Source organism: Mesorhizobium sp. B2-3-11, from assembly GCF_006442215.1.
Taxonomy (GTDB): domain Bacteria; phylum Pseudomonadota; class Alphaproteobacteria; order Rhizobiales; family Rhizobiaceae; genus Mesorhizobium; species Mesorhizobium salmacidum.
On record NZ_VFVS01000008.1, the window covers coordinates 170,080 to 227,750 of the forward strand.

51 protein-coding genes and 1 pseudogene (2 of these 52 only partly in view) are annotated in these 57,671 nt (G+C 61.1%); 18 read left to right on the forward strand and 34 right to left on the reverse strand.

Annotated elements, in window-relative coordinates:
* The 18 genes from FJ960_RS13675 to tssA form a co-directional block, all read right to left on the reverse strand.
* Positions 1-509, reverse strand: partial view of a hypothetical protein gene (locus FJ960_RS13675; protein ID WP_181174238.1) — the beginning only. The gene continues 532 nt to the left of window position 1, outside the view; 509 of the gene's 1,041 nt are visible here — the first part of the coding sequence; it begins with the start codon at positions 507-509; the stop codon falls past the left edge of the window.
* A complete protein-coding gene (locus FJ960_RS13680; RefSeq protein ID WP_140714568.1) occupies positions 506-1,594 on the reverse strand; it encodes a DUF2169 domain-containing protein in 1,089 nt (362 codons plus the stop codon). Before FJ960_RS13680 ends, FJ960_RS13675 begins: the two co-directional genes overlap by 4 nt.
* A 3-nt stretch (positions 1,595-1,597) precedes the next feature.
* The gene (locus FJ960_RS13685; protein ID WP_140714570.1) at positions 1,598-2,092 is read right to left on the reverse strand and encodes a hypothetical protein; all 495 of its coding nucleotides are present in this window, start codon (positions 2,090-2,092) and stop codon (positions 1,598-1,600) included.
* On the reverse strand, positions 2,089-2,556 hold the full coding sequence (locus tag FJ960_RS13690) for a hypothetical protein (protein ID WP_140714572.1): 468 nt from the start codon (positions 2,554-2,556) through the stop codon (positions 2,089-2,091). The genes FJ960_RS13685 and FJ960_RS13690 overlap by 4 nt, the downstream gene beginning before the upstream one ends.
* A gap of 6 nt (positions 2,557-2,562) precedes the next feature.
* A complete protein-coding gene (locus FJ960_RS13695; protein ID WP_140714574.1) occupies positions 2,563-3,372 on the reverse strand; it encodes a PAAR-like domain-containing protein in 810 nt (269 codons plus the stop codon).
* A 1-nt stretch (position 3,373) separates the two neighbouring features.
* Positions 3,374-3,913, reverse strand: coding sequence for a type VI secretion system-associated protein TagF (gene tagF / locus FJ960_RS13700; RefSeq protein ID WP_140714576.1), 540 nt, complete (start codon positions 3,911-3,913; stop codon positions 3,374-3,376).
* Positions 3,895-7,437, reverse strand: a complete 3,543-nt coding sequence (gene tssM / locus FJ960_RS13705; RefSeq protein WP_140714578.1) for a type VI secretion system membrane subunit TssM — start codon at positions 7,435-7,437, stop codon at positions 3,895-3,897. The genes tagF and tssM overlap by 19 nt, the downstream gene beginning before the upstream one ends.
* 1 nt (position 7,438) lies before the next feature.
* Positions 7,439-8,767 carry a type VI secretion system protein TssL, long form gene (gene tssL / locus FJ960_RS13710; RefSeq protein WP_140714580.1) on the reverse strand — a complete coding sequence of 443 codons (1,329 nt, stop codon included), beginning with the start codon at positions 8,765-8,767 and terminating at the stop codon, positions 7,439-7,441.
* 4 nt (positions 8,768-8,771) lie between these two features.
* The gene (gene tssK, locus FJ960_RS13715; protein WP_140714582.1) at positions 8,772-10,106 is read right to left on the reverse strand and encodes a type VI secretion system baseplate subunit TssK; all 1,335 of its coding nucleotides are present in this window, start codon (positions 10,104-10,106) and stop codon (positions 8,772-8,774) included.
* A 36-nt stretch (positions 10,107-10,142) separates the two neighbouring features.
* Positions 10,143-10,595: a type VI secretion system lipoprotein TssJ gene (gene tssJ, locus FJ960_RS13720; RefSeq protein ID WP_140714584.1), complete on the reverse strand. Its 453-nt coding sequence runs from the start codon at positions 10,593-10,595 to the stop codon at positions 10,143-10,145.
* A 3-nt stretch (positions 10,596-10,598) separates the two neighbouring features.
* Positions 10,599-12,053 (reverse strand): type VI secretion system-associated FHA domain protein TagH, encoded by a 1,455-nt coding sequence (gene tagH, locus FJ960_RS13725; RefSeq protein WP_140714586.1) that lies wholly within the window; start codon positions 12,051-12,053, stop codon positions 10,599-10,601.
* Positions 12,050-13,117: a type VI secretion system baseplate subunit TssG gene (gene tssG / locus FJ960_RS13730; protein WP_140714588.1), complete on the reverse strand. Its 1,068-nt coding sequence runs from the start codon at positions 13,115-13,117 to the stop codon at positions 12,050-12,052. The genes tagH and tssG overlap by 4 nt, the downstream gene beginning before the upstream one ends.
* On the reverse strand, positions 13,081-14,955 hold the full coding sequence (gene tssF, locus FJ960_RS13735) for a type VI secretion system baseplate subunit TssF (RefSeq protein WP_140714590.1): 1,875 nt from the start codon (positions 14,953-14,955) through the stop codon (positions 13,081-13,083). The genes tssG and tssF overlap by 37 nt, the downstream gene beginning before the upstream one ends.
* Before the next feature lies 1 nt (position 14,956).
* Positions 14,957-15,709, reverse strand: a complete 753-nt coding sequence (tssE, locus tag FJ960_RS13740; RefSeq protein WP_140714592.1) for a type VI secretion system baseplate subunit TssE — start codon at positions 15,707-15,709, stop codon at positions 14,957-14,959.
* Positions 15,696-16,145: an Hcp family type VI secretion system effector gene (locus tag FJ960_RS13745; RefSeq protein WP_027143719.1), complete on the reverse strand. Its 450-nt coding sequence runs from the start codon at positions 16,143-16,145 to the stop codon at positions 15,696-15,698. Before FJ960_RS13745 ends, tssE begins: the two co-directional genes overlap by 14 nt.
* An 81-nt stretch (positions 16,146-16,226) precedes the next feature.
* Positions 16,227-17,732: a type VI secretion system contractile sheath large subunit gene (gene tssC / locus FJ960_RS13750; protein ID WP_140714594.1), complete on the reverse strand. Its 1,506-nt coding sequence runs from the start codon at positions 17,730-17,732 to the stop codon at positions 16,227-16,229.
* 3 nt (positions 17,733-17,735) lie between these two features.
* Entirely contained in the window at positions 17,736-18,272 is a 537-nt protein-coding gene (gene tssB / locus FJ960_RS13755) for a type VI secretion system contractile sheath small subunit (RefSeq protein WP_140714596.1), read from the reverse strand.
* Between the two features lie 5 nt (positions 18,273-18,277).
* Entirely contained in the window at positions 18,278-19,453 is a 1,176-nt protein-coding gene (gene tssA / locus FJ960_RS13760) for a type VI secretion system protein TssA (protein ID WP_140510049.1), read from the reverse strand.
* 332 nt (positions 19,454-19,785) lie between these two features.
* On the opposite strand from tssA, the gene tssH reads away from it, so the two are divergent.
* Positions 19,786-22,530: a type VI secretion system ATPase TssH gene (gene tssH / locus FJ960_RS13765; protein WP_140714598.1), complete on the forward strand. Its 2,745-nt coding sequence runs from the start codon at positions 19,786-19,788 to the stop codon at positions 22,528-22,530.
* Positions 22,531-23,042: 512 nt separating this feature from the next.
* Here the strand turns inward: tssH and FJ960_RS13775 are convergent.
* From FJ960_RS13775 to FJ960_RS13795, 5 genes and pseudogenes are all read right to left on the reverse strand, one after another.
* Positions 23,043-23,440 (reverse strand): annotated as a pseudogene (locus FJ960_RS13775) (type II toxin-antitoxin system VapC family toxin).
* Positions 23,437-23,673 carry an AbrB/MazE/SpoVT family DNA-binding domain-containing protein gene (locus FJ960_RS13780; RefSeq protein ID WP_140510100.1) on the reverse strand — a complete coding sequence of 79 codons (237 nt, stop codon included), beginning with the start codon at positions 23,671-23,673 and terminating at the stop codon, positions 23,437-23,439. The pseudogene FJ960_RS13775 and the gene FJ960_RS13780 overlap by 4 nt, the downstream one beginning before the upstream one ends.
* 414 nt (positions 23,674-24,087) lie before the next feature.
* Entirely contained in the window at positions 24,088-24,636 is a 549-nt protein-coding gene (locus FJ960_RS13785; RefSeq protein ID WP_140510053.1) for a hypothetical protein, read from the reverse strand.
* A gap of 10 nt (positions 24,637-24,646) precedes the next feature.
* Complete coding sequence (locus FJ960_RS13790; RefSeq protein WP_140714600.1) at positions 24,647-25,822, reverse strand: zinc-dependent alcohol dehydrogenase; 1,176 nt, start codon at positions 25,820-25,822, stop codon at positions 24,647-24,649.
* 498 nt (positions 25,823-26,320) lie between these two features.
* On the reverse strand, positions 26,321-27,436 hold the full coding sequence (locus tag FJ960_RS13795) for a PHB depolymerase family esterase (protein ID WP_140714673.1): 1,116 nt from the start codon (positions 27,434-27,436) through the stop codon (positions 26,321-26,323).
* 593 nt (positions 27,437-28,029) lie between these two features.
* Between FJ960_RS13795 and FJ960_RS13805 the strand changes: the two genes are divergently transcribed.
* Entirely contained in the window at positions 28,030-28,323 is a 294-nt protein-coding gene (locus FJ960_RS13805; protein WP_281405578.1) for a helix-turn-helix transcriptional regulator, read from the forward strand.
* 397 nt (positions 28,324-28,720) lie between these two features.
* Positions 28,721-29,134 carry a hypothetical protein gene (locus tag FJ960_RS29865; protein ID WP_246672789.1) on the forward strand — a complete coding sequence of 138 codons (414 nt, stop codon included), beginning with the start codon at positions 28,721-28,723 and terminating at the stop codon, positions 29,132-29,134.
* Between the two features lie 230 nt (positions 29,135-29,364).
* Here FJ960_RS29865 and FJ960_RS13820 read toward each other — a convergent pair whose 3' ends face one another.
* Positions 29,365-29,586 carry a DUF768 domain-containing protein gene (locus FJ960_RS13820; protein WP_140714602.1) on the reverse strand — a complete coding sequence of 74 codons (222 nt, stop codon included), beginning with the start codon at positions 29,584-29,586 and terminating at the stop codon, positions 29,365-29,367.
* Positions 29,587-30,392: 806 nt separating this feature from the next.
* Between FJ960_RS13820 and FJ960_RS13830 the strand changes: the two genes are divergently transcribed.
* Positions 30,393-30,815 carry a low affinity iron permease family protein gene (locus FJ960_RS13830; protein WP_140510061.1) on the forward strand — a complete coding sequence of 141 codons (423 nt, stop codon included), beginning with the start codon at positions 30,393-30,395 and terminating at the stop codon, positions 30,813-30,815.
* A gap of 452 nt (positions 30,816-31,267) precedes the next feature.
* Here the strand turns inward: FJ960_RS13830 and FJ960_RS13835 are convergent, their stop codons facing one another.
* Together FJ960_RS13835 and FJ960_RS13840 are read right to left on the reverse strand one after the other, a co-directional pair.
* Positions 31,268-32,347 (reverse strand): hybrid-cluster NAD(P)-dependent oxidoreductase, encoded by a 1,080-nt coding sequence (locus FJ960_RS13835; RefSeq protein WP_140510063.1) that lies wholly within the window; start codon positions 32,345-32,347, stop codon positions 31,268-31,270.
* An 89-nt stretch (positions 32,348-32,436) separates the two neighbouring features.
* Positions 32,437-33,294 (reverse strand): LysR family transcriptional regulator, encoded by an 858-nt coding sequence (locus FJ960_RS13840; RefSeq protein WP_140510065.1) that lies wholly within the window; start codon positions 33,292-33,294, stop codon positions 32,437-32,439.
* 132 nt (positions 33,295-33,426) lie between these two features.
* Here FJ960_RS13840 and FJ960_RS13845 point away from each other — a divergent pair, with 132 nt between their 5' ends.
* From FJ960_RS13845 to FJ960_RS13875, 7 genes are all read left to right on the forward strand, one after another.
* Positions 33,427-34,509 (forward strand): amidohydrolase family protein, encoded by a 1,083-nt coding sequence (locus FJ960_RS13845; RefSeq protein ID WP_140510067.1) that lies wholly within the window; start codon positions 33,427-33,429, stop codon positions 34,507-34,509.
* A gap of 11 nt (positions 34,510-34,520) precedes the next feature.
* Positions 34,521-34,874, forward strand: a complete 354-nt coding sequence (locus FJ960_RS13850; protein WP_140510069.1) for a Rieske (2Fe-2S) protein — start codon at positions 34,521-34,523, stop codon at positions 34,872-34,874.
* 120 nt (positions 34,875-34,994) lie between these two features.
* Positions 34,995-36,602, forward strand: coding sequence for an ABC transporter substrate-binding protein (locus FJ960_RS13855; protein ID WP_140714604.1), 1,608 nt, complete (start codon positions 34,995-34,997; stop codon positions 36,600-36,602).
* 63 nt (positions 36,603-36,665) lie between these two features.
* Positions 36,666-37,712 carry an ABC transporter permease gene (locus tag FJ960_RS13860; protein ID WP_140510073.1) on the forward strand — a complete coding sequence of 349 codons (1,047 nt, stop codon included), beginning with the start codon at positions 36,666-36,668 and terminating at the stop codon, positions 37,710-37,712.
* Positions 37,713-37,777: 65 nt separating this feature from the next.
* Entirely contained in the window at positions 37,778-38,602 is an 825-nt protein-coding gene (locus tag FJ960_RS13865; RefSeq protein ID WP_246672792.1) for an ABC transporter permease, read from the forward strand.
* The gene (locus FJ960_RS13870) at positions 38,592-40,232 is read left to right on the forward strand and encodes an ABC transporter ATP-binding protein (protein ID WP_140714608.1); all 1,641 of its coding nucleotides are present in this window, start codon (positions 38,592-38,594) and stop codon (positions 40,230-40,232) included. Before FJ960_RS13865 ends, FJ960_RS13870 begins: the two co-directional genes overlap by 11 nt.
* Before the next feature lie 147 nt (positions 40,233-40,379).
* Positions 40,380-40,583: a KTSC domain-containing protein gene (locus FJ960_RS13875; protein ID WP_027143699.1), complete on the forward strand. Its 204-nt coding sequence runs from the start codon at positions 40,380-40,382 to the stop codon at positions 40,581-40,583.
* A 340-nt stretch (positions 40,584-40,923) separates the two neighbouring features.
* Here the strand turns inward: FJ960_RS13875 and FJ960_RS13880 are convergent, their stop codons facing one another.
* On the reverse strand, positions 40,924-41,229 hold the full coding sequence (locus tag FJ960_RS13880; protein ID WP_140714610.1) for a hypothetical protein: 306 nt from the start codon (positions 41,227-41,229) through the stop codon (positions 40,924-40,926).
* Positions 41,230-41,530: 301 nt separating this feature from the next.
* Here FJ960_RS13880 and FJ960_RS13885 point away from each other — a divergent pair, with 301 nt between their 5' ends.
* Positions 41,531-41,737, forward strand: coding sequence for a hypothetical protein (locus FJ960_RS13885; RefSeq protein ID WP_140510081.1), 207 nt, complete (start codon positions 41,531-41,533; stop codon positions 41,735-41,737).
* 114 nt (positions 41,738-41,851) lie between these two features.
* Here FJ960_RS13885 and nadE read toward each other — a convergent pair whose 3' ends face one another.
* Complete coding sequence (gene nadE / locus FJ960_RS13890) at positions 41,852-42,691, reverse strand: ammonia-dependent NAD(+) synthetase (RefSeq protein WP_140714677.1); 840 nt, start codon at positions 42,689-42,691, stop codon at positions 41,852-41,854.
* 465 nt (positions 42,692-43,156) lie between these two features.
* Between nadE and FJ960_RS13895 the strand changes: the two genes are divergently transcribed.
* Both FJ960_RS13895 and FJ960_RS13900 read left to right on the forward strand, forming a co-directional pair.
* Positions 43,157-43,522, forward strand: coding sequence for a metalloregulator ArsR/SmtB family transcription factor (locus tag FJ960_RS13895; protein WP_140714611.1), 366 nt, complete (start codon positions 43,157-43,159; stop codon positions 43,520-43,522).
* Positions 43,500-44,021 carry an SRPBCC domain-containing protein gene (locus tag FJ960_RS13900; protein ID WP_140714613.1) on the forward strand — a complete coding sequence of 174 codons (522 nt, stop codon included), beginning with the start codon at positions 43,500-43,502 and terminating at the stop codon, positions 44,019-44,021. Before FJ960_RS13895 ends, FJ960_RS13900 begins: the two co-directional genes overlap by 23 nt.
* 448 nt (positions 44,022-44,469) lie before the next feature.
* Here FJ960_RS13900 and FJ960_RS13905 read toward each other — a convergent pair whose 3' ends face one another.
* Together FJ960_RS13905 and FJ960_RS13910 are read right to left on the reverse strand one after the other, a co-directional pair.
* Positions 44,470-46,557 (reverse strand): HWE histidine kinase domain-containing protein, encoded by a 2,088-nt coding sequence (locus FJ960_RS13905; protein ID WP_140714615.1) that lies wholly within the window; start codon positions 46,555-46,557, stop codon positions 44,470-44,472.
* 313 nt (positions 46,558-46,870) lie between these two features.
* The gene (locus FJ960_RS13910; protein ID WP_140714617.1) at positions 46,871-47,905 is read right to left on the reverse strand and encodes a PAS domain-containing protein; all 1,035 of its coding nucleotides are present in this window, start codon (positions 47,903-47,905) and stop codon (positions 46,871-46,873) included.
* A gap of 296 nt (positions 47,906-48,201) precedes the next feature.
* Between FJ960_RS13910 and FJ960_RS13915 the strand changes: the two genes are divergently transcribed.
* The gene (locus tag FJ960_RS13915) at positions 48,202-48,384 is read left to right on the forward strand and encodes a CsbD family protein (RefSeq protein WP_027143691.1); all 183 of its coding nucleotides are present in this window, start codon (positions 48,202-48,204) and stop codon (positions 48,382-48,384) included.
* A 1,043-nt stretch (positions 48,385-49,427) separates the two neighbouring features.
* Here FJ960_RS13915 and FJ960_RS13925 read toward each other — a convergent pair.
* Complete coding sequence (locus tag FJ960_RS13925; RefSeq protein ID WP_140714619.1) at positions 49,428-50,471, reverse strand: SDR family oxidoreductase; 1,044 nt, start codon at positions 50,469-50,471, stop codon at positions 49,428-49,430.
* Between the two features lie 378 nt (positions 50,472-50,849).
* Positions 50,850-51,167, reverse strand: coding sequence for a SemiSWEET transporter (locus FJ960_RS13930; protein WP_140714621.1), 318 nt, complete (start codon positions 51,165-51,167; stop codon positions 50,850-50,852).
* A gap of 755 nt (positions 51,168-51,922) precedes the next feature.
* Between FJ960_RS13930 and FJ960_RS13940 the strand changes: the two genes are divergently transcribed.
* A complete protein-coding gene (locus tag FJ960_RS13940) occupies positions 51,923-54,037 on the forward strand; it encodes a catalase (RefSeq protein WP_140714623.1) in 2,115 nt (704 codons plus the stop codon).
* A 686-nt stretch (positions 54,038-54,723) separates the two neighbouring features.
* Positions 54,724-54,924, forward strand: a complete 201-nt coding sequence (locus tag FJ960_RS30270; protein ID WP_348640965.1) for a hypothetical protein — start codon at positions 54,724-54,726, stop codon at positions 54,922-54,924.
* A gap of 120 nt (positions 54,925-55,044) precedes the next feature.
* On the opposite strand, the gene FJ960_RS13955 is transcribed toward FJ960_RS30270, so the two are convergent.
* Positions 55,045-55,350: a hypothetical protein gene (locus tag FJ960_RS13955; RefSeq protein ID WP_140714625.1), complete on the reverse strand. Its 306-nt coding sequence runs from the start codon at positions 55,348-55,350 to the stop codon at positions 55,045-55,047.
* A gap of 484 nt (positions 55,351-55,834) precedes the next feature.
* On the opposite strand from FJ960_RS13955, the gene FJ960_RS13965 reads away from it, so the two are divergent.
* Entirely contained in the window at positions 55,835-56,158 is a 324-nt protein-coding gene (locus FJ960_RS13965) for a helix-turn-helix transcriptional regulator (protein ID WP_140714627.1), read from the forward strand.
* A 1,133-nt stretch (positions 56,159-57,291) separates the two neighbouring features.
* Here the strand turns inward: FJ960_RS13965 and FJ960_RS13975 are convergent.
* Positions 57,292-57,671, reverse strand: the end of a protein-coding gene (locus FJ960_RS13975) for a sugar-binding transcriptional regulator (RefSeq protein ID WP_140510731.1). 619 nt of this gene lie beyond the right edge of the window; 380 of the gene's 999 nt are visible here — the last part of the coding sequence; its start codon lies beyond the right edge, outside the window; its stop codon occupies positions 57,292-57,294.

Sequence of the window (57,671 nt, forward strand, 5' to 3'; positions counted from 1 at the left end):
TCGGCGTCGTTGACGAGGCTGTCGACCCCACCGAGCAGTACTTGCGCGACGCCTTGGTCTTCCATCAGGTTCGCCGCCCGTTCGATCAGGCCAAGGCTCGCTGCAGCCCCTCCGTCTATGGTGCGCGAGGCCGGATGGAACTTGCGGCCGGTCCTCTCGACTAGCATCGCAAGGAAATCGTGCACTGGAACTTTTGCAAAGGCGGGATGATTCCGGAAACTCTCCGGTGTCGCGACCAGCAGCACGGTTGCCGCGGCCACCCGCGGATCGACCGCACCAAGCGCCTCGTTGATGGCGCGAGCAGCCATATTGACCAGCCATTCCCCTTCGCTGCGGTGCAGGCGTCGATGCGTGGGTATACGCGCGACCACTTGCGGTACTCCCAAAGGTCCCAGCGTAATTTCCTCGAAGGCCGAAAGACATGCTCGAATGGCGGCGATCGTTTGTCTCGCGTTCAACCCGGCGGGCGTGACGGCACCGGCGCCTGCGACATAGAGCGGCCGCTTCATAGCTGCCACACCGGCTGATCGCGCAACGTGCCATCGCCGCCGCGTGGATTAAGATAGGTCTTGTGCTTGCGCCGTGCGGTGAGCCAGCCGGGCGACAGATGGCCGAACACGATCTCACGAAGGACGGGCGCATTGCGCCTGGTAACTACCGCCAGCCGTGCCTTGAGCGTGACGCGCCGCAGGTCCGGTTCGATGATCACGGTGTCGATATTGAAACAGCATTGCTCGGTCCGATTGTCATAGATAAGGCGAATCGGCGCCACGACCCGCGGCATACGGAAGTCCCACCGGCCACTTGCGGTCATGCCGATAATCGAGACCGGCTCGCCCCCACGGATCTGCGGCAGGTGTTGGTCAGCTGGAGCGCTGAGATTGTAGAGCGGGTCGAAATCCCTCGGCGGCAGTGGCCATTGCGTGTCGATCCAGGCTTGATCGTAGGTACCGGCCAGCGGCAGACGAGGCAACCACCCGCGCCCGAGTGGTCCGAAACCGGCCGGCTTCGGCCGGTCCGACGGGCTGGAGTAAGGCTCGCCCGAATAGGTGACGTTCGGCGCCTGCGTGCGCACCGTCGGATCGGCCGAGCGGGCGTGACGGTAACCGACACCCACCGGGTTGTTTCGGTTGAGCCGTCCGTCCGGCAGCGTACCGCCATAAGCCCGCTCGTAGACGATCGGCATGAGGCGGAACGGAGCCGGTGCGCTATAGTCGCCAGCGTCGTAGATGCGGTCGCCGACGACCTTGAGTACCTTCTGAAGGGTGCCGACGCGGACGCCGACTTGCATCTCCGCCACAGGTCGATCATTTGGCGCGCGGGCCGAACCGTTAACCAGCACTTCGGCGCGCGGTTTAAGAGGTGCGATGTCAGCTTCGTAGCGGTTAGAGGAATTCGCTGGATCGCCGAAGGGGATGTCGCACAGCGCAACCGGCATCTGGTCTTCAGAGACTTGCAGTTGCGGTGCATGGTCAGGCATGTCGAAACTCGCCGAGAATATAGCGACCAGCACTTCCTGGCCTTCGGCGTTGACCTGGACATGCGTGGCGGCTGCAAAAGGCGTACGGTTTTCAAGCCAGACAGCGAAGGCCATCGCTCAGCACCAGTTGCCGTTCTCATCAAGGCCGATTGGCCAGTAGGGCATTGCGGTAAGTATACCGTAGGGATCGAGATGGCCGTTGCCGGGTAGCCAGCCCAAGAGCAGGATTTGCGGTGCGACGCCAGTTTGCCCCCGATTGGCATGGTTGAGGGCGACAACCCTCAGCCAATAATCCCGGACCACAAAGACGACTTCCGGCCGCGACGCTGGCCCCGCGGGCCTCTGCTCGTAGTTGAAGCGCATAGCCTGCATCTCGTCTAGGCTGTCCCGCTCCATCGAGCGCCGGACCAGATTGTTCCACCATGCTATAGCTATTGCACTCGCCCGATCGAGTTCATCGACATAGGATAGGAAAAGTTCGCGATAAGACCGCGGTGCCGTCTCGAGCGGAATTTCGGCAACATTGCCAAGCTGCAGGTCGCGTGGTTGGGCAAGCAATCGCTTGGCCCCGAGTTCGGTGTCGTGGAAGATAAGAGGTGCTTCCTTCGTCATCGGATGATGCCTTCGCTGTCCATTCCGATTGGCAGGAAAATGAAATGGAGCATGAAATTGTGCAATTCCATGTCGCGCCTTCCCAAGCCCTCTAGCAACAATGCGGCCGGCTGAATCACCGCGTTGCCGTCTCCTACTCCGTCTTCATCCTCTGGGCCGATGTCCCAAAGCGCAGGATCATTGAAGCCGCTGTCGACGATCTCATGGCTCAGGAATTCTTCGTTGACCTCTCCGACTTCAAGAAAGTAGCGCCGATAGACTTCAATGATCCGAGGATGCGAGGCGGCACCCATGGGCCAACGCATCCTGCATAAATGTTCTGCGTCTGCCTTCGACCGCCCCGCCAGTATCTCCCGCGCGACGAGTTCGCTCCACCACGCCAATGCATGAGCTCGTGCCTCGGCGAGATCCTTCACATAGCGAGCAAGAATTTCATCGTAGAGCGAGGCCAGAGACACGATCATTCTCCGCTATCCTGGCCAGCCGAGCGCCAAATACTCTAGCACGCTCTTGCCTTGATTGTCGCGCATTTCGACGCCCTGCTTGTTGGAGCATGTCGTGCAGTGAGGTTTAACTGCGGCGTTCGACTTCTTCCACTGGTTGAAAGCCGCCTCGTTGCGGCACCCGCCCATGGCCCAGACTGCGGATTGCGGTGGCTGATGGTCCGCGACGAAACGGTCGCCCTTGTCGAAGGCCCGACCCGATTTGTAGGTGCCCACATTGCTGCTCGCACCGCACGACCAGCATGGGCCGCCTCGCACACTTTGCCGCTGGGCATCGTTTGTGCCGGTTTCGGGCGCCTTTTCCTTGCCCGGAGGGCAGGGTTGACCGAAATTCTCGGTGCCGACGATTGCCTGGATGTCCACGATCGCTGACGGATCGATAATTCCAAATGGCTGCGAACCGCAGGCCTGCCCCAGTGGATCGCCATGTCGGCATACGCCCTTTCCTTCGACCTTGATGACGAACGACCAGAGCTGAAACGTGCCCTTGCCCTTGGTTCTGTGCGTTATGACATTGCCGCCCTGTGTTCCAGCTTCGTCCCCGCTGCTGGTGGCGACCTCCGATGCGTTCTCAAGCGCCGTCGGATTGCCTTGGATTTTGACGCTTTTGCTTCCCTTGGTCAGGTCGCTGGCGGAAAGCATGTTGACATAGGGAACGGGCACGGGCCCGGTCGGCGGTGGAGGCGGGCTCAGGCAGACATCCCCTGGCGCGGTGCCGGTGCCACCGCTGCCCTGGTGGAACAATCCCATTTTCTCGGCATAGACGCTGTTGGACACCCTATTGAGCCTCCGTGTCCGCACGTGCCGCGCGCATTGCCGGCAGAGCGTTGGCCGCGAGATCCTGGATATCGGAAAAACTCAATTCCTGGACTTCCCAATCGTCGAGCCAGAAGGCGATCCGTTGGAGACTTTCGAGACTTTCCGGTTGCGGTAGCGCGATGATCTGCGCACTTATCCAGCCAGACGTCCGCAATTCGTCCACCGCGCTGCGGGCGAGTTTGGCTGTCGCATCGAACCACGGATCAGCAGGGTCGGGCAACGGACCGAGCCGGACGATGGCGAAGGGATAGCGGCGGCCAACGCGGTCCTGGCTCATGCACCAGACGCCGGCGCAGGGTTCCGGGCCGAATATCCCGGCCTCCACGACAAAACGCCACGCACGCGGGTCGAGTTCTCCCTCGTCAGGCCGCGCGCGCAGTTCCATCGACATCCAACGGTCCCAGCGATCGATAAATGTCCGCGGCAAGTTCCACCCGACGAAGTCTCCCGTCGCCGGAATCTTGCCGAAGAAGCCCACATTCAGATCTGCGGCGGACATGTGAACTTCTTGAACATTTCGAGCGTGTAGGGGTTCTCGACGCTGGCCGCCTTGAGCTCGAACTCGGCCCACACGCCTTTCGTGCCGAGCCGCAGGCTGTAGACGTCGGTGAGCTTGGTCGCGGCGAAGCGGCCGCCGCGCAGCATTCTGAGCCACGCCCAGCTGCCGGTCTCGTTGAGCATCACTTCGGGCGAGCCGTCGACCGGCTGGAAGGCGAGCGAGATGACGCCGGTGCCATCCTTGCCGGGCCACGTCATCGGCTGCGGCCTGGTGGCGTTGTTATAGTAGACGAGATTCTGGCCATCGAGGTTGAGCGTGACCCGCGCCACGTTGGGTGAGAGGTCCTTGGGTTCCAGCGTGAAGTTCATCACCGGGCCGGTGCCGCCGGGAAACAGGTCGTCGCGGATGTGCCTGGCCTGTTCGAACGCTGCGAGCGCCGCTGGGTCGAGGCCGAAATCGGCCCGCCATTTCCATGGCTCGCTGGCGGTGTCGACATAATTGATCAGATGGTCGTTGATGAACGCATCGATCATGCCCGAGGGTCCGAACAGACGCTGAAAGTCGCGCACATTGACGTCGACCGCACTTTCGGCGCTGAATGGATAGCGGTTGTTGAGCGCCGCCTGGCAGAAGGGGAGTATGTCGGCCCGCCAGATGGCGTTGAGTTCGTTGGTCACGGCCTTCTGCGACAGGCCGCTGGTGTCGCCGGCAATACCGCCCAGCCAGTCGTTGATCGGCGAGGGCAGGATGTTCGCCTGCCTGGCGACCGCACCTGTCAGTTCGGCAAGGCCGCCTTGCTTCTTAATCGCATCCTGCGGGTTCGGATTGGCGGTGACCGTCTGTAGCACATTCGACAGCGCCGTCAGCGCCACTATCGCCGCGTCCAGCGCTGGCGGCTGGCCGTCGACCTGGGCGATGGTGCCTTTGAGCGGCTTGAAATGGTCGGCAACCAGGCTGCCGGTCATGTCGACCTGGCTGGCGGAGCCGGCGCGCGGCAGGAGCTTCGCGCCTGTGGTCACGACTTTGCCCAGCTTGCCGAGCTTGCTGAAGAGCTTCGAGCCGGTGCTGGCGGCAGCGCCACTTTTGTCGCCGGCCGGCGCATCGTCGGAGCGGGTGAGGTCGGTCTCCTGCACGACTGCCGTCAACAGGCGCTTCAGCGCGGAGTCGGCGCTTGAAAGATCCTTGAGGTTCTCACTGGCGATGTTGAGATCGGTAAGCGGCGCAAGCCGCATGTCACGCAGGAAAGAGTCCCACTGCGCGATATAGTCGTCATAGTAGAGCTTCAAGATGTCCTGCGAGAGTGCTGAAACCGATGTCTCGGAATTCTCCGCGCAGCCGCCGGCAAACACCGCGCGATCGAGGGCCGCCTGTCCCGCGACATCCTCGACCCGATCGAGGATCGCGTCGTGGAAACCGGCATAGGTATAGGGCCCGGGAACACCAACGCGCAACGTCTTGTCGGAGCGGCGCGCGAACACTTTGGCGCCGTTCGGCCCGGCGAAATTGGCCGGCACCCATTCCTTGACGGCTGCTACTTCCGGGTCGGCCAGGAGCTGCCTGTAGGCGCGCTCGGGCAGGGAGATCGTGCACACGGTCTTCAGCGCCTCGCCGACCAGTTGCTTGTCCGGGGCGATGTAGCTGTCGTCGATGGCCATGCGGCGGATCGCAGCGAGCTGGTGCTCTTCGGCGTCGGCGGTGGGGAAGGGCGGAGCCGGCGCGAATTGCGGCAGACTGTTCACCCACCAGTTTTGGACGAAATCGGTGTCCATCTGCGACAGGCCGGTCATCATCCGGTAGGTCTTCAGCGCGCCGAGCATGAAGTCCGGATCGCGGATCTGCCGCCACATCGTGGCTTCGAGCAGGGCGACCATGTGCGGCTCGAGCACGTTGCGCAGCGCATGGTCGTAGGTATCGGTCTGCGCGCGCGCCAACTCCGCCGAAGCAGTCGGCCCGAGCAGGTTATGGACAGCGTCCGGCGGGGCGGTGCGCGCCGTCGCCACGGCGTCCATGGCAGCTAGCGCACCGTCCATGGTCGGCTGCTCGACCTCGGCCGGCATGGCTGCGACCTCGGTGAGCGGCCCGTGCAGGCCTTCGAACTGGCTGGCCTGTTCGACGATCGCATTGCGGTTGTCGAGGTAAGACCAGGTGAACAGGCCGCCGGCCAGCAAAGCCGCGAGCGCACAGGCGACGGCAGCCCCGCGCCAGATCCAGGCGCGGCGACGCTGCGCCAGCGGATCGAACGTACCAAGGCCGGCCTCCTTGAAGATCACTTCGGTGAGAAGGTTCCTGAGGAAAAAGCTGCGCTTCTCGACACGCGACGCCGGCATGGCGCGGCGCGGTGGCAGCCCGAAGGAGGATGATAGCGCCGCGGTCAGCCGGTCAATGGGAGCGCCTTCCTGTGTCGCCGACGTCAGATAAAGGCCACGCAACCAGGCGGCTTCCTCGTAGCGGCTTTCGCCGAACATCGCCTCGATCAATGTCTTGATCGGCTCGCCAAGGCTCGCCAGCTGCGCCGGAAAGCGGAAGATCTCGGCGCGCTGGCCGAGCTTGTCTTCGTCTTCCAGGCGTGGCACCAGCCGCCGCTCAAGCTCCGCGGCAAGCCTGGCTAGCTCCGCTTGGATCGTGCCGGCGTTGACGCGGGCGTCGAGCGGAAAAGTCGTTCCCCACACCTGCTCGCGCGCCGTCGTCGACAAGCCGCCGAAGAAGGCTTCGAAGCCTTTGATCAGGTCTGCCTTGGTCAGCATCATGTAGACAGGCAGACGGATCTCCAGTCGTTCGTTCAGCTCCGCCAGTCGACGGCGGATCTTGCGGCCGTGCGCCCTGATCGATTCGTCGCCCTCCGACAGCGCATCGATCGACAGCGCGACAATGACGCCGTTGAGCGCGCGGCGGCCGCGGTGCTTTTTCAAAAGGTCAAGGAAACCCAGCCATTCCGCAGCGTCGACATCCGGCTGGCTCTCCTGCTGGACGTAGCGGCCTGCAGTGTCGATCAGCACCGCGTTTTCGGAGAAGAACCAGTCACAATTGCGCGTGCCGCCGACGCCCTGCAAATCATCGGTGAGGTCGATCGGGAAATTGAGGCCCGATTGGCGCAGTGCCGTGGTCTTGCCGGTGGCTGGCGGCCCAACGATTACATACCACGGCATCTCGCGCAGGAATTTTCTGCCGCCGAGCTTGCGTCGCTTGAGCTCGGCCATCACCTCGCCGAACTTGGCGCCGACGGCCGCGACGCTCTCCTCGCCGGGGGTGAGTTGTTTTTCGGCCACGGGTGCTGCGATCTCCGCGACGAACATGCGGTTAGCGCGGATGGCACGCCGCTGCGCGACGATCAGCCAGATCAGCCACAGGATGATCAGCCCCGCGATCATGGCGATGCGCACATTCTCGGATTCGAATGGCGCGTAAGGACCGACCTTTACGATCGGGCCGAACACCCAGATCAAGAGCGAAAGCAGCGCGATGCCAATCAGCGTCCACAGGAATCGCGAGGTGATGACGGCCCAGAGGAAGCGCAGGATGAACATCTCAGAGTCTCTTCTCGACCAGGACCTCGACGCGCCGGTTGAGCGCACGGCCCTCGCGCGTCGCGTTGTCGGCCACAGGATCGGTCTCGGCGCGCCCTTCGGAATGGATGTGCTCCTGTGGCACGCCAGCCTGAACCAGGAGGTCCGCTATGGTCTGGGCGCGCGCCTCCGAGAGCCGCTGGTTGCTCGCGAGCGGGTTGGACCGTTGCAGGCGCACATTGTCGGTATGGCCGATGATCGTGATGTTTCCGATCAGCTCCTGATTGGCGAGGATCACTTTGGCGATCGAGGCGATCAGCGGCTCGTACCCTTGGGACAGCGTCGGCCGCGAGGACTGGAACAGCTCGGGGTTGGAAGACTGGATGATCAGCTTGGCCAGCGAGACGCTCTCGGTGCCGCTGAGCGCGCCCTTGAGGCTGGCTGGCGCTTCGGCCTTGAACGCGGGCAACAGCGCGAAATCGACCGGCTGCGGTGCCTCGGGTTCAGGAGCATCTTGCTTGGCCGCGGCGCGAGCGACGTCGCCGCGGGAGGCCGGCGGCAGCGTGCGCACGAGCGCGGAGAGTTCAATCGCCTGGCTGCTCAAGCTCACCGATAGACCGATGTAAGCGGCGGCGGCGGCGACAATTGCGGCAAGTGCCATCACCCAGATCGGGACGATGAAGCGCTGCGGCTCGTCGGACGCGATCACGCCTTTCCAGTTCGGCGACAGCGGTGCGTTCTCGGCGTCCGCATCGCGCAGGAAGCGTGCGGCTGCCACACGCACGGCATTGAGCGAGCGGTCGCCGGCGCGGCCGGGCACCCGATACTTGCCGCGGAAGCCGAGCGCCAGACAGTAATACTGAAGCTCCAGCATTTCGCGGTCGCGGTTGGGATGGCGCTCCAGCTCGTCAAGGCGGGTGAAAAACTGGGTCCCGGCATCGACGTCGCCGCGTAGCATGACCACGAGCGGCTGGCGCGGCCAGGCGCTGGCGCCGCCCCATGGCGTGTTGAGTGCCAGGTCGTCGAGCAACGCCGCCACGGCCCATGCTGCCTGGTCGGCGCGTTCCAGCGAGGAGCCCGCTGCCATCGCGGCGTCGCGCTCCTGAACCAACTCGTCGAGCAGGCGCGTGCGCATTGCTTCCGGGTTCTCCGGTGCCAGTGCGCTTTCGAGCTCGGGCGCGAATTCGAGCAATGGCGCGAAGATGTTGATGAGCGGGTTGGGATGAGCGCGCGCCCGTTTGACCGGCGCGCCCGGCGCCAGCGGCGCCATCGGCCGGGGTGCAGCGCCGGTCAGCCGGATGCGTGTGCGCTCGCGATCCTCCGACAGTCCGAAAGGATCATCCCGGCTCATGGCCTCACCTGTTCACCGAATAGCAGTCGACCTGCGGCTCGCTCTCCAGGACACCGGAAACGCCGATGACAAATCCCGGGGCGTCGAGCAAGGAGGCCCAATGCTCGCTCTTCTGGTCGAGCTCCAGGCACAGCCGGTCACCATCATAGGGAATCTCGCGTGGTTGCGAATGAAGCGGTTTCAGCGGAATTCCGGGCAGGCGCGACTTCCAAAGTCCTTCGAACTCGTCTGCGGCGCCGACTGTCGCCTGGTTGACGAAGATTTTGCGCAGCGCGTCGTCCGAGAGTTCCGATCCAACACGGATGACGATGCGGCTGGCGACGAGGAGCTTAGGGTTGTCGATGCGCACCTTCCAGACATTGGTCGCGTGCCGCATGACCGGCAGCGCGCGCGATTTCGGTTCGATGTAACGCAGGCTGAGGATGAGCGAACGCAAGGCGTCGGCCAGCGCCATATAGGCGGGGCCGGGGGCCATGTGGTCGTAGGCCGGCAATTCGCCGAGCCGCCGCGAGCTCGAGCCGTAGGTTGTCATCTCGCCGGCCAGTCCGGCAAGTTCGAGATAGAGTTCGGCAGGATGAAAGACATCCTGCGCAAGCATATGGGCAAGCCGGGGGCGAGCGGCATTGGCCAGGTGCAGCATCAAGAGGTCTTCGACGCTGCGGCCGGCGCCGCCCATCACCATCTTGCCATGCGCTTCGGCGATCTGGTCGAGGCCGGTGACGACCTCCTGCAGCAATTGCCGGTACCAATGGACCGCGCCGGTGATCAGCGTCGGCGGCAGGAACGTCTCGTCGAGCGAGACGCCGCCGTCGGCGCGCAGACCTTTTATGTCGGCGATCGGCAAGGCGGTATAACCGCCCACCGATTTGCCGGGCGCAAGCAGGGCCGCATGCGGCCGGGCGATCTCGATCTCTTCGGGATCAGCGCCGCCCTGGACGGCGTCGCGCACTGAAACGATTTTGCCGTGGTAACGCGCGCCCGTCGATGCGGCATGCGCCGGATCGTATCCGACGCCACCGGGCGGCTCGAGCGGCAGTGCAAGCAACACCGGCCCGGCGCCGGTGTCGGCCGTGACCGGCAGCGGCTTCGGCGCGTCCATCAGGTCCGGGATGGAGAAGGGCGTGCCGTCCGGGAGGATGCCCCGGGCGGATACGATCGAGACCTGACCGGCGTCGAGCAGCGACTGGTCGAGGGTCAGGTGCTGGAAGCCGAAAGTATGAAGCTGGCCGGCCTGCAATGCGCCGCGCACCATGCCTTCGAAGAACCGATCCTGCTGCTGGAAGTGCTGGGTCCTGAGAAACAGGCCCTCCGACCACAGCACCCTGTTTGCATCGCTCATACCGTTACTTTCTGCACGCACCCGTCCGCCTTGTCGCTAGGCGGAAATGCCGCCCTTGCCGAGGCTGACGTTGATGGTGAATTTCGACCCTGGCGACACCGACTTGGTGGTGCGCCAGTTGCGTCCACCCGGCTCGCGGATGAGCGCCACGAAGCCGAGCGCCGTCGCGTTTGGCTCGACCGTGATGGTCTTGGCCGCCGTCTTGCCAGGCGCAACCGAGATCGCGTCGGAGCCGATGAGGTCGGCACCGAGCGCCGAGCCCGCGTCGCCCTGAAGCGCGAAATAGTCGGCGGAGTTAAACTTGCCGGTGCTGGTAAGTCGCAACACCAATACGGTCACCGGCCGGTCGCCGCCGCCCGGTCCTGGATTCATGCCCGCACCGCCGGTCACGTTGACCGAGATAACCGATGGTTTCGGCGGGCCGCTCTGGCAAGCCGCCAGCAGCCCCGTAGCGCCAAGGGCAACGACGAATTCGCGTCGGTCGATCATGTCCTACTCCTCTTCATATGCGTCCCTGAAGTCTGCGCCGATCTCGCCCAGGAAACTCGATTCCGCGCTCTGGGCGATGTCGCGATGGCGTTTCTGGTAGAGCTCCCACAGCTTGGCGTTACGCCCGCCGGAGAGCAGATTGCCGATGGCGGAGTTCGATTTGAGCTCCTCTTCGATCGCGGCAGGATCAAAACGGTCGATCATGCGCCGAAGTGCTGCCTGGACGCCCCGCCAGGCGCGTACGTGATGCTGTGCAAGGTCCTTCACCGCGTCGCCGATCGCCGCCTCGCCGGAGAGAAAGCCCGGACTGCGTTCCGAGATGATGGTGACGACGACATCCTCGACCGTCGGCAGGAATTTAAGCGGATTGACCTCGGAAGCGCCGACCATCGTCTGGGCGACACGCGCGCTTCCCTTCTCCTCAGCGCGTTTGCGCAGGAGCTGCATCAGGCCCTCCAGCATCAGCCGGTATTCACGACCGAATTTTTCCATTTCGGCGATCGCATCGCGGCCGGGAAAATCGGCGTCCTCGACACCCAGGCCGCGCAAGAATGCGGCGCGAAGCGCCATATCGCTTGCTGCTGGCTGAGCCGGGCGCGCCAGCTTCGCCGCTGCAACGGCTCGGCGCGGCGCCTGCGATGCGGCTGCCTGCGGCATATCCCAAGGATTGCCGGCGCGGGGCTTTTCAGCCTGATGCTGGGCACGTCCTGCGGGATCGGCGCCGTTGCTGAGAGGTGGCGTAGCGGCCGGCCCAAGGCTGAAATCGTCATCGAAGCTGGCCGGCTTTGCTGTGTGCCAGGACGCATCGCTGGGCGAAGACATTTCGCCCAGCCCGAAGGGATCCGGCTGGCCTGCGGCAGCGGCGTCGCTGGCTTGTGGCGTTGCCACCGGGTCGAGGCTGAACGGGTCATCAAAGGCAGGCGAACTGCGTTGGTTCGATGCGCGATCATAAGCCCCCGGCGCGGGCTGCTCGAACGGGTTGGGCAAATCCGCTGGACGGGGCGTGCGCGGTTCTTCCTCGATCCTGGCCGAGAAGAAGTCGTCGCTGCCGATGCTGGCCGGCGTTCGCGCTCGCAACGATGACCACGCCGGCGTGGTATGGCTGGCGACCGGGGCCGGGCGGACTGACGTCTGGCTCGCTTTGGATTGAATCTCGACATGGAACACGTAATCGCCCATGCGCAGCCGCATGCCGCTTTGCAGCCGCATCAACCTGCCAGGTCCTACGGGGCTGTCGGAATCGTCGACGAACAATCCGCTGCTCGACGTGTCGGTAACGAAATAGCCGTCCTGGTTGCCGCTGATCTTGCAATGCGCGCGCGAGACGAACATGTCCGGGTCGTCGATCTGCCAGCCAGCATCGGCATTGCGCCCGATCACCAATTCGCCCTCGTCCAGGCGGGTCTGCCGGACCACTTGCGAGCGAGGGCCTTGTTCCAGGGTCAGCAGCAGGGTCATGCGGCCGCCTCCGCCATTTCGGGCCGCCAGCCGACGATGGTGTGCAATCTGAGATCGTCGGCATCCCCCCTATCTGCGGGCCTTTCGAGCCAGACCGTCCGGCCAAGCTGGACAGTCCCGACCCGTGGCGGGGGCACGTCATCGCGCGCCAGCACGATGCGCAAATCGACATCGAGCGCTTCGCCGATCATGTCGCGCACAGCTTTCTTGAACAGGCCTAGGCGCCGTTCGCCGGGCAGGAAAGACTTGAACTCGTCGAGGCTCAGCGGACCGACGCGCAATTCGATCCTGCTCTGGCGGCTGAACACCCGCGGCCCGATCGTCGCCCCGCGTCCGAGCCCGGCATAGGCCTTGCCGAGACGCGTCTGCAGTGGCGTGGGTATGGTGATCCAAGCGGCAACGAACTCCTTGATCCGCAGCGGCACCTTGAAGGCGGTGGTGAGAAACAGTGTCAGCCGCTCCACGCCGTCGACCTGGTTGGCCAGTGATCCAGCCTGTCGTAGGCGCACTGTCTCGAGTTCTGGGTCCTGCGTCCCGGGGAGGCCGATCCCCGACATTGCCTCCAGCATGGCTCGAACGTGCCCACCGACGGAACGCTCGACCTGCACCGCTGGATGCGCATCGGCCCAGGCGCGGTAGTAAAGCGCTATCATCCGATGCTGCAGGATGTTGACGAAATCGACGAAGGTCGTGTCGCTGGTCTGCTCGGCATCGGCCCCTGTAAACCAGCGCTGCGACAGCCGGTCGAGCACCCAGCGCGTCAGATGCAATGGCATCGGTCCTTCCGGTCCAAGCAGCCCGAAATTGGCGACGGTCACTCGCGCCCGGGCCTTGTCCCCGGCGTCCTCGACCTTGACGACGTCCCGGGCCGAAAAGCTCAGACGCACATGCTGGCCGAGTCTCGCCGGCTCGCGGTCAGCCGTTCCGGAATGGCCGAACAATCCGCCGCGCTGCTCCAGGCGTCGCAGCAACTCGAAAAAGTCGAAGCTCTCCGACAACGCTTCGGCCGCGACCGTTGCGTGCTGCGCTAGATCAGGTAGCGATTGCCGGGCGTCATCGGCCATGGCACATCCTCCTGCTTCTGCAGCAATCGCGTACGGGTCCGCACAAATCCGTTTATGCCCGCATGGCGGGCGAACAGCCGCGAAAGCAGGGCCGAAAGCAGCAATGAGCTTTGACCGGCCAGCACGGATTGGTCGATATGCAGTGTGACCTCGGTGCCGCGTCCGAAACACATTGGCCCATCGATCCGGAGCCTCTCGATCACCGGGCGCGAATCGATGCGCACGATCGAGTGCACGTTGCGGGCAAGACCCGGATCGCCCCGATCGGCATAGAGATCGAGCAAGGCATGCAGCGGATCGACACCACGTCCTTCCTTGGCAAGGCTGAGGAAGTTGAGCGAGAGCTGCGCCACCAGCCGCCAGGCAAGGTTGTCGGCGCGCGATTCACCTTCAGCCCCGGCCGGCAGAGATGCCGGGATGGCCGGCTGCGGCGGCCGCAGTGCCCCAAGCAAGCGCACCGCTTCGACCGGATCGGCCGTCTCCAGCGTAAGCGTCGGCGTGTCGTCCAGGATCGGCAGGTCGCGATTGGTGCAAAGCGCCACGATGCCGAGGCGCTTGAGCAGCCGGTTTGGCGTGCTTCCTGGCGGGCGCGAGACGGCGATAAAGACATCGTCGCCCGTGTAGGAGGTGCGGGTCAGGCCGTCGCGCCGCTCGTCCTCGGTGGCCCGGCGCGGACGTCGCTCAGTCGAATAGACCCAGCCGCTGCCGCGGTTTTGCCCCAGGCTGAACAGTTCGGGAATTGTCGCCTCGCCGCTCTCCGCGTCGGCATCCTCGACCCGGGTGACGCGGAATATCTCAAAATCCCGCGCCCGGGTGCGGTCGGCGTGCAGCACCTGGCGCGTTTTGCGCGGATCGATCTCAATGTCGTTGCATTCGCGTTCGAAGAGATTGATGACCGGCGTCACGAAGAGCTCAAATTCGGCAGCCGTCACATCGGCGAGTTCAGGCACCGCACGCCGGAACAGGAAGATGATCTCCATCCCCGCCTCGCACGCGCGCACCACCGGCTGGAGGCCGGCAACCCGTACATAATGGAAGCGCTCCGGGATCATGAAATATTCGCGCAGCAGCCGATATCCCTCGAAGGTGGGACGGGTGCGCGGCATCAGCGCTTCGTCGTCGTGAATACCTATCATTTCGGGTTCGGGCAGCGCCGATAGCGCATTGGTCTTGCCTTGCGCCCGCGCGCCGACGGCCGAGCAGGCGCCGAAGATCGCATCGAAAATCACCGGCGCCTTGGCACGGCCGGCGAAATAGAGGTCGAGACGATCGAGCGACAGGTCGCTGAGCTTGCCTTTTCCTGTCCGGGCGAAGGTGACGCGCAAGGCCGCTTCGCCACGCATGTCGCCGACCGGCGCGATTCCGGCGGCGGCGAGCGCGCTACGATCCTGGAAATAGCTGACCGAGGTGATGGCGATCGGCCACAGCGTGACCTCTTGCGCGGTGGTGAAGGTGGAGCGTGTCGAAAGCCCTGGATGCAGGGTGGAGACCAGTCGCGTGCCGCGCGCGATGGCGTGGCCAGCGATCATCGAGTGCACTTGCTGGCCGGGTTTCAGCACAGCCATCCCCGTCGCCGGCGCCGGCGCCACCAGATCGGGGTAAAGCACATCGAGCACGGCGCGCGAGAAGCGCGAGCGCTCCGCGTCGACCTTCAGACGGGTGCGCGCGGCGAGGAAGGCAACGCCGTCAAGCAGCCGTTCCACATAAGGATCGGGACACGGGACCGTGTCGAGGGAAAGATTACGAGCAACCGCCGGATGCATGTCTGCGAATTCCGCGGCCAGCGCCCGGATATGGGTCAGTTCTTCTTCGTAATATTCGACAAAGACCCGATCCATCTCAGGTCTCCCGGAATTCGGTTCGTGCCAGGCCGTTGTCGAGATTGATTGTGGTGCGCAGCCGCATGCGCTCCGGTGTCGGGGCCATGATCAGCACCGCGTCGATCTCGATCTTGAGGCCGACGTTTTTGTCACCAAGCGTGACGTTGACGATCGTGGCGCTCTCCTTCAGGCGCGGCTCGAAGGTGGCAAGCACCGCGCGGATTTCGCGTGCCAGCCCATCGCGGTCGAAATCCCGCGACGAGCGGCCGGAAAAAGACGGCACGCCAAAATTGACCACGCTGCGGCGCACCTGCGGAAAGTCAGCGAGCGAGGGCAGTTCCTCCAGGGGCTGTTCGTGTTCGGCGTCCGAGAGCATCGGTACGGATTCGAAACGCTCGGTGTTGAACAGGGCCTCGATGTCGCGCCGCACGGCCTCTCTCAACACGCGTGCCGAAACGACCACGCCGCGGCCTTCGATCTCGGCGCGATGCTGGGCCTGGAAGACCAGGCGGTGCAGGCGCCGTTTCTGCTCGGATGTGAGTTCGGCGTCGGCATCGATGGCGCGCGCATTGCCGGCAAGAAGAGCCTCGACGCGCTCGGCGCCGAGCTCTTCCTCCAAGAGACGGCGCAGCCCATTGATCTCCGACGTCAGTCCTGGCAAGTCGTTGACGAGGCGGTCCCACAGGGACGGCTGAACCGCCTCGCGCCTTGCGCGCGAACTGCCGCCAAGCTGAGCCCTCGCGCCAGGCCGCTTGGTCTCACTTGCCGACATAGACGTCCATTTCGATCTCGTCGTCCTTGTCGTAGACGAACTTGATCTTTTTGTAGGCGAAGCTGACTTCTTCCTCGATAAGGTCCGCCTCATCGGCGGCCTGCCGCATATCGTACTCCATGATCGAGGCGTCGGTGAGCGTCACGACCAGATAGTCGCTGGTCTCGCCGTCAATGGTGCGGCGTGCCGAAAACACCACCTCGTCGAGCGCCTTGTTCTCGAATAGCGCCTTCTTCAAATAGGGCGACGACTTGTCGTAGTGCTTGAAGAATTTAATCATTCCCATCGACACGCGGCCGCGTCGCGAAAGCGAGTTGGGATCATAGGGCGCCATGATCTTGTAATCGACGCCATGCACTTCGATCTCATCTTCGTGGCCGTCGCGCTTGCTCGGGCCCTTGATGTCGGGAACCTTCAAAAAACCATCGATCTTCATGGAAGGAGCGTCACTTCTTTCTGTGGTCGGCATTGTCTTTCTCCACCGCTTTCAAACCAAACAAGATGACTTCGCTGCGTTTCAGCCCTTCACCGACGGCAGTTCCGACACCAACCGCAGGGAGGCGTTGATGCCTTCCAACTGGTAATGCGGACGCAGATAGAAACGGGCGTTGTAGTAACCGGGTCTGCCTTCGACGCTGTCGACCTGAACCTCGGCCGCGGCGAGCGGCCGCTTGGCCCGCGCCTTGTCGTCGGCGAAAGCTGGATTGGCCAGCACGTATCGGTTGATCCATTCGGTCAACCATGTCTCCATATCGGTGCGTTCCTTGAACGAGCCGATCTTGTCGCGCGCGATCGCCTTGAGGTAATGCGCGAAGCGCGAGACCGGGAAGAGGTAGGGCAGGTTGGCGCTCAGCCGTTCGTTTGCCTGGGCGTCGGGGTCGACCAGACGCCCAGCCCGCGTCTCGTCGTCCTGAAGTGAGTGCGCGCCTATGAAGGCTGCGAGGTCGGTGTTCTTGCGGTGCAAGATCGGCATCAGACCGAGCTTGGCCAGTTCCGCCTCGCGCCGGTCATCGATGGCGACCTCGGTCGGGCATTTCATCGCGATTGACCCGTCATCGGTCGGGAAAGCATGCACCGGCAGATTGAGCACCGTGCCACCATTCTCGACGCCGCGGATCTGCGTTCCCCAGCCATACAGCTTGTGGCTGCGGTTGATGTTGACGCCCATCGGGAAAGCGGCGTTCATCCAGACATATTTGTTATGGTCGCCGCCCACCTCTTCCTCGAAGGTGAAGCCCTTCACCGGAACGGTTTCCGAGCCGTAGGGCAGGCGTGCCAGCACCCGCGGCATGGTGAGCCCAATATAGCGGGCGTCCTCGCTCTCACGCAGCGACTGCCATGAGGCATAGGCCGGGTTGTTGACGATCATCTGCAGGTCTTGGGGGTTTGGCAGCTCCTGCCAAGTGTCCATGCGAAACAGCCGCGGCGAGGCGGCCGCGATGAACGGCGTGTGCGCCGAGGCACAGACACCCGAGATGTTGCGTAGCAGTCCGACATCGCGCGGGTGGTTGGAGAACTCGTAGGCGCCGATGATGCAGCCGATCGGCTCGCCGCCCAGCATCGAATACTCGTCGGTATAGACTTTCTTGAAGATCGGGCTCTGGTCCCACATCTGGCCTTCATAGTCTTCCAGCGTGTCGGCCAACTGCTCCTTGGAGATGTTCATCACCCGGATCTTGAGCTTGGTATCCGTCTCGGTGTTGTTGATGAGGTACCAAAGGCCTCGCCAGGTGCCTTCCATCTCCCGCACTTCCGGGGCGTGCAGGATCTCGTTAACCTGCGTCGTCAGCATCTTGTCGATGCCCGCAATCAGCGATTTGATCGACTTGATCGCGTTGGACGATATGGTCGTCGTCTCGGATCGCGACTGTGCGGCCAGCGCCAAGTTGCGCACCAACTGCTGGAGCTTCTCGGTGTCGTCCTTCCTGACCTTGAAATCCTTTTCAAGGAGCCCGCTGAATTCGCCCAGATCGATGGCTTCCGCCTCGGCGGTTGCGGCTGCGGTCTTTTGCTGTTCGGCCATGACTTATTCCTCGCCCTTGCCGTCAGAGATCCCCTGGCCGGCGATCTTGCTCAGCAGCGGCTCGTTGTTGAGAAGCTGCGCAATGCGCTTTTCAGCGTCGACGCGGCCATCCATGAAGCCCAGCAGTTCCTCGAGTTGGCGCCGCATCTTGAGGATCTCGGCCAGTTGCGGCACCTGCTCGGCGATCTTGTCGGGCGCGAAATCTCCCATTTTGGAGAAGGTGAGATCGATCGCCAATTCCTCGTCCCGCTCGGCCCCTTCCACTTGCGGCAACGTGTTCTTCACGCGCGCTTTTAGGCGCGGCCCCATCGCCTCCATGAATTTCGGGAAGCGATTGGCGTCGGTTTCGACGAAGTTGCGATCCAGGACCGACTTTGACGCTTCCTTGGTCTGCGAGGCGCCGGAAAGGTCGGCCATGACAGCCATGACGAACGGCAACTCGATCGTCGTCGGGCTGCCGTAGGTTTCGACGTCGTAGGCGATCTGCACTCGCGGCGCGCGGTTTCTTTCGATGACCTTGGCTTTGCTCTCTGCTGGCATGGTTGTTACCTTTCATCCTTCTGGACCGGCTTCTTGGGATCGGAAACACCGGCAAGCAGCCGGAATTCCTTCAGCCCCGACGGGGCGAGATCTTCCATCAGTTCCACGAAATCCATGTGCACCATCCGCCGCACGCGCCGGGCGAGGTGCGGGATCGGGCTGGACGGCTCGGTGCGGTCGTAGAATTCAACCACGAGATCGAGGCATTTGACGACCTCGTCACGCGAGTAGATCCGGTCAGGCAGGCCGGTGCTGGTTTGCGCAGAGCTTGCCACACTTGCCATCGTCTCGGCTCCATGTCCGTTTCGAGGGGGCGCCGATGCCGGTTGGGACGGCTGCGGGGCAGGCATTGCCGCACCGTTGGCCACGGCGGCAGCGCTGGAATTCCACTCCAGCGTCGTCAGTAAGCGCTGCAGGAACTTCTTCAAATCCGGAACGGCCGCGCCATTGCCGTCGATGTGGGCGTTGAGCGCGGTATCGACCGCATCCAGCGCCGAAATCGCAGCGCGCGCATCGCTCAAAAGGGTGGTGATGGCGTCCACGGCCTGATCGATCTGCGCCGCGCATGCGGTGCGCACCCGGTTCAGCATCTGGTTATGCGCGGCCGTTAGCGCCGCCTTTTCGGCGTTCCCCAGGCCGGAGGCAGCTTCCTGGAGCATGACGCGCTCGTCGAGCGCTGCCTGTTCCAGGTCTCGCCCGCTGATCGGCCCGATCGTGCGCGGTGAGAAGAAGACGGTCTGCCTGAGGTTCGCCAGCAGGCCTTCTTGCCCGTTCTGGAGGTCAAGCAGCGCGTTGATGCGTCGCAGCGCCGCGTCGCGAGGCGCGCCAGCCGGCCGTAAAGCCGGATGCATTGAATCCCAATACTGGTCGAGAGTCTTTGCGATCAGGGTCAGGCCCTGGGCGAGGCCGGCAAGCCTCTCTTCATTGGCCAGCGCGCGCGTGACGATGACCAGAAGGCGCAAATCCCGACCGCGTGAGCGCAATTCTTCCGCTTTTTGGAGGATGGCGGCCCAGTCGACCGAGCTGGCTGACTGCGAAGGCTTGCTGCCGCCGTCGTGCACGACCTTGAGCTGGGCTTCCGTCAGCCGCTCCAGCTCGTGAAAAGCCGGGTCGTTGCGCAAATCCGCTCCCGACGGATTCGCACCGTCCAGAGGATTCAGCCAGAGTGCGAGATCAATCACACGTACCCCCAGCGAGCGGCTCCGCGCCTCATATGTGACGCAACGTTATCATCGGTCCCATGCCACGACAATTGAGCACATGCTCGAAAACCAACAGAAGCTGAATGCTCGGTTATCTTTCAACGAAACCCATGCGGCGATCGGCGGACCGGGTATGTGCAATGGCTCGCGTATTTCGGATTGCAGTTCGGGTTCTTTGCAGGAGTTTGCTAGGCTTGTGTAACCACAAGGTGCCGCGCGGACAGGTCAGAAGGACCGTCTCCTCACACGGCTTTGTCAAGCAGCTGCTTCTGTGGCAGGGTAGGGTCAGCAGATTTCGGGGGCAGGTTCAAATGGAACAGCGCCGGTCGTCGCAGAGTTTCAAGCGCAAGGAACTTGTTGCGAAGCTCAATCCCACGGGGGTGCGCGCCTTCAAGGCCGCCGCGGACACGGCCAAGTTGCGCGGCAACCCGTATGTCGAGCTCGTCCATTTCGTCCAGCAATTGGTGCTGTCCGAGCGCTCGGATGTACAGATGATCGTCGCTGATGCCGGGCTGGATGTCAGCCGGCTGACGGCGGATATGACCCGTGCCGTCGACAAGCTGCCCTACGGCGCGACCTCGGTGGAGGAATTCTCCGATCACATTTTCCACGCCATACAGGAAGGCTGGAACCTGGCCACACTGGAATTCGGGGTCGAGGAGGTGCGCAGCGCGCATATTCTTCTCGCCTGCCTGAAGACACCGGTGCTGGAGGGGCTGGTTTCGAAGATCAGCGCCGAATTCGACAAGATCAATGCTGATGGGGTCATTGCGCGGTTCGCCGATGTCATTGAAAGCTCGCTCGAATCCGGCTCACCGCCCGCGACAGCTGCCGCCGAAACACCGATGAAACGCGGCCCGGGCCGTGACTCGGCGCTCGCCAAATACGCCACCGACCTCACTCAGCGCGCCCGTGATGGCAAGATCGATCCGGTCGTCGGCCGCGATGCGGAGATCCGTCAGATCGTCGACATCTTGATGCGGCGCCGGCAGAACAACCCGATCCTGACAGGCGAGGCGGGTGTCGGCAAGACGGCGGTCGTCGAGGGCTTTGCCTTGCGCATTGCCCAGGGCGACGTGCCGCCGCCGCTTCAGAATGTCAGCGTGCACATGCTCGATGTCGGCCTGATGCAGGCGGGCGCCAGCGTCAAGGGCGAGTTCGAAAAGCGGCTGAAGGCTGTCATCGACGAGGTCCAGGTCTCAGAGACACCGATCATCCTGTTCATCGACGAGGCGCATACACTGATCGGCGCGGGTGGCGCGGCGGGAACCGGCGATGCAGCCAATCTCTTGAAGCCTGCTCTCGCGCGCGGCGAGCTCCGCACCATCGCCGCCACGACGTGGGCCGAATACAAGCAGCACATCGAGAAGGATCCGGCGCTGACCCGTCGGTTCCAGGTGGTCAAGATCGACGAACCTTCCGAATCGGTGGCCGTGCTGATGTTGCGTGGTGTCGCCGGCGTTCTTGAGCAGCACCATCAGGTGCAAATCCTGGACGAGGCGATCGAGGCCTCGGTTTCCCTTTCGCACCGCTACATCCCGGCCAGGCAGCTGCCCGACAAGGCGGTCAGCCTGCTCGACACCGCCTGCGCCCGCGTTGCCATCTCTCAGCACGCGACGCCTGCCGAGGTCGAGGACATCCTGCGCCGTCGCCAGGCACTCGAAGTCGAGAAAGGCATCATTTGCCGCGAGGCGGCGATCGGCATCGAAGTGACGGACCGACAGGCTCGCGTGGAGGCCGGGTTGGCGGAAACCGAGACCACGCTTGCGGCAGCGCAAGCACGCTGGGATCGCGAAAAGGCGCTTGTGGCCGCGATTCTTGACCTTCGTGCCAAACTCCGTGGCAAGGGTATGCCCCTTGACCCGGAGGAGGGGGAGGAAGCCACGGCCGAAGCTCTCGAGGTCCCAGGTGGCGAGGCGCGCAAGACAAAGGCGCTTGCCGCCCAGGAGCCTGCTCCAGCGCGCGATTCCGCAGCTGATCTGGCACGATTGCGCGAACTGACGGCCGAACTTGCCGCCGCGCAGGGCGAGACGCCGTTGATGCTGCCGTCGGTCGACCGCAATGCCGTGGCCGCCGTCGTCCAGGACTGGACCGGCATTCCGACCGGACGCATGCTATCCAGCCAGACTGAGAAGGCGCTCAAGCTGGCCGCCACTTTATCCGAGCGCGTCGTGGGTCAGGACCATGCGATGGAAATGATTGCGCGACGCGTGCAGACCAGCCGCGCCGGCCTTGGCGCGCCGGAAAAGCCGGTCGGCGTGTTCCTGCTTTGCGGCCCCTCCGGCGTCGGCAAGACCGAAACAGCCTTGGCGCTGGCCGAGACGCTCTATGGCGGAGAGCAGAACCTGATTTCGATCAACATGTCCGAATTCCAGGAGGCGCACACGGTCTCGACGCTGAAGGGCGCGCCACCCGGTTATGTTGGCTTTGGCAAGGGCGGCATCCTGACCGAAGCCGTGCGGCGCAAGCCCTATTCGGTGATCCTGCTCGATGAGGTAGAGAAGGCGCATCCGGACGTGCACGAGATCTTCTTCCAGGTCTTCGACAAGGGCATGATGGACGATAGCGAGGGCCGCCGGATCGACTTCAAGAACACGCTGATCCTGCTCACCTCGAATGTCGGGTCCGAGGTCATCATGGATCGCACGAGGAACGGCACCTTGCGTATAGGCCTCGACGATCTGGACACCGGCTTGCGCGGTCCTCTGCTGAAAGTATTTCCTGCCGCTTTTCTCGGGCGCGTGGTGACAATCCCCTACTACCCGCTCTCGGACGAAATGATCGAGGCGATCGCAACACACCAGTTCGCCAAGATCGCGCGGCGTCTCAAAGCAACCAATGAAGCCGAGTTGGTGATCGGCGAGGGTGTCTTGGATATGATCAAAGCGCGCTGCACCGAGATCGAATCCGGCGGGCGCATGATCGACGCCATCCTCACCAACACGCTGCTGCCGGAACTCAGCCGCGGCGTGCTCAATCGCGCGCTCGAGGGCAAGAAGATGACGAAAGTCATCGTCGGGGCCTCGGCGAAAGGATTTACCTACTCTTTCGAATAGAGCCCGATCAGGATTCGCCGTCACGCGTTCGCGCCCACGATCTGGGTCACACGTGCAGCTGGCTGCCCCGTCGTTTCATCGATGCTGACGCGATCCATCCGCTTGTTCGGCCGCGAGGAGGCGACAGGGATTACCAGCCTGATCGCCGGCGTAGCGATGGCATATGAGAGTGACGAGCAGCGAACCGCGCAGGGCGCTCCTGTCGTCGATGGCCTGTGGTCAGAGTGCCGCCGGCGCGAGAGCGCAAATGCGACACGCGTTTCGCCGCCGTCTTCACTCCTGCCTTTGGCAAATCCAGGGATTTGCAGGACGACTGGAGCCCCATAGCGCCTGGACAGCGCCAACATCATGGCCACTATCCCTGGCAGCACGAACAGAATTCCGGCCGCCCTCGGGTCATATAAATCGCCATTGCTGAGTCTCTGGACGGGCAGCAGCGTGAAGTGGTTGAGCGTAACAGGACCATGTCTCGCCGATCCAGCGGAGCCACGAGCCGCCAATGAAGGCGGCGTTCACGACAGCAGCTTTGCGGCTTCCCCGTGCTTGGAAAGTAGCTTCACAGCCGTTCTATCGAACGACACAAAGGTCTCGCCGCCCAACCAAGTGCCTTCATAGGCCATGATACCATTCGCGAAATCGCCCCCTGCGTCCAGCAACGCAAGCCCGGCCTCAACAGCGGGTCGATTCATGACGACGTTTCCGGTATCGAGCAATGCGCGGATTGCGGTCGCGCAGACCGGATGTTCGAAGCCATAGACCCGGCGCAGCACCCACACCAATTCGCACAGGCACGGCAGGCAAACGGCGATCAGCGACGCCTCTTCAGCACCTTGTCTGCTGCGGCGGCTTGCTTTAGATCGTCGCGGACGACGCTCCGGACCAGCACGTTGGTGTCGACGGTGACTTTCACTCCTCGCCCGCCCAACCGGCGGCGGCGGCCTCGTTCATGTCCTCGATCGTGGCGACGTTTTTCGTCTTGCCGGCGAGCAGTCCAAGGAAGCTGTCAATCGTGCCGGTCGGCCGCGCCGCCCGCACCCGCAATTCGCCGCCGGGAAGCTTCTCAAAATCGACCCGTTCTCCCGGCTTGATGCCGAGATGTTGCAGCAAGTCCCGCTTGAGCGTGACTTGGCCCTGAGTGGGCAATTTCCAGAACCCGGACTTGACAGGCAAGCACCCCAGATACGTGCCGCCAAGAGGCGAGGAGTAAAGACAGATGAGGGGGACCTGAGGATGGCGAAATCTTGCCGTCGCCGCGGCAAGGGCCGCGCTGGCCAGATTGATACGGCCCTGACGCAGCCTTGGAGCAAGATCCTGCAGAAGGGTCGCGGGACACAATCGAGCGCGAACTCGACCGGACAGAGGTCAGGGATGGCTCCGATTGGGCAGAGCGCTCCCGAAGATGTCTGCAAAGACAGGTAGTGGAAGCGGCGGAGTTGCCCAAGCGAGGCTCGCCCTGACGGGTTTCCAGAACCTGGCCTAGGCAGGAAACACGTCGCGCGATCCTGATGGACCTCGCACGCGGCCATCCGGCTCGCGTCGCCTGGCGCCGCGACCTGTTCAGGCGGCCCCGGCTGCTGAAGTACGACCCGCGCGGGCCGCTTGCCGGGCGGCGGCGAGGCCGCCCGGGAAGCCGGTGCGATCGCTGTAATCGCGCGGTTTGACGTGGCCGCGAGAATGGCGTGTGGTTACGCCTTGCGCGCCGACGAGGTCGAGCAATGCCACGCCGGCGACTATGGCGAGTGCAAGGCCCACATTGCCGCGCTTCGGATTTTCATGCCGAAACGCGGGCAATAGCGTTGCGATGTCCAGTACATCACCCGCTACCCGGCTCCACATCCCCGCCGGCTTGTCCACCGAAAGCGAGAGTATGCCGCTGCTGATTTCGCGAGTCCCATAAGCCCGGATCAGGCTTTCCTTCCCACTCATACCGAGCGCGCCGGCAACCCTGTCTGCCGCTACGAGTTCGAAGACGCCCAGCGCTATACTGAGCCAGCCTAGCTTGCGCGCGAGACTGTCGGCCGCGCCGATCACGCTCGGGCCGATCTTCAGCACTTTGGGATCGCCAGGCGATCTGCTGATGTTGGTGAGTTTTGCAACCAAGTTCATGACGTTTTTCCTACGGTTTCAGTACCACCTTGATGCAACTGTCCTGCTTGTTGCGGAACACCCGGTACATGTCGGGCCCCTGGTCGAGCCCCACGGTGTGGGTAATGACGAAAGACGGGTCGATTTGACCCTCCTCGATGCGGCGCAGCAGATCGTCCGTCCAGCGGTTCACATGCGTCTGTCCCATGCGGAAGGTGAGCCCCTTGTTCATTGCCTGCCCCATCGGAATTTTGTCCAGCAGACCGCTATAGACACCCGGGATCGAGATCACGCCGGCCGGCCGGCAGACGTAGATCATTTCGCGCAGAACGTGCGGCCGGTCGTTTTCACTCAGCACCATCTGCTTTGCGCGGTCGTAAACGGTGTCCGGCTGGGCGAGCGAAACGTGGCTTTCCATGCCGATGCAGTCGATGCACTTCTCCGGACCCTTGCCGCTGGTGAGCTCGTTCAGCCGTTCGACGACACTCTCCTCAGCGAAGTTGACGGGTATGGCGCCGCCTGCCGCGGCCATCGAAAGCCGTTCCGGCAGGTAATCTATGGCTACGACCTGCCCCGCACCGAGCAGAAGCGCGCTGCGGATCGCCATCTGCCCGACAGGGCCGCAGCCCCACACGGCAACCGTATCGGTGGGCTCTATGTCGCACTGGGCAGCTGCCTGCCATCCCGTGGGGAGGATATCCCCGAGGAAAAGCGCCTGCTCGTCGGTCAGAGTGTCGGGCACCTTGATGTGCGTCGTGTCGGCAAAGGGCACCCGCACATACTCGGCCTGTCCGCCGGGATAGCCGCCGGTCAGATGGGTGTAGCCGAACAATCCCGCCGTCGCGTGCCCGAACACCTTCTCGGCAAGGTTCTTCTTGCGATTCGTGCGTTCGCAAACGGAGAAATTCTGCCGCTTGCACTGGTCGCACTGACCGCAAATGATGGTGAAGGGTACGACGATGCGGTCCCCCTTTTTGAGAGCGCCGTTGACCCCCGAGCCTATCTCGACGACTTCTCCCATCATCTCGTGACCCATGATGTCGCCGGGCAGCATGGCCGGCACAAAGTTGTGGTACAGATGGAGATCGGAGCCGCAGATCGCACAACTCGTCACCTTGACGATCGCGTCGCGTTCATCCTCAATCTCGGGATCGGAAACCTCGTCGCAGCGTATGTCTTCCTTGCCGTGCCAGACCAACGCTCGCATAGGTCGCTCCTCTATTCGCCAGGTCCTTATGGCGGGCTCACGCCTCTCCGAAGCGAGCCGCTGCAGTTCGGTTGGTCGACTGTGCCCGCTGCCGTCCAACCTCGACGGTCGTTCTATGTTCCGGGACAAGGACGAATCTTTCGCTTGTGCCGGCCGGAGACCGGCGCCTGCGCCAAATCATCGCCTAATGTTCCCGTTGGGCCGCTTGCAGTCAGCTGGCAGGCTCATGGCGGCTTTAGACTGCGGTGGCGAAGCCTGGGATAATAATCTGGATTTCCATCGGGGAGCCCAGCTTCGGCCCGACCATGATCGATTCAATTGTCCAGAAGCAGCTTCAGGGTGTGATCCTGCGGGAGTGGAGGGTTTAAAGTTCAACAAAAGCGTTCCCGGCACACCTGACCTCCCGACGCCAAGGATGCCTAAAGTCGCGCGTTAACGGTCCCGTTTTCGAATAGGGAGGCTCGGGGGCTGGCCTGAAACAAAAGTATGGCCGTTACTCTATTTCATTAAGCCGGCAGCGCGAAGAGCGTCTTCGATAATCTGACCAGGGCCGGCGTCCGAGCCGCTCGGCGGCTGGAACGGCGGGTGCGCGACCGCCAAAGGGGAGTGTCGCGCCGATCTCGTCGATGGATGGGCGTCTGGCGACTGGCCCTCAGTGCCGGCTAGTCCCCAAAACCGGGAGATAAGCGAAGTGGATGATATGCCGGTGTCGATCATAAAAGATCCGCCGTCACTCAAGCCGTCTGCCGAGTCCACAGGTGTCCCGTGCGCCATACCTGGGATGAGGTAGGATTCGACGACTTCCTGATTCGTAGCATCCCTCCAAACGTCGCGGCGATAGCCCTGCCGCTCCGCGGTGTCGGCTTGAGCTTCACTTTGTCCATGAAGTGCAAGCCATTGCCGGACGAGTTGGTCGGAATTGACGGGACTGACCGTCGTGTCGGCGCTTCCATGCCAGACGGAGAGCTTCGGCCACGGTCCGGAGTGACCGGACGCCTGCTTGACTGCCGACGCCAACTGCTTCGCGGTTGGGCCGCCATGACCTCGCATACGGTCGAATGCCTGCGGCAAGGTAGTGGCGCTGCCATAGGGTAGACCAGCTATGATGGCCCCGCCCGCAAAGACTTCCGGATAAGTGGCCAGCATCGCGGCGGCCATTGCCCCCCCAGCGGAAAGTCCGGTGACGAAGATCCCAGTCCGGTCCACATCGTTTGCGATGACTACGGCCTCTATCATTTGCCGGATCGAAAGTGCCTCACCCGAGCCTCTTCGGGTGTCGTCTGGGGCGAACCAGTTGAAACAAAGATTGGCATTGTTGCTACGCTGCTGTTCTGGATAGAGCACGGCAAAGCCCTTGCGATCTGCCATCCTCGACCAGCCCGTGCCGCGGTCATAGGACACAGCCGACTGCGTGCAGCCATGGAGAGCAACGACCAGAGGTGCATCCGCTGCGAGGTCCTTGGGGCGGTATGTCCAGCCCCGCAACCGTCCTGGGTTGGACCCGAACGCCTGAAGTTCGGAAAATCGATCCCTTCCGACGTCACCGGCCACGACCGAGTTGCTTTGCTTTCGCCGAGCAGCCAAGCGTGCGACGGTATCGGCGAGACTTCTCATGTCGGCATCCTTTTGCGTGAAATCCAAAGCAGATCAAATACCGGAACGCCGCCTTTCCAAGTTGGTTGCTGCGCTGCAGCATAAATACCTGCCTATGCGAACAGGGTTTCTCCTGCGCATCCATTCTGGCGAACACACCTCGCCTTGGGGCCGGAGCGGGCGCGGTAATGACGGCACATTCAGGTCATGTGCAACCATCCTCGGCTCGCCGCATGCGAAGAGAGCGGTCCGGGCGGCCGGTGACCTTGTCCTCTGAGGTCCTGCGAACGGATCGCGGCTACTACTCTGCCAACGAGAAGATGCATCCCTATCCGGCGAGGCAGCGCGACTATCGGATTTCCTCGCGCTTCGACCAGTCGCTGCCGGTCCTGGTGTCGGCCCGGGCGCCATCCCAATCGAGGATCAGCTGGGTGCGGAACCCGTCATACTTGATCGCGTGGATCCAGTCGTCGCCCGATCAAGAGCACGGCGGAACAAACGACAATCGGCCCTCGCCGGCATGCTGAGAGCCGCTTCCGTTCCGTTAGCGCGCGCTGAAATACTTCGGGAACCTTCCGCACGGTCCGCTGTTCGTCGGCAAGGAGGTCCATGAAGTGCGAAACCTGACGGCAGAGCAGTCGCGAGCAGCAAGAGCGCTATTGAACTGGTCGCGAGTGCGGCTTGGCGCCAAGTGCAATCTTAGCGAAGCGACGATCAGCGAATTTGAAAACGGGGTAAGGAAACCGCATCCCCGCACTGTCGCCGCCTTGCTCCTGGCTTTCGAAGGAGCGGGAATTGTCTTTCCCGCCGAAGGGGGCCCATTACTAGCGCGCTCTGAAGGGCAGACTAGTCGCCGGACCGGCAATAGAACGTGGCGCCGCCGGCAGACAAATCGCGCGGCGGAATGAAGAAAACTCCACATATCGATGAGGGAAAAGTGAGGGTGAACTTTGGCATTTCCTAAAGGAAGGGACCGCCACGGAAGTGCTCATGCCGTCCGACAAACGTAAGCGAAGGTTCGCTTTTCGCCCTTGGTCTCCGTGACACGCACCCAGCTTTCCTCCTGGCGCCTGACAGGCTGGCCGATGTGTGCCCCTGCCGCTTTGAAGGGAAGCTGTGCGATGACCATGCTCGAAGACACAGCCGATCCGGCGGCCATGATCTCACCCGATACTGCGGCACCTCGCGCCCCCTTGCCACCAACCGCCAGTCAATTAGCTGTAGCTAAAAGAGTTCCGGAACTGCATACTGCATGCGCGACGCAACAAAGCTACCACTTTGCAACCTCATCGGAATGCGGCGACGATGACGAAGTATCAGGTCAAAGAGATCTACAGCAATACAGTCGTGTCATCTGGCGCTGTCGTGGAGAGCGATCCTATGAAAGCCGCCGGGGCCGCCGCCGGACAACAAAGAGTGTCGCCAAGAGCACTGCAGGATCATTGGTTCCGGGTGGTCGATGAAGAGAAAGCCACCGTGTATGAGTACAGCTTGGTCGGACCTGACGAACGTCCAGACCTCTTGGAATGGAGTGAGCACTCCGACTTCGGTCCTCCGATTCATGGCAAGGTGCACGGACCTGAGCTCACCAACGAGGGCGATCACTTCTACAACTGTCCCGCATGCGGTCAGCCCGTCGATCAGCGCGATTTGGGCCAAGTCTTCTGGCATGAAGTGCCCGGCCATGAGCCGCTGGAGCGAAGCCCGAGGCGAAGGTGATGGCGGGATGTTGCTTGCCCCATGACAACGCCTTCACACCTTGGGCCGCCCATCAAGTGCAAGCCGCACGAGCCCTCCGACGAGGGCGACCATTTCTATAGTGCAAGATCTGCGGACAGCCGGTCGACATGCTCGATTTGCATCAGGCGATGTGGCACGAGCAGCCGAGGCATGAGCGGCTGAAGCCCGAAGTAGTCAAAGACCCATGAACCGAAAAGCGCAGTGTACGGCTACTCAGTCAAACCGGGACCAAAACGCACTATAGCATCGAGGATCGTGCGGTAGAGGCTGTCGACATCCTCATCGATCTCTACCCGCTTGATACCGATCGCCTTGGCATCGGCGATCAGCTTGTGCGTGAGTTCATCAATCGAGATGACGTCGGCCGTAGCGTTCTCAGGGACGTTGTTCGCGATCCATTGTTTTAGGAACATGATGCCGCGCGTGCTCATTCCGACACAAGTCGCGCGGGGATATTAGTTCCGCTCATGGTGCCCCGCGCGCGCCGGCGGTCTTCGGGTCCCGTGCTATCATTGCCGGCTCGCTTGTCGATCGCCGCCTGCAAACGTGCCGCGGCCACAAGGATGCTATCCGATGTTGGTTTAACGGGATCATGCTGGGTCGTAGCTGGACTAACATTGTTATCCGAAATGTCCCCGCTCGCCGGCGACCGGAATCAAAGCGGGATATTTACGATCTCCACTGGTTGGATCGCGCATTGCGACTGCTTTCCAAGCTCATCTCCCCCAAATTGTTCGCGCTGTAACAGTTATCGTGACCTTACGGCTGCCAGGGGTTTTGATGCTACCGCAGATGTCGCGAATAGCCAAGGGAACGCTCGCTACTCTTCCTCGCCACAGGCGCCGTTAGAGAGATTGATCAATGCGGCGCGGTCACAGATCTCAAGCGCCACGCTGGTCTAATGGAACCGTTTCGGGCGGATGCGCATTGATGGTCCAGTTCAACGGAGGGCAGCGCAGTGTCCATCATCGGCAACATCACCGGCATTTTCTCCTCGAACGAGGAGGCCACGAAAAAGGCGCCTGCTAAGAAGGCAGCGACGAAGAAAGCAGCGACTGCGAAGGCGAGCACGGCCAAGAAGACTGGAGCTGCCCCAGCTATGGCAGCCCACTCAAAGGACTCCGCGGCCAGGGGTAGATCTGGTCAGCCCAAATCGGCCACCAAGAAAAAAGCGGCTGCCCCTTGAGTTCAAAGGAGCCCCGCTCGGCGGGGTTTCTTGTGATGGCTTGGGAGCTGAATGGAAAAGACATTCGCAAGGATCGCTAACGCTGTCGCTCGCGGGGCAGGTCGTCCGATCACCTTCATCCTTTGCATGGCTTTGATCGCGGTCTGGGGCTTTTCGGGACCTTTCCTCGGTTTTTCGGAAACCTGGCAGCTCATCATCAACACCTCGACGACGATCATCACCTTCCTGATGGTTTTCCTTATCCAGAATACGCAGAATCGAGATGGGGCAGCGGTACAGGCAAAGCTTGACGAACTGGTGCGCGTGAGCGCGGGCAAGAACAGCTTCATCGGGATAGATCATTTAACGGCGGCCGAGGTCGAAGAGATCCGGTCTACCTGCGAGGCCGCAGTTGCCCGCTCCCAATCCTCGGAACCGGCAGGCAAGAGGGACAAGGAAGAGAAATGTCGCCAACCGCAAGCTCAAAACACCTGAGGGGCACCGAAGAGAAACGGCACTAGAGCCGCTCCCCATTCACGGGTTGAATAAATTCCTGCTGGCGAGCCCGATATCTTTTGCAGATCGAGGCGGGCGAACTTGAGCTCGCAGAACATATTCAGGCCGTTCTCCGATCGACAACGTGGACTGGATGATCACCGGCAGGCGGAGGTCAGCTACTGAATGGCTGGTATGCGCCCCTCATCTCAGCCGCACAGATCGGCTTTGCCACTCCTTGGCAGCAGACATCGCCACCGAATACCGGACGCCCTGAAGTCCGGCCAAAATTTTGATGCGGACTCAGGCACTCAAACGCCGTTCCCGGAGCACCTAGCTACACAGCTTTGGGTCTGCCCTTCTTGGAACTCACGCCTGGAATTCAGCTGAAATCGCATGCGTGACCAGCTTTCGGTCAATTCGGCAATCACCCGTTCAGATCTCAACCCAAGTCAAAGATCGAGTAAAACTGAGCCTTGAGCGCGGCTGCAACAGGCCAGGACAAAGCCCGCTGACTTTTCTTCGGACGTAAGTCCGCCAAGATCCTGCATCGCAACTTCGCCCGAGAGCTTGGCAATCCGGCACGCACCGCAAATTCCCTGCTGACAGCCGGTCGGAACATAGACACCACAGTTGCGCGCCGCCTCCAGCAGGGTCTCTCCGGGTGCGCAACGATGCTCCAATCCGGAACGGGCGAAATGGACCGAGGACGAAACCGCAGAGGCCACATCCGGAGCAGCACCGCCCAGGGCGCCCCCGAAGCTCTCCTCATGATAACCCCGGGGGTCAACGCCTGCCTGGCCAAGACCGTCTCGCAGCGCCTTCATGTACTGTTCGGGGCCGCAGGCGTAGACCGTGCGCTCGCGAAGATCGGGGACTAGGCGCAGGAGCAAGGGGCCGTCCATGCGGCCCGTCGGTCCTGCCCAGGAGGGATCTGCCCTGGAACAGACGCATGTCACGCTCAGGTTGCGGAATCGGGCAGCGAGCGCATCGAGTTCCGACCTGAAAATGAGATCTCGCGGCGACCGGGCACTGTAAATGAGGCACAGGTCCAGATCGGAAGCTCTGTCCGTCAGGGTTCGCAGCATAGACATAAGAGGCGTGATCCCGCTGCCGCCCGCAAGAAAGAGAGGCTTTTCGCCTGGCAAGCCGTCAAGTTTGAACGAGCCCCGCGGGCCTTCAATCTTGATTTCGTCGCCCGCCCGCAGATTCTCGTGGATCCAATTGGAAACGAGCCCGCCTGGTGTCCGCTTGACCGTAATGTGCAGGTCGAGCGGACGTGTTGGTGGCGACGAAACGGAATAGGACCGGGCCACCACAACGCCATCGATCGCGAGGTGAAGGACCACGTATTGCCCCGCATTGAAGCAGAACATGCAATCTGAGGCGGCCGAGAACACAAAGGTCTTCACGTCGTGCGTCTCGTCGATGACCGCACGGCAGAGCATTGCCTGTGGCGATGCGTCGGCCCATTGCCGCTGCCGCATCGGTGCGAAAAAATCGGAAGCCGGAAACGAAGTATGTGCGTTCATGTTTGGCTCTCAATGACGCGCCAAACATGGCAGCCGCAGGCTGTCCGGAACAGTGGGTTGAGCCCAGCTTTTTAATCGGGAATTTCGATCTACGTCTCGAGCGACATCACCGCCAGCTGCAGCGCACGAAGCCCTTTGCGGATGATCGGCTCATGCTTGCGCCGGGCGAGCATGGCCGTATGGACGGGCTGGTAGAGCGTCGGTGCGCCGTCGACCAGGAAGGACGGGCACTCGGCGGTAAACCTGCGGGCATCGTCGTTGCGCATGTAACAACTCCCCCCGGTTCGCCGCAGCATGGCTTCGGCCAGGCTCTCGGATCCCATGGAAAGGCGGGAAATTGCCAACGAAGGGATCAGCTCGGAATGGGTTTTCTCAAGGACGACGGTGTAGCCCGGCCGAATGTAGCTGTCGGGATCGACCTCCGACATCGTCCTGGCAAAGGTCGAGACCATCACATACTCCTCGACCATAAGGTGCTCATAAGCAATTTCGGGAAGATAGCGGGGGGCGTAGAGCACGGCTATGTCCAGATTTCCCATGCTGAGATCGGTCACCATCTGGTTGGAGTAGTCGGATTCCACATGGATCGAGGCTTTGGGAAGGGCTTGACAGAGCGCCTCCACCCACCCAGGCAGCACTGAGCGTGTCATGCCAACCTGCGCGGCCACGCGAAGGGTTCCTTCGAACCGGTTGAACGCGCGCACGTCGTGACGCGCCTGCGACCAGGTCGACAGCATCGCCCGCGCGTAGGCTTCGAAACGTCGTCCCGCCGCGGTCGGTTCAGCGCCGGCGCGACCACGATGGAAGAGCTCCGATCCTACCGCGCTTTCGAGGCTCTTGATCCGGCTGCTTACCGTCGACTGCGTAATGTTGAGCCGGTCGGCAGTCCGGTTGAAGTTCCGGGACTCGATGATGTCCAGGAACGTCTCAATGTGGTCCAGCTGCACGGACAAACCCCCAATCGAAAAACCCGATCATTACCCAGAGATCATTGGCTTGATCCGGCAATTGTCAAGGCGGAAGCTAGGCGAGCTAAACGGCAAGTAAAGCCGCGGTCTGGAGAGGGAGCGAAAGCTAAAGTGTTTATCGTCGACTGCGATTGTCACAACTACTGGTCCAGCGCCACGGTATTGGAACCGTATCTTTCCGGGATCTGGAAGGACATGTTCATCGAGGGCGAGAAGACCGGCCCCAGGGGGTCTTTCCCGCATGGCCATCGCCCCTGGTTCCATCCGCAGGATTTCTCCCGGAAGGATGTGCGACCCGAGACCGAAGCCGACAACTACCGGATCATGAAGGAAAAACACCTCGACAAATATAATGTCGGCGTGGCGATCCTCACCGGGGACGAGCCTATAGAAGCCTCGACTCTCGCAAACCCCTATTACGCCAGTGCGCTGGTCAGTGCCTACAATGACTATCAGATCGCCGAGTGGTTGCCGAAAGACAACCGCTTCATGGGTTCCATCATCATTGCGCCTCAGGATCCGAAGCTGGCGGCCGCCGAGATCCGTCGGCTCGGCACTCACCCCCGCATGGTCCAGGTTCTAGCCTCCCAAGGCTCCGTGAAGCCGTATGGTGATCCCTTCTACCACCCGATCTACGAAGCCTGTGCGGAGATGGGATTGCCGTTTGCCATTCACCTGGGCGGCCACGGTGGTGTCAACTGGAACGCCGTCGCGCCTGCCCCCACGACCTTCTTCTGGGAAACGCACGCCATCCTGCACATGTCGGCGATCAGTCACGTCGCCAGCATGATCGCTCACGGGGTGTTCGAGAAATGGCCAGAACTCTACTTCGTCGTAGTCGAATGCGGCGTCGCCTGGGTGCCGACGGTGCTATGGCGCCTCGACGCCGACTACAAGGCGCTGCGCAAGGAAACACCATGGCTGAAGATGCTGCCATCGGAGTACTGCCGCCGTAACATACGCTTCTCCACACAGCCGCTGGAGCAGCCGGCCAACGTGCAGCATCTCTGGTCCATCCTGGAAGCCATGGACGGCGAGAACACGCTGATGTTTGCGTCGGACTATCCGCATTGGGACTATGACGACGCCAACACGCTGCACATCCCGCCAGCCTGGAGAACGAAGGTGATGGGTCAGAATGCGCTGGACGTCTACAAGCGCATTCCTGCCATCCTAACCGCGAATGCTGCCTGACGGAGCAGAACATGGCCGAGAAAACCTACATATGCCGCGTCGACGAGATCAAGGCCGGGACACCCGTCATTGCCAAGGTCAGGAGCCTTTCGGTGGGCGTGTTCCGCATCGGAGAGAGCTTCCATGCGCTGCTCAACATCTGTCCGCATCGCGGCGCGCCGCTCTGTGAGGGGCCGCAATGCGGGACGACCGCGCCTGTCGAGGAAGCCCGCTTCATCTATCATCGAGAAAACGAGATCGTGCGCTGCGCCTGGCATGGCTGGGAGTTCGACATCAAGACGGGTTCGGCGCTGGTCGATCCCACTGTGCGTGCGCGGACGTTTCCCGTCATGGTGGAGGACGGCAACATCTATGTGACCGCCTGATCTGGCAGACGGGAGGCAAATCGACGAAGGACCAGAACGGCGGAGAAGGAGCACTTACGCATCGCGTGCTTGACGACGGTTGAAAAAAGAACGCGGAAAATCCGCAATGGGAGAACGGCAATGTCGGAATCAGAGTACAAACTGCGCATCGCGAAAGGTCTTATCGGGAGCGGCAAGGTTTCGCGGCGTGACTTCATCCATCTAGGATTGGCGGCAGGCCTGACCGTCGTCGCAGCAGATCAGCTCTTTGTCACTGCGGCACGAGCAGAACCGCAGCAAGGCGGTTTCGCAAAGCTCGGCATGGCGCATGGAGCGACGACAGATTCTATTGATCCGGCTGGGTATCCCGACACTTTCTCCCAAACCGCCTTTTCAGGCGCTATGTCGAACAGCCTGACCGAGGTGGATGCGAAGGGCGGCATACAGCCGGACCTGGCAGAAAGCTTCGAATCTTCTAATGGCGCCAAGACGTGGGTCTTCAAGCTACGCAAGGGCGCGACCTTCCACAATGGCAAGAGCGTGACGGCAGACGACGTCGTGACCTCTATGCGGTATCACATGGGCGCCGACACCAAATCTGCGGCGAAGCCTCTGCTTGCGTCTGTGAAGGACATTAAGGCGGACGGGCCAGAAACGGTTGTATTCACACTCGAAAGCGGCAACGCCGATTTCCCCTACATTATGAGCGATTATCATCTCGTGATCATGCCGAGCGTTGACGGGAAAGCGGATTGGGCATCAGGGGCCCGAACCGGCGCATTCGTGCTCGAGAATTTTCAGCCTGGCGTCTCGGCCAAGCTCAAGCGCAATCCGAATTATTTCAAGAACGGCAAGCCTTACCTGGATGAGGTGGAGTTCGTCGCCATTACGGATTTGGCCGCACGCATGGCTGCGCTCTCGACCGGGGAAGTGGATTACATTGGCCGCGCCGACCTGAAAACACTCGGCATGTTGAAGCGCAATCCCAAAATCGACATCATCGAGATCACCGGCTACGGGCATTATACTTTGCCGATGAATGTCACCATGGCGCCTTTCGACAATCCGGATGTGCGCATGGCAATGAAATGGGCGATCAACCGACAAGAGATCGCCGACAAGATCTTCCTTGGACATGCTACCGTTGCCAATGACGATCCAATCGCGCCGGCCATCAAGTTTTACAAGAACCCGGAGCCGCAACACAGTTTCGATCCCGACAAGGCGCGCCATTATCTGAAGAAGGCGGGGCTGGAAAAGCTGAAGGTCGATCTCTCGGTCGCAGATGCGGCTTTCGCAGGTGCAGTAGACGCGGCCGCACTCATTCGCGAGACGGCCGCACAGTGCGGCATCGAGGTCAATGTCGTGCGCGAAGCGGAGGACGCCTATTGGGACAACGTCTGGCTCAAGAAGCCCTGGTGCGCTTCCTATTGGAGCGGTCGCGCCACCGCCGACTGGATGTTCACGCAAGCCTTCGCAGCCGAATCCAGCTGGAACGAGTCGTTCTGGAAGAATCCACGCTTCAACGAATTGCTTGTCCAAGCCCGAGCCGAGACGGATGACGCCAAGCGCGCCGCCATGTATGCCGAAATGCAGCAGCTGACCCATGATGATGGCGGTACTATCGTGCTGGTGTTCAACAACTTTGTCAGCGCCAAATCCAAGAAACTCGCCCATGGCGATGTGGCGCCAAATTGGGAAAATGACGGACTGAAGATGGCCGAGCGCTGGTGGATGGCTGTAGCATAGGGTGTTTGCCAAGCGCGCCGCCCGCACCGCGGACGGCGCGCTCTTGGGACTGCGCGCATGCGTGTGAATCCGGTCGCAAAAACGGTTATGCAACGGTTAGGCCTCGGCCTGATCACGTTGTTCGTCGTTTCCATCATCATCTTTTCGGCGATCGCAATGCTGCCTGGCGACTTCGCCAAGGCGACGCTCGGTCAAGCCGCTACCCCCGAAACAGTCGCGGCCCTTCAACACGAGATCGGCCTCGATCGCCCGCCAATCGAGCGCTACTTCAGCTGGATTGGTAAGATGGCACAGGGTGATTTTGGTTCCTCCTTCGCCAGCCGGACCGGCTACCGGCGAACGGTCGCGGAGATCATCGCACCACGTCTCTACAACACCATGTTCCTGGCGGTAATGACCGCGCTGGTCGCGGTGCCGCTGGCGTTGGGGTTGGGTATTCTTGCGGCCCTCTACCGCAACAGCTGGTTCGATCGGCTTGTAAACACGGTGACACTTACGACAATTTCGTTCCCTGAATTCTTCGTCGCCTACATGCTCGCCTTCCTGATCATCTCGCGCGACACGTTCGCCGGCACCGATCTCGCACAGTCTTTACCCGTCTGGCTCGCAGCTTCGATCGACTGGACCTTGAACGTCGTACCTAAGTTCCCGACCCTGGCGAATATCAGCGACCAGACGCCGTTTTGGGAGCATGTCTGGCGTGCGGCTCTGCCGTCCATCACGCTTACACTCGTCATCGTCGCTCACATGATGCGAATGACGCGCGCGGCGATCATCAACATGCTTTCAAGCCCCTATATCGACATGGCTCGGTTGAAGGGAATGACGCCAATGGTGGTCGTGCTCCGGCACGCTTTGCCAAACGCCTGGGCCCCGATCGTGACGGTTGTCGCCTTCAATCTTGCCTACCTCATCGTCGGCGTCGTGGTCGTAGAGGTAGTGTTCGTCTACCCCGGCGTCGGCCAACTGATGGTCGATGCCGTGAAATCGAGGGACGTACCAGTCGTGCAAGCCTGCGCCCTTGTCTTCGCCGCCACCTACATCCTGCTCAATCTGATCGCCGATATCATTTCGATCGCCACCAATCCGAGGCTTTTGCACCCAAGATGACAAGTGCGGAGCCCCTCATCCAGACCACGAGAGCGCCCAGGGTAAGGCGCACACGCCGATCTCGGATGAGGATAGCGCTGAAGAAGGCGCCGCTCAGTGCCTGGTTCGGCATGGTTGTAACCCTCTGCTACGTTCTGGTCGCTCTATTTGCGCCTCTCATCGCTCCTTATCGAGAGACGCAGGTCTTTAGCGAGGCATTCGCCCCGTGGAGCCACGAGTTTATGTTCGGGACTGACCAGCTCGGTCGCGACATGCTCACTCGACTCATCTACGGGGCTCGCAACACGATCGGCATCGCCGTCACCACAACTATCATATCCTTTGCAGCGGGTGTGACGCTCGGCCTGCTGGCGGCAATGTACCGGGGGTGGCCAGACCAGATATTGTCACGTGCTGTGGACGTGTTGATGTCGATCCCAAGCCTGATTTTTGCGCTGATGCTGCTTTCGATATTCGGCTCTTCGATAACCAGTCTCGTCTTGATCATCGCATTGCTGGATTCCACACGCGTGTTTCGTCTGGCGCGCGCCGTTGGCCTGAACGTAGTGGTTATGGAGTATGTCGAGGTCGCGCAATTGCGCGGCGAAGGTCCCGCATGGATTCTCCGCAAGGAAATCCTGCCCAACATCCTGCCGCCGCTCATCGCGGAATTTGGCCTGCGATTCTGCTTTGTGTTTCTGACCATCGCGGCATTGTCGTTCCTGGGCGTCGGCATACAGCCGCCATCGGCTGACTGGGGGTCGATGGTGCGGGAAAACGCAACACTGATCACCTATGGCGATGTCACGCCGCTGCTGCCGGCCGGCGCCATTGCCCTCCTGACGGTAGCGGTGAACTTCGTCGTGGACTGGTTGCTACATTCAACCAGCGGACTTCGTGATGAAAAGTAGCAGTGCCACGGCGCGCGAAAAGGGAACAGATCTTCTCAAGGTCCGGGACCTCCACGTTGAAGGCTTCTCGGACGAGCGCTGGCACCCGATTGTTCGGGGCGTCGATCTCTCGCTTAAACGCGGAGAAGTGCTTGGCCTGATCGGCGAATCCGGCGCCGGGAAGTCGACCATCGGCCTTGCGGCAATGGGTTATGCCAAGCCGGGGTGCCGTATTAGCCAGGGCTCGGTGCTGTTCGACGGTGCCGATCTTTTGTCAATGAGCGAAGCCCGCCGTCGGCGGCTCCGGGGCTCCCGCATCGCCTATGTGGCGCAAAGCGCAGCCGCCTGGTTCAACCCGGCTCACCGGCTCCTCGATCAAACCGTGGAAACGGCAGTTGCGCACGGGATCGCCAGCAGAGACAAGGCCAATCGCGACGCTATTGAGCTTTATCGACGCCTCCAGCTTCCAGAACCTGAGACCATCGGCTTCCGGTATCCGCATCAGGTGTCCGGTGGTCAGTTGCAGCGAGCCATGACGGCCATGGCCATGGCTTGCCGGCCCGACCTGATCGTGTTCGATGAGCCGACCACTGCGCTCGATGTGACGACGCAAGTGGAGGTCCTGGCCTCGATCCGCAGGATTGTCGAGGAATTCAACACAGCAGCGATCTATGTGACGCACGATCTGGCGGTGGTGGCGCAGATGGCGGACCGGATTATGGTCTTGCAACACGGACAGACTGTTGAGGAAGCCGATACGCGACAGATGCTTACGGCTCCTACCCAAGAATACACTCGGACCCTCTGGGCCGTGCGCAAGCTTGCGAAGCCGGAGATTCGGACCCAGGATCATCTACTGACCATCGACAACGTCACCGCGGCCTACTCTGGAAGGGTTAAGGTGCTCCTTGATGTGTCCATCAAGGTTCCGCGCGGCCGGACGGTAGCAGTCGTGGGCGAATCAGGGTCGGGGAAATCGACGCTCGCGCGCGTCGTTACCGGTTTGCTGCCTGCGATGTCCGGATCGATGTCATTTGATGGCAAGCCGCTTGCCCTCTTCTTGAAAGGACGTTCGAAAGACCTGCTGCGCCGCATCCAAATGGTCTATCAGTCGCCGGACAGCGCCCTTAACCCTCGCCAGACTGTGGAGGAGATAATTTCGCGTCCGCTCGAGTTCTACTTAGGCTTGAAGGGGCAGCAGCGCGACCAGCGGGTCGGCGAGCTCATGCACATGATCGAGATGGACGAAAGCTTCCTCGACAGACTGCCCGGTGAATTGTCCGGTGGCCAGAAGCAGCGGATCTGCATAGCCCGCGCGCTCGCTGCCAATCCGGAGCTCATCATTTGTGACGAGGTCACCTCGGCACTGGATCAGATTGTGCAGGAAGAAATCTTGAAGCTCCTGATGCGCCTGCAGCACGAACTCGGCATCAGCTACATCTTCATTACCCACGATATCGCGACGGTAAGAGCGATTGCTGACGAGGTCGTGGTTATGCACAAAGGTCAGGTGGTGGAGCAGGGTTTGAAAACCGAGATACTGACGCCACCCCACGCAGCCTACACCGAACTGCTTCTCTCCTCGGTGCCGCAGATGGATCCGGACTGGCTCACGGGCCTGCTTGCTCGACGGGACCCAATTTTCAAATAGCAATAGAAGCGGTACCGGCATTCGCCGACTATCTTCCGGTTCTCTGTTAGCCGAAACTCAGGGGCCATCTTCGAGCTAAGGGTTGTCGCGCCAACGGTCCCCTTCGACGCCCTTAGGAACGCGTGGTCCCGTCTTCCGTTGACTGCGATGCCATCCACCTTGATACGCAGAACGGAGTACGATCCGGACAGACGGATCCTCTCTGTATGGCTAATGACCAGCGACAAGCGTTATGACTTCGAGGATGTACCGCCCGAAACCTTTGATGCATTTCGATCCGCCTTCGCCAAGGGGCGGTACTTCAACAGCCACATCCGCAACCATTTCCGTTACCGCCGAAGCGACAGCTAACAGGCTTCAAGCGTATCCTATCTAGGGGGCGGCTTGCCACGCCTGCCTTCCATGAGTGACCGTCCGCAAGGCCCCCATGTTCGTCATTCAGAGGGGAGGTGGGTCCAACCAGGCCGGAGCCAACAACCTCGCAGGATGTTCGGCAAACGCGAATTGCGAGCCTGCGGTGGGCGGTCAGGGCGGCGCGCTAAATAGCTAATGATCCACTTGTAGTGCCTCTAGTTCGCCAGATCCACCATGCGGGATCATACGAAGGATATGGGTTGGCTAATCATCCAGTAAGCCATTGGTTTATGCGACCAGCATTCTTCCACTTCGTTGCTGTTGCGGGGAGGCGGCCTCATGTCGGCTTGTCCACCAGGGGTGTGCTCCTCGTAGGGGCCTTATAGGCGTTCACCAGCCTGACGACAGCGGCATCGACCGTGACCGGAGTGCCGAGGTTCACGGTTACACGGTTTTCCTGGATTTGGGTGACGTTGCCGATCAACTCGATGTGCTGTCCCTTCTGCAGCTTTGTTGTTTGGTCCACGACCGAGTGGGGTTGCCCATAGGAGGGTATGGAAACGCTCACCCGGTCCTCGGTGACACGCTTGCGCACTGTCGCGGTGATTACGACCTCGTCGCCGATGTTAATGCCCTTTGCCATTCCCATGATTCTGGGGCGGCCAACGGCTTCGTCAAGCGAGCGGTAATGTGTCACGGCGCAGAGGAACAAACGACCGCGCGGCCATGCCTGGAAGGCATGGCGCCTCCTATCATTTGAATTGCAGCTGAGGACCGAGAATCTGCGTACCGGCATGTATGAAGGCTGCCCACCGCAGGCGATCGGACTTGGCGCTGCCACGTTCACTGCGCCCTTTTGGGTGGCGGAGTGGGGTGCGAAGTACGGGTGCCAACAACTCCTCCGCCGTCGCTGGAACCTTTTTCAGCGGCGCGGATTCCTCTGCATGACAAAAACCCCTGAAGTTGCCCCACCCCTTCTCGCCGAGACCAGCCCCGACCGACCTGTCAATTGCGAAGTCGCTCTGGAAACTGCCTTCGCGGCCCTTGTCGCCACCTCCACCGCCCAGGGGTGGACTCCGGAAGAGACGGCGGAGACGCTGTACAAGCTCGCTGTTGAGCATCTCGAACAGCTCAAGGCCACAGCGGCCTAATCGCTCCGGCCCCCGTCGGACTGTCATCCCGGCTCGGCCGCCGAACCTCAACGGTAAGCAAATGCCAGCATTGTCGTGCCCCATCCGATAACAGGCAGGACAGACGAAACAACGTTACGGTACCGGCAAGCCTGTCCGAAAATCGGGTGTCACCGGAAGCGAGCGCTTATGAGCGGTGCTGAAATACGCATCAAGGATACGCCTTCGCGCCGCCTCGTTGATTTCCTTACCTTCGAGGAAATCGTCGATCTGATCATATGTGATCCCATATGCATCTTCGTCAGGACGAAGTGGGACAAGGTTCTCCAAATCTGCGGTCGGCACCTTGTTGACAAGTTCGGACGGAGCGCCCAGATGCGCTGCCAGGGCGCGCACCCTGCGTTTGTTTAGCCCGGAAAGGGGAAGGACGTCAGCGGCGCCGTCGCCGAATTTGGTGAAGAAGCCCATCATTGCCTCGGCCGCATGATCGGTGCCTATGACCAGTCCTCGGCTGCCAGCAGCGAGCGCGAATTGGGCAATCATGCGCTGGCGGGCCTTGATGTTGCCCAGCACGAAATCCTCCCGATGGGCATCCCCGAGTTCCACGCCAGCCACCTTGATCGAGTCAAGCATTGCGTCGGCCGCCGGTTTGATGTCGAGTCTGTGCACTTCGTCCGCCCCAATGGTGTCGAGTGCTCGCTGAGCGTCCCTCTCGTCGGCCTGTGTGCCGTACGGCAGCCGGACAGCAAGAAACTTGGCATCGTATCCTGAGCTCCGCAGTTCGGTTACGGCTCGTTGAGCCAGAAGTGCGGCCGCGAGCGAATCCACCCCGCCGCTGATGCCCAGCACATACGTGCTGAGGCCGGCTGCACGCAGGTAGGTGCCAAGAAAGTCGCTGCGCCGGCGCGCCTCCACTGCGGCATCGAAATCCGGAGCGACGCCCAAGGCGCTGATGATCGCTTCTTGTTCTGTCATGTCGAGATATGCTCCTGTCATCCCTTGATTCATGGCAGTCGTTGGTGCCCCCGATTCAGGTTTGGCAACCCCGTCTCGTTCTGCGTGGAAAACCGGAAAATGTTTCAATAACCGAGCCCATGCCGTCAGACCAGGGCGGTCGCTCATCACCTTGGCCGAAGCGGAATTCTGGTCCTTTTTAACCGTGTATCGCATCCGACCACTTAAGGGGCATCGCACCGCGTCCACGCCCAACCTCGATCGAGACGCTTGCGTGCTGTGGATCAAGCTCGCGACGGTGAAATGCGAGAGCCCTTCATTCAGGAGACCCACGGGCCTGATTGGCCGCCATCGTCACGCAAAGCGAGACCAGGCGCTTTGCGTTGGTTGTCGCGATCCGGGCCGAGCGTCCCACAGCAGAGGCGCCGCCCAGTTCGCTTGATCTCCCTTGCATTGCGCCAATCCGAGCGCTAAATACTGAACCACATGGTTCAGTATTTAAGAGTCCCTCTCGATACCTCGTTCGCCGCGCTCTCGGACTCCACCCGACGCGGCGTTCTCGAGCAGCTCGGACGTGCGGACGCTTCGATCACGGAGCTTGCCGAGAAATTCCACATGACCCTAACCGGCATGAAGAAGCATGTGGGCGTGCTGGAGCAGGCGGGGCTGGTTGTCACGAAGAAGGTTGGGCGCGTGCGGACCTGCAAGCTCGGCCTTGGCGGACTGGAGGAGGAGGCGGCATGGATCGAGAGATACCGGCAACTCTGGGACGCACGCTTCAACGCGTTGGACAAGGTGGTCGAGGAATTGAAACGCAAGGAGAAAGTCGATGGACAAAAGAAGAAACAGTGAGCCTACCCCATCGAACAACCGCACGACGGTGGAACGGACGTCGGAGCGTGAGTTGGTCGTCACACGAAGCTTCAACGGTCCGGCGCGCGTCGTGTTTGAGGCCTGGACCAAACCCGAGCTGCTCAAGCAATGGTGGGTGCCGAAGTCGACGGGCATGGTGCTGCGTTCCTGCGAGATGGACGTTCGTGTAGGGGGCGGGTACCGTTTGGTGTTCGGACATGATGCCTCGAATACTGACGAGTTCTTCGGCAGGTATATCGAGGTGACACCGTACTCTCGCCTTGTTTGGAGCAATGACGAAGGCGGTGACGAGGGATCCCTCACCACGGTAACCTTCGAGGAAAAGGGGGGCAAGACACTGCTAGTCGTCAATGAGCTCTATCCTTCGAAGGAAGCTCTCGACGCCGCCGGCACCGGGGCAGCTGATGCGATGGGCGAGGCATTCGACCAACTGGACAAGCTTCTCGTCACGCTGCACGGCAGCGCCGGCCGTTCATGAAGTCTTAGATCTCGCGCTCGGCCGCATAGCCTGTCACCTGCGGTGTCCCCTAGCTCAGGGAGCGTCGAGGTCGAGCGCTTCACCGGGCATTTGGCTCGGTGCGCCTGGGCGAGGGGCTGCCAGTTGAGGGCGGCGGCCGAGGACATTGAGGCCGTCGATGAGTTACTGAGGCCGAGCCGGCACAGGATGCTCTCGACCTTCAGCGAAGCGGCCAAGCGCAGCCCCCGCTTGATGCCAAGGCCTGACCGACCTCCACCATTAGGTTGGCGCTAGACATCACTCAAATGAACCGCGGCGACACGAGATTGCATGGAAGACCTACGCGCAAGAACGATGCCTCGGCCAACGTGGACAGAGATCCCGACGAATGGGTGAGCGGTGATGACCCGATGACCGCCAGTGGCAACCGCCATAGCGGTTCGCGTCCCCGGGTGAGCGGCGCGTTCGATCACCCGGAGCGTTGCCGGGAAAACTTTCTACGATTCCGCTCGGAGGTGTCGTTGTTGTCCACCACGGGATTGAGCTCAGACGCAAAACTCACTCGCATGTTGCAGATCAGTCCCGATTTAAGGAACTTCAGAGTGACACGTCCTGAGGTGCGGGACGCGAATACACGCTCGAGGAGCTGCGTGCCGAAGCCCTTTCGCTCGACAGGTTCCACAGCCGGACCTCCCCGTTCGCGCCATTCTAGATCCAGCCAGCGATGCTGTTTTTGACCGAGAAGCTTCCACTGAATCGACACCGTGCCTGTATCGTTCGACAGCGCTCCATACTTTAGCGCATTCGTCGTAAGCTCATGAAAAGCAAGAGCGGCTGAAAGAGCGACGTTCGGTGGAAGCCAAACAGACTCGCCACTGATCTTGAAGCGCTCGATCGGAGCGTGTGAGCGGATTGATGTGGCAATCAGATCCTTGACGTCGGCGCCACTCCAGTTCTGCTGCGTCAGCAGGTCGTTAGCCTTGGCCAGCGAGACGAGACGGCTGGAGAGCGTGCGTCCTGCTTCGGGCAAACTTGTGGCGTTGCGGAGCGTCTGGGTGGCAATGGACTGAACCACAGCAAGGATATTCTTCACGCGATGGTTCAGCTCGTTGGTCAACAGTTTCAGGTGCTCCTCACCGCGTTTGCGGTCCGTGATGTCGAGACTGATTTGTACGGCGCCTATAATGTCGCCGGCCGGGTTGCGAATTGGACGTGCGCTGGAAAGTAGAAAGCGCTCGACCCCTGATGGCAGCGTGTAGGCGAACTCTTCATGATCGGTCAGCTGCCCGCGCATGGCGCGGCTAAGTGGGCGGTCTTCGCGGCTCACTATGTGGCCGTCCTTGACGGCCACGGTGTCGATGACGAGCTCGGGCCTGCCGAAGGACTTGTGCGCATCCGTCGGCAGGCCCATGAGTTCGGCCGCGAAGCGGTTGCGGATCACCTGAAGGGCTTTCGGATCATAAGTAAACCAGACCGCCGCCGGCGCTGTCTCCAACACCGCCTCCAACTCATACCGCCGTTCGGCGATTGCACGCTCTGCGTCCACCATCGCCTGGGCGATGGTGGCGAACTCCGTAACGGAAGTCGACAGGGGTTCGACGCTGCGGCCATGACCGAGCGCCTCGGCCCGTGTCGCCAGTTCAGCGGTGGCCTGTGTAAATCTCTTGCCGACGACATATCCGAGAGCAACGGAAACAAGGAGCGACAGGAGACCTATCGCGCAAATCGCCACAAGCGAGCGCCAAAGCGGCGCCTGCGCCGCTGAAAGAGGCACGTTTGCGGTGTAGAACCAATCAGAGTACGGGGATCTGTAGTAGCCGGCCAGCAGCGTCACCCCTTCGAAGTTGTGGGACGTAAAGGAACCGGAGCGCCCAACGATCTTTGCCACGTATTCGGGCAATCCGCGCTTTCCGGTCCATTCGTCGTGCAACTTGGAACGTGCCACGTAGTTTCCGTCGCGATCTCCCACGCCCACAGTCCATCCTTCCGGTACGGCCGGCATCAAAACATCGCGGATCCGGGCAGTCGGTACAGAAAGCGAAAGAAGCAGGTCCTCCCCCTTCGGGGCGGGCACCCGGATGGCAACAGCAACGCGGTATTCGCCTGACCCCTTGCCGGTGAAAACATCGCTGACGAAAACACCTGAGCGGTTGAGTTTCTCGCGGTCAACAGCAGCTATCGGTTCCACGGACGGTAAAGCGGCGCCGTAGCCGATTTCGGTGTTCATCAGCTGATTGCGGCCAAGATCGCGCAGGACAATCGTCCGGTCCGTCCCATGGACAAGATCGAGCGCCTCGCGGTGGAAGGCTCGCAGATCGCCATTCGCGAGCGCGGCGGATTTGGAAAGGCCGTCGAGAATGGTTTGGAGATTTGCGAGCTCGCCTTCTACAACGAGCGACACCTGTCGAGCCGTTTGCACGGCATCCTGTTCAAAACGATATCGTTCATGCAGGGCATACTGGCCTAGTAAATAGCCGGCAAACAGCCAAACCGGGACAACCGCGGCGGCGATCAAACCAAGCAGGTGCGATCGAACTGATCGACGAGGCAAGTCCATATCCCGTGCCGCCTCAGGAACGCTCAACCATAGTCAGCGGGCCAGGAACAGCAAGCGTTAGTTCAAGCGAATATAGTGCCGTTGGACCCCTGGTCCGGCGAAGCGGGCGCTGTCGTCTCGCTTGCCGGCTTGCGCGGGCCCATCAAGGTCGAGCCCGGAACCGGTCCGCATTTGCTCTTCATTTCCGCAAGCTTTGGATTGCGGCAGCAGGGTTGTCGCTGCCGAAGCAGCCATCGTGCAAACCAGAAGGGCGATGGCGTTCAGGTGCGAGCACAATGCTAGGCAGAGACCGCCATGGACATGCAGCCTCTCTTTATCGCGAGACTGTGACGTTGGGCACTTCAGCTACGATCCTTATCCCTTGATCGGACCACTCGCGGTGTAACGACCCCTGAAGCTGTCGCTGTATTGTAGCTTCGGTCATGAGTGTCCCGAAACCCTTTCGCCGAGGCGTGGGTGGGGGCGGTCCGCCGGTCTCCTGCCACTCGAGGATAAAACCATTATTCTGGGGTCTGGCTTGCCATTTGATTTGTAGCTGACCCGTCTCTTTCGAAAGCGAGCCGTGGGAAGCGGCGTTGACTGCTAGTTCATGAATGAACAGCGCCAAGGGCTGAACAGAATGCGCTGCAAGCATGACATCCGGACCATCCAGCAGAGCGCGAGACGCTCCGTACGGCTCAATCTGAGACGAGATTGTTTCCTGCAATGGAATCTCGTGCCAGCCCCGCTGCGACAACAAGCCATGCGCCCTAGCCAGGGCCTGTATGCGCCTTTGGACCGAGGCGGCATATAGCGCGGGGTCGTCAGATCTCGTCAAGCGTACGATGCTGTCGACAAGGGCAAGTACATTGTTGGCTCGATGGTCCACCTCCAAAAGCAACCGATGCTCTGACGCTTCTAGGCTCTCGATCCTGCGAAAATCTGTGCGGTCTATCTGAGATGCGAAATGGTAAACCAGACGGCCATCGTCGTCATGGATTGGACTGATGTGCAGCAGATTCCAGAACGCCGATCCATCTTTCCGGTAATTCAGCAACTCGAGGTTGATCTCACGCTCCTCCTGCAATCCTGCTCGGATCTCGGCGATGGCCGCAGGGGATGTCGCTGCGCCTTGAAGAAACCGGCAATTGCGTCCAAGCACCTCACTTGCCCCATAGCGCGTGAGGTTCAGAAAAGCCTGGTTCGCTAGTACGATAGGAAAATCTTCCTGGGTGGCGTCAGTCACCACCATCGGCATTCTCGTCCGTTGTAGGGCTATCGTAGCCAGTTCCTTTACATCAGGCATAGCCCGATCGGTAACGGCGACCGGTTCATCACCGTGGAGACCGGATGTGCCTTCGCTGTCCATCGATGTTTCCCTGAGCTGACATGAGCTCAGGAACAACGTCGATGGAACTAAAACGTTTCCCTTGGAAATGGTCAGTACACCTCACCGTCCTTCAAAGCTTCGGTCGCTGTTCGAAGGCAAAAGGTGCAATCAACTGCGGGAGAATGCGTTTATCACCCGCCGCCATTCGGGAAGGTGTGCAATGAGGTTAGCGCATCGGGGTGGGGTGGCACGGCGCCGGCACGTGGCTATTCCTGCTCCTCTGGAACATTTCAGATGCCGCACACGTTGGTTCTGATCAACCGAGGAGAAGGACCATGCACAAGGACGAAGTCAAGGGCTCAGCAAAGAAGCTGCGCGGCGAGGTAAAGGACAAGGTCGGAAAGGCAACGGGCGACGACAAGCTTCGCGCTGATGGGGCCGCCGACAAGGCCGAAGGCAGCCTGCAAAAGGGGGTTGGCAAGGCAAAGGACGCAATTCGGGACGCCTTGAAGGATTGAACCCCGAGCTTGACGACGCGGCGATGCTGCGAGGGTTCAGGCGTTTCGACGGCCGCCGCCTTGGGCCCGGGCTAGAGACCCCTAAGCACAGCTCTCCACCCCAGCAACGCCGTTAGGAGCAAGAGAGCCGCCTATTTCTGACGAAGTCGAATCTCTGCCTCTTGTGCTCGGACCGCGCCAGCCGGTGAGGAGCGCCCTTGGGGGTCCTCATAGAGGTTATTGACCGCTTCATCCTGGTGGATTTCCACGCGCCGTGAAAGCCTCCTTTGATTCAGCAGAGCATAGATGATTATCAAGGCGAGGATGACAGGTCCGACGATACTCAGCGTCCAAATGGTGCCCGGTCCACTCATATAAATTCTCCTTCGCGGCCAAACACCGAGCGCGGGAGAAGGTTCCCCGATTGCTGCGGCTAAGCGCACCTCCTGAGTTCGACAACTTGGACACCGAGCCGGAACGCCTGACCATCCGCATATGAGCGGGCGTACTCTTCAGCTTCGAAGGGCAACGTGAGGGAGCTGCCATAGGCGGTCACACGCACCGACCATTTCCTCTCCCGGATGATTTCAACGGCATGCTGCTCGTGCGGAGCCATGCTTTCCTCCCAGAACTTACGTTGAGGCAGCATCTATAGCGTCGCAAAATTCGTTTGAATGCAAATAATCCGACATGTGGCGTGTCGGAATGCCGAACCGTGCCGGAGCGTTTAGGCCGTTGTAGCCTTTAGCTGTTCGAGATGCTCAATAGCGAGCTTGTGGAGCGTCTCGGCCGTCTCTCCAGTGTCCATCCTTGGGCAATGGACGTAGCCACATCAGTCGTTCCTGCGTCTAACAAGTCTTGGCCGCCTCTTGGAGCTGAAGGTCATACTAGGATGGCGAGATGCAGTGCGACCGTCCGCGATCTGGCTGTCGGGTATCCCGCGCTGGCCTGTCTCCTCGATGGCAATCAATCGGGCGTGGGGATTTGCCACGACTGATACTCCGTCGTTCACCAGGCGCCGCTACCACAACCTACATAGCAACAAAGGCCTCGCGCGTCGTCCGTCAGCGATACCGAGATGCGAGTTGGGCGCCGCGACCGGCATCGAACAGGGCGCGATTTGCGTCCGCGACAGCGGAGAGCCTGCCCCCTTCCTCCAAGGCGGGAATGCAGACCGTGTCACCCTGCCGGAGCCCAGCCAAGGATGCCTTGACGACGTCGGCCGGCTCCATCACCGGCACATTGGGCCTGAGGACCGGCTTGCCGTCGATGTCATGGAATTCTGTCCTGACGACTGCGGGACAAAGCGCCTGGACGCGAATACCTTTGCCCTGGAGTTCAGCCGCCAGAAGCTCGCTGAAGGTGGTGACGAAGGCTTTCGTGGCGGCATAGACCGAGCGCTTCGGCATGAACGGGGAGTTCAGGCTTCCGCTGAAGCTGAGCAGTGAAGAGACATTGATGATAGCGCCTTCGCCGCGCGCAATCATCGCAGGAAGTGCCGCATGCGACAGACGCATGACCGCAGTTACCTGCACGGTAACCTCTTCCTGGGCGCGGTCGATCGAGAGGTCGACGAACGGCATGTAGGTCTGGAAACCGGCGTTGTTGACGAGCAGCGATACGTCCCCGGACCGGATCCGCTGTTCCACCTTGTCGAGGCCTTTCGACAGCGCCAGATCGGCGACGATGATTTCCGCGGAGGCGCCGCCGGCCTCAATCTCGCGGGCTACCGACTCGAGCCGGTCGCGCCGCCGGGCGACGAGCACGACGTCGTACCCGTCGCTGGCCAGGCGCTCGGCAAAAGCTTTGCCGATTCCGGAGGATGCGCCGGTAATGACAGCGACGCCCAAAGAACCACCAGTGGAATTGTTCACGTCGTCCTCCCAATGTATCGTGACGAGAATTGATCTCCTGTTGTCCAAGATATCGCCTGCGGCCGGTTTTGTACTCACCAAATCTCGTCCAGCGCCCAGTGCGGTGCTGCTCCTTGGAGGCAAAAAGGCGCTTTCGAGTGCGGCCATGCCGAAAACGGACCGAACGCTTTCGGCCCGTTCTCGCTGACAGCCCAGCAGGTTTGCGCCCATGCCGAGCCATACGGTCGAAGGCATCGCGCACCACCTCCAGGTAGGGGAGCCGCCGCCCTGGTGAAGCTCCCATGGCGTTCCGCCGCCTCGAAGGGGGTACGGTTGGGACACTGTCGGCGAGCGCTCAGGGATGGCTGCGTATCTCCTGGGCGATCACAGCAAGCTTCGCGCTTGTTGCCAAGGGCGGGCCTTGATTGCGGTCACCTCATGAGGAAGCGCCGACGACTCAGCGAAGGAACTGCTCCAGTTTCTCGCAAGAGCCGAAGCATAATCACCGTTTCCCTTTAGCCTCGGTCCAAATCCCTGGCTACAAATGTCTACGGAAAACTCGGCTTCAGTTTGCGCCAGCGTTGGGTGCCGGCTCCTCAGTGAAGATTGCGTCGGTTGTCCGTCCAATGGAGATCAACTCTTAGTATCCCCGGCGCGTCCTGTCGGGTCGACAGCCTCTGCCACTGCTTCTTTCTTGGCTCTTGGAAGCACGGTCATCAGGAGGATGAATGCAGAGAGGATGAGGCAGACCGCATTGGTGATGATGATGGGCCATTCGTCTTTCACCAGGCCAAAGGTCAGCCATAGCGCAAAACCCAAGACAGTCAGCACGTACATCGGCGCCGAGATACTGTTAGTGTCGCGCGTTCTGATGATTTTCCAGGCCTGCGGCGTAAAGCTGGTCATCGAACATATGGCTGCGAGATATCCGACGATCGTGACAATTTCCATCGAAAGTCCAATCTTAGGAACGTCCGGCTCAGAGCTTATTCGCCTGCGCGAGACTCGAAACGCGGACGACGCCGTGCTGGCTTCCCAACGTGAGCGTGGAAACCGTGCTCTGCGCTTGAGACACACCCGAAATCTGTTGGTCGCTGGTGTCGTATGTCGTGGTCGTCGATGACTGAGGACGTTTTAGGGAAACACCGCGTAGCGCAGACCATTCTGAGATCCGTCAGATGAAGGATCACCAAGCTCCTGGAGCCACCATGACCCGGCGTGGCGCGATCATCAGCCCGGTCCTGCGGGGGTGCTCGCAGGTGCCTCGACAGTTCACCCGCAATGGCATTGAGCTTTGCTTTAAGGCTGTCGTTGAACATGTCGCCGACCATGGTCATGCCGGAAGACCATTGCGACGTCCCGCCGAAGTCGGCATGGCTGAAGTGGGCCATGGTTCCGCCACCGCGGCGCAAGGCTTGAAAGACCGCCCTCACGTCGGAAACGCCGTGTTCGCGTGCAAGCCTGGCGGTTAAATCAGCGTCTTCCCCGGCGCTTGCCATCGAATGTTCACCTCAGTTTTGTCGCCGACAAAACTGCACTCGGCGGTCTTGGTTCCAGAGGGTGGGGTGGCCGCTCTCGAAAGGGCGGCAATACTCCGGCGCAGTCTTTCCCAAAAGAGGAACTGGGCCGCTGTCACAAGGAACTTAAGGGTGAGGCCGGCATTGAGAGTGTTCTGAAGTCAGGTTTCTCAAACAGGAAATATTAGCATGGCCAAGACCGCTAGACAGTCGTCGGGCAAGCCCGCGACGATCCATGATCAAAAGCTGACGCGCGGTAATGGAGGGGAGCTTCACCAGGTCGCGGAAGGGGATACCGATACCCCCATCCTGACTACCGCGCAAGGCGGTCCCGTGGCTGATGACCAGAACACATTGAAGATCGGCGAGCGCGGACCGGCGCTCATCGAAGACTTCCATTTCCGGGAGAAAATCTTCCACTTCGACCACGAGCGAATTCCCGAGCGCGTCGTCCATGCGAGAGGCTATGGCGCCCACGGCTTTTTCGAGACCTACGAGTCGCTGTCCGCCTACACGCGCGCCGACATCTTTCAGCGCGCCGGAGAAAAGACGCCGGTTTTCGTGCGCTTCTCGACTGTCGCCGGATCGAAAGGTTCGTTCGATCTCGCGCGCGACGTTCGCGGGTTCGCGGTCAAATTCTATACGCAGGAGGGCAATTGGGATTTGGTCGGCAACAACATTCCGGTGTTCTTCATCCAAGACGCTATCAAGTTTCCGGATGTCATCCATTCCGTGAAGCCGGAGCCCGATCGCGCCTTTCCGCAGGCCCAGTCGGCCCATGACAATTTCTGGGACTTCATAAGCCTCACGCCGGAATCGATGCACATGATCATGTGGGTCATGTCCGATCGTGCCATCCCGCGCTCCTTCCGGTTCATGCAGGGCTTTGGGGTCCACACCTTCAGGTTGGTCAATGCGAAGGACGAATCCACCTTCGTCAAATTTATCTGGAAGCCAAAGCTCGGCATGCAGTCGGTGGTTTGGAACGAAGCCGTCAAGATCAACGGCGCCGACCCGGATTTCCACCGGCGCGACCTGTGGAATGCGATCCAGTCCGGTGATTTCCCGGAATGGGAGCTCAACCTTCAGCTATTCGACCAGGAGTTTGCCGACAGTTTTGACTTTGACGTTCTCGACCCGACCAAGATCATTCCGGAGGAAATCCTGCGTCCGATTCCGGTCGGTCGCCTAGTGCTCGACCGTATGCCTGATAACTTCTTCGCTGAGACCGAGCAGGTCGCGTTCATGACGCAGAACGTGCCGCCGGGCATCGACTTCTCCAACGACCCCCTACTACAGGGCCGCAACTTCTCCTATCTCGACACACAGCTCAAGCGGCTGGGCAGTCCGAACTTCACGCACATCCCGATCAACGCGCCCAAATGCCCGTTCCATCATTTCCAGCAGGACGGCCACATGGCCATGCGCAACCCGGTTGGACGCGTGAACTACCAGCCGAATTCGTTTGGCGAAGGACCGCGCGAATCTCGCGAGCGCGGGTTCAGGTCGTTCGCCGACGCGGAACAGGGCCAGAAAGTCCGACTACGCGCCGAGAGCTTCGCGGACCACTACAGCCAGGCGCGCCAGTTCTTCAACAGCCAGACCGCCCCGGAGCAGCGTCATGTCGCCATGGCCCTCACCTTCGAGCTCAGCAAGGTCGAGACGGTCGCTATCCGCGAGCGCATGGTCGCGCATCTTCTAAATATCGATGAGGGACTTGCCGAAACCGTTGCCGATAAACTCGGCATGAAGGACCTTCCTCAGCCTGCGGACGCCGCTGTTGCGCCCCGCGATCTCGAACCGTCGCCGGCGCTCAGCATCATCGAGAACGGGCCGGAGAGTTTCGCTGGCCGCAAGGTCGGAGTGCTCGTCGGTCCCGGCGCCGATGCCTCGCTGCTGAAGAAGTTGCAGTCGGCGATCGAGAAAGAAGGCGCCGTCATGGAGGTTGTCGCGCCAAAGGTCGGCGGCGTCGAAGCCGCCGACGGAAGCTGGATAGCGGCGAAGCACATGATCGACGGCGGGCCTTCAGTCCTGTTCGACGCGGTTGTGCTCCTCCTCTCTGAAGAGGGAGCTGAGCGCTTGACTGGTGAGGCTGCTGCGCGGGATTTCGTTGCCGACGCTTTCGCCCACTGCAAGTTCATCGCTTTCACTTCGGGGAGCATTCCGTTGTTGCAGAGGGCCGGCGTCGATCCGGAAGCCGACGAGGGCCTGATTGGGCTCTATGATCCGAAGGCTGTCGCCAAGTTCATCGCATCCTGCCGCAAGCTTCGGCTCTGGAGCCGCGAAATGACGGTCAAGCTATAGCAGGCTCGACACATCCAAAAAGGAGTTCCGCAGTGCAAATTGTTCGAACCGATGTCTCGCGCGCGACCTCGCCAACCGGAGAGCCCATCCTGCGTGTTGTCTTTTGGGGTGAAGGCGGAGACTGTGTCACGGTCGACATGGCGAGTATCGAAGCTGGCAACGACGACGCGGCTCTCGATCGGGCGCGGGCTATCTTGGTGCAGACAGCCACTTTCGGCATTGCGGCTAAGGACTAGGACGCAGCGGCAACTTCGATGACGTTGCCTTTACCGCGGCCGGCAATGGCCACGGCGATGTCTACATCTTCGAGTGCCGTGACGGTGATGGCAGTCGGCAGGTTCCGCCGTCGAGAATGCCGAGCTACGGGGCCGCCGCCTAGCGTTTCCCAAGCGAGTGCTTTGGATCTAAGCCAACCTCTGCTTCACGCTTGTTGTACGAGCGCGCGCAAAAAGCGGTGTGGCGGCCGCGAAAACATTCTTTCGGCACAATGGCCTGAGATCGCTTTGGTAGCACTGTTCCGATTTGGCGCGTGGGGCATGATCTGGTCGGGTCATACCAGCCTACAATGAAGAGCACGGCCTCGGCGCGGCGAACCAGGCGCCTCGCCACGGCGGGGAGGTACAGTCTCTTGTCAGCTACCTTATGGATGCCAACCTCTGGTTTGAATCTTTCCAACTACAGCGGTAATGGTCCTCTCGTCGATTTTTCTACGGCACAAAGGCTCGCCGGAATCGAAGCCTGCTGGCGCGGCAAACGCCGAGCCGGGGGCGGGAGCGTCGCCTCACCGGAAATCGTTAATCGTCCGAGATCAGCCGATAGTGAAAACGGTCCCGGATATTGTCATTGAAGAATCGGCCTTGGCGAAGGCGTTTCGGAATGCGGTGTAGACCTCCACAGGAACCCTCGTAGTCATGGCGCTTGCCACTCGCAGCGAACCACACGGAGAAAACCTCGCTCTCGGGATCGTATTCGCTCTTGCGGATCGACGTCGAAGGCCGGGCGTCGACCTAGACGAGCGCCATCGGCATGTAGCGGATGATAACCTTGTCCTGCCGAAATCTTCGTTCGAGTTCCGCGCGGCGGTCGTGCCAGTCCGCCAGATCGATTTCTTCCGTCATCACCTCGAAGATAACGATGTCGTCTCTTTCAGATTCCGCGCCTTGCCGCCACAGGCCCTCCGCAGGCGCCTGAAGAAAAGCCGTAACGCCTTTAAATCGGCTCGCCAGTTCCTCCTTGACCCGATCGAAATCTTCCCGCGGAAAAGGCTGGCCGCCGTTGTCGGCTCGGGGAAGCAAGATCTGGATAAGGTGCATGGGGCCACTCGCTGAATGGCAGTCAACGCTTACGAAGTCGACGCGTTCCTTTGTGCAAGAGGTAGGCTAGGACTTGGGCGCTACGCCTAGTTCATCAGGCCCGGCGCGCGCAGGGCGACTCCATTCGGCTCCGCGCCAGATTCTCTAACGTCGCCGCGCCAGCCGGGGTGCGTCTCGACCCACAATGGCGCAGCTGGACGCTTGTTGGTGGCCACGCAAATCAGTCGAACTTCGACCTCTCGCCGGAAATATTCCCGTTTGAGCAAAAGGGAGGCCCCCGCTCTCGATAAGATACGCGAGAGGCAGTGCCAGTTCGCCTCGAGGAATGCCCCAGAGCAAAGCCGCCATCTGCAGGCCCCGCGCCGCCCACCAGGCTTTGTCGATATCGAAGAAGGGCGCCCAAGCACGAAATCGATCTCGTTACGGCGCGATTGAAGGCGGCTGAGGCGCACTATCGCGAAAACTATGGGAAAGGAACAAGGTTATGACTGAAAACATCACCGCCGAAGTAAGCAGCGGCAATGTGTTTGCGGATTTGGGCTTTGACAATCCCGAAGAGGAATTGCTCAAGGCCAAGCTGGCTCGTGAGATCCGCGCCATTATCAAGCGTCGGCGCCTGACCCAGGCGAAATCGGCTCAATTGCTTGGCATGAAACAGCCAGACGTATCAGCGATCGTCACCGGCCGTACGGGGAAGTTTTCAATCGATCGCCTTGTTCGGTGCCTGGGCCGGCTCGATTACAAAGTTGATGTGGTCGTTCGACACAAGCCGCGTAAATCCGTACGAACGGCAGCAGAAGCGGCCTAACTATCGGCAGAAACTTGGAGTCCGGCTCTCGATAAGATCTCCCTCGTCAGAGATTTCCATTTCCTCTTCCTCCAGGCCTATTTCGGTGGAGACGAATCCGGCACCTTGGGCGGCCCCATCGCGACCAAAACCGAATTAGCCGTTCGCGACCGAGAGCTGCGAGGTTACACTTCCCCAGATGTCTTAAAGGAGACTTGGTCGGCGTCTCGCCGCGATCGACCTGGCGCTCTGTTTCCGTCGCCCAGCACCGTGCGTCGTCGCGGCGCAGGAAGGTCTCGCTGACGTAGCGATCTTTGCGACGGACTTGGACACGCCAGGAGCCGGACGAGAGTTTTGTGTAGGTGGCCATTTTTTGTGTGCGCTCCATGTGCACTGAGAGATCGAAACGTGGCGAAAAGGGTCGTATTCTGGCGTAAATTCGTGTGCACTCGGCAGGTTCTGGCCGCGGCTATTCGCGTAACGTTAGCGAGATTGCGAGGATCAGGAGCGTGTTCGACGGCAGGATTTCGATACCCGCCATGCCCGGCCGGCACCAGTCCACGGGAGGCGCCAGAGTGGCACAATGTGTCATGACGGGCTTCGCCAGCCCGCTGCGCCCCCAACAGGGCACAGTGGAAAACCTGTGAGCGTCGGGTTGTGTCGGGCCAAGAGCCTACACCAGGCCGAGCTTGCAGGACGGTGCAAATCGCTTTATAGAGCGCGCGGCCGATTGAGGGCGGCCACCCGTTTTCAAAGGTTGCCCCATGTCCGATAACTTCTCGCGTCTAACCGCCTTTCTCGCCGTTGTGCTAGCCCTCCTTTGTGCTGGTTTCCAGTTCCACAACGGCCACGCCATTCCCACGCTCTACTTCATGGTCGGCGCAATCCTGGTGACGGCGTTCACTCACCTGAACGTTCGCAGAGGACTGATTTAGCGATCATGCGATAATTTCGCGCCAGTTGCCTTTTCAGTGAAAACGCTTTGAGCGTAACATCCAACGGGATCGGTGCGCTGGCTGGTAGGCGATGCAGGGATTGACCCTGCGACCACTGCATAAGAAGCGTGGTCCTGGCTTTGTCCTGGCCCGTTGCAGCCGCGCGCAAGGCGCTGTTTCACTCGATCTTTGGCAACCGATGCTGAAGGCCCGTCTACGCTAGGGCTTTTCTGCAAGGATCGCCGCGGCGGTCTGCTCGTCCGTGATCAAAACATCGACGACACCGAGACGCAGCACCGCGCGCAGCACCGGAACCTTGTCGAGGCCACCGGAGGGCAAGATGACGGTGTCGATGTCGCGCAGGCTTTCAGGAGCGAGGCCTATCACACGATGGTTGAGCGGGTGATTGACGAGCTGTCCATCGGCATCGATCCAGTGGCCGCAAATATCGCCGACGGCGCCTGCCTGGTGCAGCGATATGAGATCGTCCTCGCCTATCAGCCCGATCCGAAAAATGGTGGCGTCCTTGTGCACCGCACCGACCGAGACGAAAGCGGCATCGACGTCGCGGGCATGGGTGAAGGCGTCTTCCAGGATCG

Bases quoted from the DNA above. Each gene is read 5' to 3' on its own strand.
- FJ960_RS29865 (WP_246672789.1), top strand. From the start codon at position 28,721: ATGACGAAGTATCAGGTCAAAGAGATCTACAGCAATACAGTCGTGTCA.
- FJ960_RS13895 (WP_140714611.1), top strand. From the start codon at position 43,157: ATGGTTCAGTATTTAAGAGTCCCTCTCGATACCTCGTTCGCCGCGCTC.
- tssK (WP_140714582.1), bottom strand. From the start codon at position 10,106: ATGAGCGATGCAAACAGGGTGCTGTGGTCGGAGGGCCTGTTTCTCAGG.
- FJ960_RS13690 (WP_140714572.1), bottom strand. From the start codon at position 2,556: ATGATCGTGTCTCTGGCCTCGCTCTACGATGAAATTCTTGCTCGCTAT.
- FJ960_RS30270 (WP_348640965.1), top strand. From the start codon at position 54,724: ATGGTCCTCTCGTCGATTTTTCTACGGCACAAAGGCTCGCCGGAATCG.
- FJ960_RS13855 (WP_140714604.1), top strand. From the start codon at position 34,995: ATGTCGGAATCAGAGTACAAACTGCGCATCGCGAAAGGTCTTATCGGG.
- FJ960_RS13785 (WP_140510053.1), bottom strand. From the start codon at position 24,636: ATGAACTTGGTTGCAAAACTCACCAACATCAGCAGATCGCCTGGCGAT.
- FJ960_RS13790 (WP_140714600.1), bottom strand. From the start codon at position 25,822: ATGCGAGCGTTGGTCTGGCACGGCAAGGAAGACATACGCTGCGACGAG.
- nadE (WP_140714677.1), bottom strand. From the start codon at position 42,691: ATGACAGAACAAGAAGCGATCATCAGCGCCTTGGGCGTCGCTCCGGAT.
- tssL (WP_140714580.1), bottom strand. From the start codon at position 8,767: ATGAGCCGGGATGATCCTTTCGGACTGTCGGAGGATCGCGAGCGCACA.
- FJ960_RS13905 (WP_140714615.1), bottom strand. From the start codon at position 46,557: ATGGACTTGCCTCGTCGATCAGTTCGATCGCACCTGCTTGGTTTGATC.
- tssF (WP_140714590.1), bottom strand. From the start codon at position 14,955: ATGGATCGGGTCTTTGTCGAATATTACGAAGAAGAACTGACCCATATC.
- tagH (WP_140714586.1), bottom strand. From the start codon at position 12,053: ATGACCCTGCTGCTGACCCTGGAACAAGGCCCTCGCTCGCAAGTGGTC.
- FJ960_RS13925 (WP_140714619.1), bottom strand. From the start codon at position 50,471: ATGCCTTCGACCGTATGGCTCGGCATGGGCGCAAACCTGCTGGGCTGT.
- FJ960_RS13900 (WP_140714613.1), top strand. From the start codon at position 43,500: ATGGACAAAAGAAGAAACAGTGAGCCTACCCCATCGAACAACCGCACG.
- FJ960_RS13885 (WP_140510081.1), top strand. From the start codon at position 41,531: ATGACAAAAACCCCTGAAGTTGCCCCACCCCTTCTCGCCGAGACCAGC.
- FJ960_RS13850 (WP_140510069.1), top strand. From the start codon at position 34,521: ATGGCCGAGAAAACCTACATATGCCGCGTCGACGAGATCAAGGCCGGG.
- FJ960_RS13870 (WP_140714608.1), top strand. From the start codon at position 38,592: ATGAAAAGTAGCAGTGCCACGGCGCGCGAAAAGGGAACAGATCTTCTC.
- FJ960_RS13820 (WP_140714602.1), bottom strand. From the start codon at position 29,586: ATGAGCACGCGCGGCATCATGTTCCTAAAACAATGGATCGCGAACAAC.
- FJ960_RS13910 (WP_140714617.1), bottom strand. From the start codon at position 47,905: ATGGACAGCGAAGGCACATCCGGTCTCCACGGTGATGAACCGGTCGCC.
- FJ960_RS13940 (WP_140714623.1), top strand. From the start codon at position 51,923: ATGGCCAAGACCGCTAGACAGTCGTCGGGCAAGCCCGCGACGATCCAT.
- FJ960_RS13915 (WP_027143691.1), top strand. From the start codon at position 48,202: ATGCACAAGGACGAAGTCAAGGGCTCAGCAAAGAAGCTGCGCGGCGAG.
- FJ960_RS13865 (WP_246672792.1), top strand. From the start codon at position 37,778: ATGAGGATAGCGCTGAAGAAGGCGCCGCTCAGTGCCTGGTTCGGCATG.
- tssH (WP_140714598.1), top strand. From the start codon at position 19,786: ATGGAACAGCGCCGGTCGTCGCAGAGTTTCAAGCGCAAGGAACTTGTT.
- FJ960_RS13835 (WP_140510063.1), bottom strand. From the start codon at position 32,347: ATGAACGCACATACTTCGTTTCCGGCTTCCGATTTTTTCGCACCGATG.
- FJ960_RS13745 (WP_027143719.1), bottom strand. From the start codon at position 16,145: ATGAAGATCGATGGTTTTTTGAAGGTTCCCGACATCAAGGGCCCGAGC.
- FJ960_RS13680 (WP_140714568.1), bottom strand. From the start codon at position 1,594: ATGGCCTTCGCTGTCTGGCTTGAAAACCGTACGCCTTTTGCAGCCGCC.
- FJ960_RS13685 (WP_140714570.1), bottom strand. From the start codon at position 2,092: ATGACGAAGGAAGCACCTCTTATCTTCCACGACACCGAACTCGGGGCC.
- tssC (WP_140714594.1), bottom strand. From the start codon at position 17,732: ATGGCCGAACAGCAAAAGACCGCAGCCGCAACCGCCGAGGCGGAAGCC.
- tssB (WP_140714596.1), bottom strand. From the start codon at position 18,272: ATGCCAGCAGAGAGCAAAGCCAAGGTCATCGAAAGAAACCGCGCGCCG.
- FJ960_RS13830 (WP_140510061.1), top strand. From the start codon at position 30,393: ATGGAAAAGACATTCGCAAGGATCGCTAACGCTGTCGCTCGCGGGGCA.
- FJ960_RS13930 (WP_140714621.1), bottom strand. From the start codon at position 51,167: ATGGAAATTGTCACGATCGTCGGATATCTCGCAGCCATATGTTCGATG.
- tssE (WP_140714592.1), bottom strand. From the start codon at position 15,709: ATGTCGGCAAGTGAGACCAAGCGGCCTGGCGCGAGGGCTCAGCTTGGC.
- FJ960_RS13875 (WP_027143699.1), top strand. From the start codon at position 40,380: ATGCCATCCACCTTGATACGCAGAACGGAGTACGATCCGGACAGACGG.
- tssJ (WP_140714584.1), bottom strand. From the start codon at position 10,595: ATGATCGACCGACGCGAATTCGTCGTTGCCCTTGGCGCTACGGGGCTG.
- FJ960_RS13955 (WP_140714625.1), bottom strand. From the start codon at position 55,350: ATGCACCTTATCCAGATCTTGCTTCCCCGAGCCGACAACGGCGGCCAG.
- tssG (WP_140714588.1), bottom strand. From the start codon at position 13,117: ATGGCCGATGACGCCCGGCAATCGCTACCTGATCTAGCGCAGCACGCA.
- FJ960_RS13965 (WP_140714627.1), top strand. From the start codon at position 55,835: ATGACTGAAAACATCACCGCCGAAGTAAGCAGCGGCAATGTGTTTGCG.
- tagF (WP_140714576.1), bottom strand. From the start codon at position 3,913: ATGTCCGCCGCAGATCTGAATGTGGGCTTCTTCGGCAAGATTCCGGCG.
- FJ960_RS13795 (WP_140714673.1), bottom strand. From the start codon at position 27,436: ATGAGAAGTCTCGCCGATACCGTCGCACGCTTGGCTGCTCGGCGAAAG.
- tssM (WP_140714578.1), bottom strand. From the start codon at position 7,437: ATGTTCATCCTGCGCTTCCTCTGGGCCGTCATCACCTCGCGATTCCTG.
- FJ960_RS13880 (WP_140714610.1), bottom strand. From the start codon at position 41,229: ATGGCAAAGGGCATTAACATCGGCGACGAGGTCGTAATCACCGCGACA.